Source organism: Bartonella sp. HY406 (genome assembly GCF_025449315.1).
In the GTDB taxonomy this organism is placed as follows: Bacteria; Pseudomonadota; Alphaproteobacteria; order Rhizobiales; family Rhizobiaceae; genus HY038.
Map to the genome: position 1 here is coordinate 2,977,501 of NZ_CP104893.1, position 57,671 is coordinate 3,035,171.

The following is a 57,671-nucleotide window of genomic DNA, read 5'->3' on the forward strand; positions in this document are numbered from 1 at the left end:
CTAAAAATGCTTACCGATATGCATTGATTGCTACACTATTTTCGGTGTTGGGCGGTGTAGCAGGATGGCTACTTGGCCATTATGCTTATGAGGCGGTAGCTAAGCCCGTTTTAGAGTTTTATGGCAAGCTTGAAGCATTTGAAGCCTTACGCGGCAGTTCGAGTGTTGATTTTATCCTTTTTCTTCTGGTAACTTCGGGACTTTCTCATCTTCCCCCCATTAAAGTTGTTACAATCCTTTCGGGGGCTGCTGGTATTAATATCTGGCTATTTATTATTTCTGCAATTTTGGCTCGCGGCGCGCGCTTCTATCTGCTTGCTTGGGTTTTACGCAAATATGGCCCAAGCATTCTTGATTTCGTGGTTAAGCGTTTAACCTTGGTAGTTGCGGTAATATGTGTCATTGTTATTATAGGTTTTACCGCTTATAAATTATTGCATTAATTTAGTTATAAATTTTAGGATCTGATAAAAGATGTTCACCTTGACCTCTCCATTTCATAAAACTGATGCGACGCAAATTGGATTATCCGCTATCTTATTTGTTTTAATGGCAGCGACTATTTTGACCGCATTGGGCTTTCAATATATTGGCGGTTTTTTGCCTTGCAAGCTTTGCCTTGAAGAACGCATCCCTTATTATATTGGCACACCTTTGCTAGCACTATGTTTTATATTAAGCTATATGCGCGGACCTGGTGCACTTATCCGTCTTATCTTTATTATTATATTTGTTTTAACATTTTATAATTTTGCTCTATCGGTTTATCATGCTGGCGCGGAATATAAATTTTGGCAAGGGCCAAGCGATTGCTCAAGCTCACAACTTTCTATTGGCAGCGATGCATCAACATTATTAAGTCGCTTAAATGCAACACGCCCTGTTTCCTGCTCTGACGCAGCCTTTCAAATTTTTGGTATCTCTATGGCAGGCATGAATGCAATCGCGTCACTCTTTTTTGCTTTTCTTGCATTTTTAGGTGCTTTTGCGCGGAAAAAATAAGTTTTAAAAACATGCATTAAAATAAAAAAGGCTATTTCTATAATTGAAATAGCCTTTTATGGGTTGTTATAAAGATTAGTGCGCTTTTAAAATTCGCGTTTCAATTTTATTGGATCAGCAAGCTGCGGTGGAAAATCAATCTCGAAATCTGAAAAGCTTGGATCTTGACCAAATGTATGTTCACCATTGCGACCAGCATACTTATTCAAAAGAGTTGAATAAGTATAAAAATGGATCTTTTGCCTTTTAGTATCAAATTCAATAAAGCGCATCCAACCGGCACCGCCATTAGCGGTTTCAGGCTTACCATCAAGGCCTACGGTATTGCCTTGATAGTCCTGTACTAATTGATAAACAGGAAAACCAGCTTCATTTTTATCAACGCGCATATTCTGACCATTGGAAACACCTGCTACCGGCGGCGTATAATGGTGACCGGATAACACCATAAAAATGCGGGAATTTTTACGAATGAACTGATCCCAAATTTCATCCGGCGGTAAGTGGTCTGTTCCTTCAAAATAATTTTTATAATTATTAGAACGATCTGTTTTACCTTTGAAATTTGGTTCTATCCATTCATGAGTAGTGACAATAATCGGCATATCGGGATTAGTATCAACCACCCTTTGTGCCCAATCCAAAACGCGGGCGCTTGGCTCTTGCTCCAAGCCTATATGCAGCATTTTCTTGCCAGCAGCTTCAAAAATCTGAAAGCTATTAAGACCGCCGCCATAAGCACCACCATACCAGTCCTTACCAACAAAGTGGCGTGATTGCGGGCCAAAATAAAGATTAAAGACGGAACCCAATTTTAGTGGACGGTTTTTACCTGGACTATTAAAGCCTTCATACCAAGAGTAATTATCATAATCATGATTACCTGGGACAATTGAAAAGGGGATGCCGCTTTCTGAAAGCACCGATATGCCAATATTCGCATAATCCCATTCGCTTCTGGTATCCCAATAGGTATATTGACCAACAATGCCGGTGCGGAATTGCCCATCACCATGTTGAACGACATCACCAATATGGCTAACAAAAACAATATTTTTTTCCTGCTTTTGGTCAGCAATATATTGCATTTGTTGAATAAATGTATTGACACCGCGTGGCTGTGCCATGGTTATATCATTATAATTTTGCGTATCAGAAATAACTCCAATAGTAAATTTTTCAGCCGATGAAGAATTAATCCCTGCTAATGCCGCAAGCCCTAAAGCTAAAATACCAATTGTTTTGAATTGCTTTAATATTTTCATCAAACACCCCGTTTGTACAATTAAATGGAATAGTCTTCACAATAAAACATTAAATTAGTAAAAATACATTGGATTTGAATATATGAGCTATATTATGAAAACTATATTTGGGGCAAGTTTAATTGACTAGGATTACAAATCTATGACACAAGGTATTTGAAATTTTCAGATGATAATTTAGCGCAAAGGATCAACTTACTTTTTAAAAATGATTTAATCCTTCGGCGAAGCGGTAATTTTTGGCATCCCTCGCGGAGTAATCTGCTTTTTCTGGGCAGAAATTCTAAAAATTGCATTAGCTGCGCCATAGCCATCATAAGGCTTTTTACTGTTTTCACCTTTAGCTTGGCGTTGCACAACTTCAAAAAAGAAACCCTCGCCATAAGTTTCACTATAAAGCTGAAAATAATCGCCATTTTCATCGCTATCAAACAATATATGATTTTCACGCAATTTTTGGCAAAAAGCCTCATCAAGACCAAATCGCGCTTCAACATCATCAAAATAATTAGGCGATATTTTCAATGTCTTGAAACCATTGTGGCGTAAAGCTTTTGCCGTTTTAAAAATATCATCGGTTAAAAAAGCAATATGCTGAATACCTGCACCAAATTTATCGGCGATAAAATGCCCCGCTAAAGTATGGCGGTTTTCTGCACCATTAAGGGTAATACGCAAACTCCCTGCCTCATTGGCTATGACTTGGCTGCGAATAATACCTGATGGATCAATAATATCGACGGCGGGCGTTTTTTGCACATCAAAGATGGATGTATAGAACAATACCCAACTCAGCATCTCATCAAAATCAACCGTTTGCGCAATATGGTCGATATGCAAGAGCCCAGCATCAATTAAATTTGCATCAATTATCTCTGCATCTTTTGAACTTGTTCTGGCCGTAGCGACCTTATTATCACTCACCACAGGTTCAAAATCATTGATTGCGAAGTCTTTCAGTCCGGATTTATCATCAATGAAATAGATAATGCCACCGCCAACACCGCGAATAGCTGGAATTTTGGTCTGCCCGTCAGGTACGGCTTGTTCAAATGGCACACTATCCAATGCAATAGCACGTTTGAACGCCGCCTCTGCGTCATCAACATTTAAGGCAACAGCATAGGCCATAGTGCCATGCATCACAAAAGATAAATTAGAAAATCCATTTTCATCGCGATTAACGATGAGACGGATATCGCCTTGGGTGAATAAATCAACATTTTTGGTTTTGTGCTGGCCGCTCTTTTTAAAGCCCAATTGGGCAAGCAATGAAAAAAGCGCACTAGCTTGTTTGTTGTCGGTTGAAAACTCAATAAAATCAATACCATTTACCTTAATAGGCGCCGGCATTTTTTTTAAATGTAACGTTTTAGAATGGGTTTGCCGCCGTACGCTATCGGCAAGATTAAGCAATGAACGATGACCATCATGAGCAATTAAAAATGGTGAACCGCCACGAAAGCGATCATTAAATATTTCTAGTGAAAAATAACCATCATAGCCAATGTCAGTTATAGCAGCGGTAAAATCTTTAACCGCTAGATCACCTTCACCCGGCATATTTCTATAATGCCGGCTCCAATAAAGCAAATCCATATCCAAAAGTGGCGCATCCGCCAATTGCACAAGAAATAGCTTATCTTTATCGATTGACTTTATCGTTTGACTATCAATACCGCGTGACAAACTATGAAAACTATCAAGAATAAGTCCAATATTGGGGTGATCTGCTTGTTGCACTACTTTCCACGCATCGCGGTGGTCATAAATATGCTTGCCCCAAGCCAAGGCTTCAAAACCAACCTTTATGCCTCTTTGTTTGGCTCGCTCACCAAGCTCACGAAAATCATCGGCGGCGCGTTCAATCCCACCAAGACAAACCGCAGAAAGATTGGAGCACACCAATAGCATATCAGCACCCAATTTCTGCATAATATCGAATTTTTTTTCGGCGCGATCAAAGGCACGTTGACGATAAGGATCAGGCATGCCTTCAAAGTCACGAAAAGGCTGGAAGAGCGTAATGGCCAAGCCATGATCGCGCACCATATTGCCTACATCTTCGGGCTTACCATCAAAGGTTAGAAAGTCATTTTCAAATATTTCAACCCCGTCAAAACCTGCTTTGGCAATAGCTGCCAATTTTTCCGGCAGGGTTCCAGAAATGGATACAGTGGCTATGGAAGTTTTCATCACATCACTCCTAAAAACCTGCAAAAGGTAATATTGATAAGCTGTTCCAGTTTTGGCAAACAACTTAGCCTAAAATATTATTTTTAAACATTATTTATTGCAAACAAATTTACACTTTTTCAAGCGCGATAGCGATGCCTTGGCCAACCCCGATACACATGGTGGCAAGAGCAAGCTTTTTATTGTTAAGCGCACATTCTAGTGCAGCCGTGCCAGTAATGCGCGCGCCCGACATGCCAAGCGGATGACCAAGGGCGATAGCACCACCATTGGGATTAATGTAATCGGCCTTTTCATCAAGACCCAGTTCACGCAAAACCGCAATGCCTTGACTAGCAAAAGCCTCATTAAGCTCAATAACATCAAAATCTTGCGGCGCGATATTTAAACGTGCACATAATTTTTGTGTCGCAGGAGCTGGGCCAATGCCCATAATGCGCGGTGGCACGCCGGCCATAGCACCGCCTAAAATGCGCACTAATGGTTTAAGATTATAATTTTTAATCGCAGCTTCTGATGCAATAATTAGTGCTGCCGCACCGTCATTAACGCCCGATGCATTGCCAGCAGTGACTGTAGCGCCTGCCATTTTATTAATGGTCTTTAATTTGGCCAATGCTTCCAATGATGTTGCACGCGGATGTTCATCTTTGCTTACCAAGATCGGTTCTTTTTTACCCTGCGGTACACTTACTGCGATGATTTCCTTGGCTAGACGACCATTATTTTGAGCAATTGCTGCTTTTTCTTGGCTGCACATGGCAAAATAATCCTGATCCTCGCGGGAGATATGATAGTCAATCGCCACATGATCGCCAGTTTCCGGCATTGAATCAACACCATATTGTGCTTTCATCGCTGGATTAACAAAACGCCAACCAATAGTTGTATCATGGATTTCCGCCTTACGGGAAAAAGCTGATTCAGCCTTTGGCAAAACAAAAGGCGCGCGTGACATGCTTTCAACGCCGCCCGCAATGATAAGATCAGCTTCACCCGACTTAATCGCGCGGGAAGCCGCAATAATCGCATCCATACCGGAACCACAAAGGCGGTTCATTGTTGTGCCACTGACATTAACTGGCATTCCAGCTAATAAAAGCGACTGACGGGCAATATTGCGGTTATCCTCGCCTGCTTGATTGGCGCCACCGAAAATAACATCATCAACTTCGTCAAAGGCGATTGAGGCTTGTCTTTCCATCAAAGCTTTTAGCACCAGCGCACCAAGATCATCGGGGCGCATAGGGGCAAGAGCACCACCAAAACGGCCAATAGGAGTACGAATATAATCACAAATAAAAGCGTCGCCCATTTTATTCCCCAACCTCAGGTACAATTAATTCTTTAACATCACCATCAAGATGCAACTTAGCACCGGTCATCGCTTGTAAATCATCAACCGACATATCAGCTAATTTTTCACGCAAAACAAAATGACCATCAACCACATCAACAACCGCGTGGCTGGTATAGATACGGGTAATACATTGCACGCCAGTAAGCGGAAAGGTGCAAGCCTCAACCAATTTGGGTTCACCCTTTTTAGTAACATGCTCGGTAATAACAAAAACCTGCTTTGCACCATGAACAAGATCCATAGCACCACCCACTGCCGGCACGCCCTTGCTGCCAACGCGCCAATTAGCAAGATCGCCATTTTGTGCCACCTGATAGGCACCAAGAATAGCAACATCAAGATGGCCGCCGCGCACCATGGCAAAACTATCGGCATGGTGGAAGAAAGAAGCACCCGGCTTTAGTGTAACGGCCTTTTTGCCAGCATTAATCAAATCCCAGTCTTCACTACCCTTTGGTGGCGCTTCACCAAAGTTTAAAACACCATTTTCGGTGTGGAAGATTGCTTGCCGACCGGCTGGCTGATAACGTGCCACCATTTCAGGAAAGCCAATACCAAGATTAACATAAGCACCATCCATAATATCTTGGGCGGCACGCCATGCAATTTGCGCATTGGATAATTTAATTTCATCAAAAACATTAAGGCTCATTGATATACCACTCCTGCTCTGATTAATTCTTCTTCCTGTTGAGGATTGGCCACTTCCACAACGGCATTGACAAATATTCCCGGTGTTATCACATCTTCAGGATCGATTTCGCCAGCAGTTACAATTTGGGATACTTGAACAATGGTATTTTGCGCCGCCATACACATAAGCGGATTAAAATTGCGGGCGGCTTTATTATAGGTAAGATTGCCCTGCTCATCACCAAGTTTTGCTTTAATCAGTGCAAAATCAGCTTTTAGCCAACGTTCTTGTACATAAAACCGACCATCAAATTCGGCGATTGGCTTGCCTTCGCTTAATTCCGTGCCATAGGCTGTCGGTGTATAAAAAGCAGGGATACCTGCGCCCCCTGCTCTGATACGTTCAGCTAATGTGCCTTGTGGTACAAGTTCAAGTTCAATATTGCCGGCAAGATAAGCATCGGTAAAGGCACGCGGATCAGACGAGCGCGGAAAGGAACAGATCATTTTTTTGACCATGCCAGCATCAATCATTGCGGCAATTCCAATGCGCCCATTGCCGGCATTATTATTGATAACGGTGAGGTCTTTTGCGCCCTTATCAATCAACGCATGAATAAGTTCAATTGGTGCACCTGAACCGCCAAATCCGCCAATCATTATGGTTGCGCCATCATGGATATTTTTGACAGCATCGGCTAGACTGCCAATTGTTTTATTCATGTCATTTCTCCCATATTTAAAAAAAGTAATTTTTTAATCATATGCTGATTCAAACTGAATATTGAGCTTTGTAAGCCAGCATTTCGCTTGGTTAATCGAAATGCTTGCTTTATTTTAAAGGCTATCAGGCTGGTTTTACGATACGTAAAACAGAGCTAGTGCGGGCTTTTTCATATTCTTCCCCATCAACTGGCTGCGCATCAGGATTACCAAGATCTTCACCACGAAGGCGATAGGTTTCACGTGAAACGAAAACCGCAAAGCCAGATAGGCATGTTATGCCAAAGCTAAATAGACCAATCGTTAAAGCAATATTTGAAGATCCGGGCGAAGCGACCCAAACAAAAACCGATGCCATGAAAGACGCAGCAGGCACACCAATATTATTGGCAATAGCCACCGCTGAAACACGTACTTCAGGTGGGAAAAGTTCAGGATAATAGCAAGGATAAACCGCATTAAAACCTTGATAGATAAAGCCCCAACCAACCATTGCATAAATGATTGCGGTAAAGAGGTCGCCTTGGCTGATCGCATTCAAGAAGAAATAAGACATAGCGCCAGAGCCAACAATACCAATAATTGCAACGGGGCGGCGGCCGAATTTATCCGATGCCATGCCCATAAAAGGCGTTGCAATAACAGCAACAATATTGGCTAAAAGTGTAACCCAAAGATATGCGTCCTTGGTTATATTAATACCATAAGCAGCTTGCGTTGCATAAGTTGCGCCAAAAACAGCAATGGTAACCGGCACAATATTATTTAACGACATAAAAGTGACTTTAAGCATATCGCGCCAATGATATTTTAATGCCTGCATGACTGGCGCTTTTGGCTTTTTGCCCTGCTTAACTTCATTGGTAAATGTTTTTGTTTCATTAACATGGCGGCGGATCATAATGCCGGCAATGATGACGATGATGGATAGCAAAAATGGCACACGCCATCCCCACGACATAAACGCTTCATCAGGTAAAAAGTAAGCAAAAGGAATAAAAATACCTGCAGCAAGGAGCTGGCCAAAGCTAATACCTTGCTGGGCAAAGCTACCGTAAAAACCGCGCCGTCCAAGTGGGGCTTGCTCAAGGATCAGCGAACCCGCACCCGACATTTCGCCTGCAACAGCAAACCCCTGCAAGAGACGCAACAACACCAAAAGAATAGGAGCAAGAATACCAACTTGTTCATAGGTTGGCAACAAACCAACGCCAATTGTCGATATGCCCATTAGAAACATACATAGAATGAGCACGCTTTTACGACCATGACGATCCCCCCAATGACCAAGCGCGATAGCACCAATTGGCCGAGCGACATAACCAACACCATAAGTCGCCAAAGAGGCAATGATACCTATTGTTTGATTGCCAGCGGGAAAGAACAAGGTTGGAAATACAAAAGACGCCGCCATAGCGTAAATAAAGAAGTCATAATATTCAAGGGTTGACCCAATCCAACCACTCGCCGCAGCCTTGCGCGATTCCTTTGTTTGAGGTGTGGAATTATTTACTGATGTGCCCATTTTGTCTCCTCCTGATGACTATAGAGAATTTTCAAAAAAGATGCCGCACTCTTTCACCAACAATAAGACCCAAGTGCTTACCAATTTTACGTTTTGAAAAAATCGATAATTTGCTCCTATTGCATTATCTAAAGAGCTCCCCGATGCAAGCTTTTTTAAAAATACATTTTGCGATTTCCAACCAATGGGCAGCACCAACTAAAGTATTGAACTTTAACCTATCTGCAAAGCTGTTTTGAAATCACCGCCATTTATTTTCTTAAAATGAAATGGAATACTCCTCGTCTCCCATTTTTCATTTCTATAACTAATTTAATATTAGAAGTCAAAAAAAATATTGTAATCATAACGACATGGTTATATTAATCAAATATATAGTTATATTTTTTCTAAACAATATGAGAAACTCTAGTGATAAATTCTCGCATAAAGTAATCTATGCCTTTATGCATTTTTAAAAAAAGCGTTTTATACAGCTTCTTAACTAACCAAAATCAGCACATAATGCCGAAATCAACAGATAATGATAAAATAATCTCGGTAAATCATATTATTGCTAATATAAAAAGCCAAAATAGTTTTTTTTTGGTCATAAAGCTGCTATGCGATTTCACACAGATCTAGACTTAGTACATGGGCCGCACATATTTATGTAAATGGGTTTTAACGCTGATATTGATGATCTGCACCTTAGAACACCCTCAGCCTATATTCAGGCAGTGGCGTGCGCTAGTTTGTTTATTTATCGCATTTTTACGTCAAAAGACGTATATTTTTGCAAAAATGCTCTAAATAAGGTGAAGCAAAGGGTTTGCTGCCAAGCAAACCAGAGCGCAGTTAAATAAAGGGTAATTGAATGGAGGCCATTATGGCAAAAAAAGTAACAGTTGCGGATATTCCGCAATCAATTGGCCAAGAAGTAGGCCTATCCGATTGGCGTGTTGTTAGCCAGGATATGATCAACCAATTTGCTGATGCAACTGATGACCATCAATTTATCCACACTGATCCTGAAAAAGCCAAAGAAACACCTTTTGGCGGTACAATTGCGCACGGATTTTTGACACTTTCGCTGTTATCTACCTTAGCCTATGAAGCATTGCCAGAACTCGAAGGCCAAACTTTTGGCATTAATTATGGATTTGACAAGGTACGCTTCATGGCACCAGTCAAAACAGGCAGCAAAGTTAGGGCACGTTTTGTCGTTTCCGATGCAGAAATTCGCCCCTCAGGACGAATTGTTTTCCATTATAATGTGACACTTGAAATTGAAAATAGTAAAAAGCCAGCATTGACAGCCGACTGGATTACGATTGCTATGGTGCCACCAAAAGAAGATTAATTATTGCGATTGTTACATTACAATCGGCACTATTTAACCGCATAAAGCATTTGGGGATAATTGCTTACCCCCAAACACTCACAAAATTTTTGAAATTATTTTGAAACAACTTCCAATGGACCATGATCATCACAATGATCGCCATGAGGATGGTGTAAACGGCCATCAACCAAATAATCAACATGATCGCCATGCGGTACAGCTTCATGGCCGCAATTTGGTCCATGCACATGGGCATGATCATGGCCAAGATGATTAGCAATTGGATGGCAACCATCTGGATTTTCTGAACTTACTTCAATCACATGTTCATCAACATGGCCATCATGGGGATGATGTAAATGACCATCATGCAAAAAATCAATGTGATCGCCGTGTTTTACCGCAGTATGACCGCAATTTTCGCCATGTTCATGATCGTGATTTGCATGCTGGGGATGATTACAAGTACTCATGATAAATTCCTCTTTATTTGCTGTCTTATCAGTTAAGTGACTATCAATCCGATGTTCACAAGCATGTTCCAACGCATTGCTAACCAAAGCTAGAATATGATGATCTGCAATGGAGTAAATAACCCTTTGTCCGTCTTTGCGTCTTTCCACCAAACGTGCATTTAAAAGCACTTTCAAACGAGCCGATACGGTGCCAATTTTATCACCTTCTATTTGTGATAATTCCCCGACACTACGCTCGTCTTGCGCAAGTAGCATAATGGTCTTGAGCCGCAACGGATCAGCAAGAGCCTTAAACATTTGGGATGCAAGTTCTATCTGATGTTTCGTTACCATATAAATTCCAATATTCTAATGATTGTTAGAATATTGGATAAAATATATTTTGTCAAGACCAATTTAAGGGATTGAAATCAGATCATGTATGGATGACATCTTTTAAACATATAGGCATACTATCAATGCTACCGGAGACTCTATAAGAGGGCAATATGTTAACATTACATTATCTGGAACGGTCTCGCTCTTTTCGCATCATTTGGGCGCTTGAAGAACTACAGAAAAGCTATGAAATCAAGTATTACAAAAGATCCCTTACATTTTCGGCTCCGGCTGAATTGAAAAAGATTCACCCTTTAGGCAAAGCGCCAATTCTACAAGATAATGATGATGTCATTGCTGAGTCTGCGGTTATTTTGGAATATCTTCAAAATAAATATGATCTGCAACATCAGTTCAAACCACAAAAAGATATAGATGTTTTTCAATATTTATATTGGATGCATTATGCTGAAGGTTCATTAATGCCTTTATTAATGTTTCAATTTGTTATGAATAAGGTGAGCGAAAAAGTTCCATTTATAATTCGCCCAATTGTTAATATCATCACAACAGGTATCAAAGCCAATTTTAGCCAACCACGATTAAATGACCACATCACATTTGTTGAGGATCATTTATCCAAACATGATTACTTTGCCGGCAATTTTGGTTTTGCAGATATCCAAATGAGTTTTGCGTTAGAAGCGCTATCTTCTATAATTCCAGACCAATGTCCACATATTCAAGCATTTTTAAAAAGAACCCAAGAACGCTCAGCCTATAAACAAGCAAAAAGCTATTTAGAAGCCTTAAATGCCAACGAGCGGCTTGACTTTTAGAGCGCACTTCGATCTGATTGAATCAGATCGGCGCTCTAATCCATTGTTTGCACCGCGTTTTTTACCCGAAAATCGCTTCACACATTTCGGAAAACGCTCTAATGGTTGAAAATAGGGTTTGATTCTTGGTCCAGACAGTGTGTGAATAAAACTAAAATCAATTCAAGATGAATCGATGGCCGCATAGGTTCTGCTGAAATCGCCTTTTATGGTGTCTTTACGATTTGCAGCAAAGATAAAGCAACCCAAATCCCAAAATTGAAAATCAACTTCACCGCCGCCTTGTAAAGCACAAAGAATAAACCAATCATCATCTTCAAGATCATTCCAACCCTGCTGTTCGGCGTAAGCGGCAGCTTTAACACAAATTGTGCGATCCATATCACTTACTGCATCAGCATAAGTTTCAAACATCTGGCGCTGCGGTCCTTCGCCAAAGGTCATTTCATCCCTTACGGCAATAGCAAAATCAAGAGAGTGCCTAAAATCAATATCTTGCCATACGTTCTTATCAAAATAATAAGGCAAATACAGGCAAGGCAAAATCAAACCCTACAATTTTGACAATGGCTTTATAACGATAAAAACTGGCAGCTTTAACACGCGGTCAAAATATCGATCACTTTTAAAATAAAAGACATCAAGCTCAGATAAATTATAACGACCATAAAACAATAAAACTGTTAAAAATAGATAATTAGAACAGCCTATCTAACTCAAGCCTAAGAAGCGGTGTTAATTGGAATTATTGTTCTATTTTGGCTTACTTGATTTTTTGGCGAATAACTGTTGTTCCCCATGGCACCTCCAACCATTCCTTCGCGGCTGGTGTGCAGCTATAAAATCGCGGCACATTATCTTTTATTTCTACAAGGCAACGATCTTCGCCCAAATCTTCGTCATACCTCCCCAACAAATAAATTTTGTTGCCATTTGTGTACCAATTTTCCCAGCCCATATCTCTACCCATTCCAACCCCCATATAAAACTCGTAAATGCCCATATGGATATCATCTTGGTGAAAGCAAATGTCCTTTTCGTATAAAGTTATCGCATTCGTAAAATATTTATACTTCCAGCACTGACCAACAAGTCTATTCTTAACCTCATTATCAGCATTTTTAGCAGAGTAACAAAATCCCGAGTAAATAAAAAACGGCAAAAAAACCAAAATCCGTAAAAAATGCATTTTACCCCCAACACCAAATACTAGGCCAAGTGATTTTAAGCAAAAAAATTTACTCCATATTTTAGCGGCATAGGTACTATATTAATTAACATAGCAGAATACATTTAGTTGAGCTCGCCTATATCCCTTATCTTTAGAATGCCCACAAAGGCAATAAAAAAAGCAGAGCGCTTATGGCACTCCGCTTTATAAACAAATTGGTGGCTAAAAATTATTTACCTGCAGCTTTTGCGCGTTCAATGGCTTGCACAACCAATTCACGAGCAAAATCTTCATCACGCCAACCTTCAATTTTAACCCATTTATTAGGTTCTAGATCTTTATAATGGGCAAAGAAATGTTCAATCTGCTTTAAAAAGATTTCAGGCAAATCGGAATAATCATGAACATCAACATAGCGTTGGGTCATTTTAGGAGTTGGAACAGCAATAATTTTTTCATCCTTGCCGCCATCATCTTCCATAATTAATGCGCCAATTGGGCGTACATTGATGACACAACCGGGAACTAAGGGCCGAGTATTACACACAAGCACATCAATTGGATCGCCATCTTCTGATAAGGTATGCGGTACAAAACCATAATTGCCAGGATAGGTCATTGGCGTATAAAGGAAACGGTCAACAAAAAGTGCTCCTGACTCTTTGTCCATTTCGTATTTTATTGGTTGGCCACCAACTGGCACCTCAATGATAACATTCACATCTTCAGGAGGATTTTTACCAATAGAGATAGCATCAATCTTCATCTCATTGCCCTTTCATTGTACCATGGATAACCGTAACGGCTCAATATTTGTTGGTATGACATTTTTAATAGCTGTGTTTTGAACCAAGAAAAGTCCTTTTGCAAGGATATATTTTTTTAAAACGGGTTAAAACAGTGATCTTTTATGCACAAATTCGTTATTTTGTACCTTTAAGGGAGCGCTAATATCAATTTTCATTTTATGTAAAAGCAAAATAAAAAGCGGAAAATAAATCCCGCTTTTAAATCTTATTAATCAGTTTATCCGCGGCTTTTGCCAAAACGCTTGCGTTCATTTGGATCAAGATAAAGCTTGCGCAAACGAATAGATTTTGGTGTTACCTCAACCAATTCATCATCTTGAATCCATGATAAAGCGCGTTCTAGCGTCATGCGGATTGGCGGTGTAAGCTTAACAGCTTCATCTTTACCAGCTGCACGAATATTGGTAAGTTTTTTGCCCTTAAGGACATTAACTTCCAAATCATTGTCGCGCGAGTGGATACCGATGATCATGCCTTGATAGACTTTTACGCCTGCATCAATAACCATAGGGCCGCGATCTTCAAGGTTGAACAGTGCATAGGCAACCGATTCACCATTATCATTGGAGATGAGAACGCCATTATTACGACCAGAAATATCACCCTTAAATGGTTGATAATCATGGAACAAACGGTTCATAATCGCCGTACCGCGTGTATCGGTTAAAAGCTCTGATTGATAGCCGATAAGCCCGCGTGTTGGTGCATAAAATACCATACGAACGCGATTACCACCCGATGGGCGCAATTCAACCATTTCGGCTTTGCGTTCAGACATTTTTTGCACAACAGTGCCTGAATATTCTTCATCAACGTCGATAACAACTTCTTCGATTGGCTCAAGAACATTGCCATTTTCGTCTTCTTGCATAACAACGCGTGGACGCGAAATGCTAAGCTCGAAACCTTCACGGCGCATGTTTTCAATCAAAACAGCAAGCTGCAATTCGCCGCGTCCTGAAACATAAAAAGAATCCTTATCGTTGGATTCTTCAATCTTCAAAGCAACGTTGCCTTCTGCTTCTTTAAGCAAACGATCACGGATAACGCGGCTCGTTACCTTGTCACCTTCAGTACCAGCAAGCGGACTATCATTAACGATAAAGCTCATAGTAACAGTTGGTGGATCGATTGGCTGTGCAGTTAATGGCTCAGTTACAGCAGCATCACAGAACGTATCTGCAACCGTACCTTTTTGAAGACCTGCAATTGCGACGATATCGCCGGCAACACCTTCTTCAATTGGTTGGCGCTCAAGACCACGGAAAGCAAGGATACGTGAAATACGGCCAGTTTCAACAAGTGCACCAGTTTGTGACAAAACTTTGATGTTTTGGTTTGGCTTAATGCTGCCTGAATGGATACGACCAGTGATAATACGACCAAGGAATGGATCTGCTTCCAAAAGCGTACCGATCATACGAAATGGGCCTTCACCAGTGTTGGGTTCAGGAACATGGCGTAAAACAAGGTCAAATAATGGGCCAAGACCTTCATCTTTTGGACCTTCTGGACTTTCAGCCATCCAGCCATCGCGGCCTGAACCGTAAAGAACAGGGAAATCAAGCTGTTCATCCGTTGCGTCAAGGGCTGCAAAAAGGTCAAATACTTCGTTGATCACTTCTTCTGCGCGCGCATCTGGACGGTCGATTTTATTGATAGCAACGATAGGACGTAAGCCAACTTTCAAGGCTTTACCAACCACAAATTTGGTTTGTGGCATTGGGCCTTCAGCAGCATCAACAAGAACGATAGCGCCGTCAACCATGTTCAAAATACGCTCAACTTCACCACCAAAATCGGCGTGGCCTGGCGTATCAACGATGTTAATACGGGTATCTTTCCAAACAACGGAAGTTGCCTTGGCAAGAATGGTAATGCCGCGCTCCCGTTCAATGTCGTTAGAGTCCATCATACGCTCTGTTGTGCGCTGATTGTCACGGAACACACCGGACTGTTTTAAAAGCTCGTCAACCAGTGTAGTTTTGCCATGGTCAACGTGAGCGATAATCGCGATATTGCGCAATTTCATATGATAATTCTTCTTTTTGTTCGTGGGATTGGAGAAAATAACCGTTAATTCGGTTAACGTTCGAACATAAGCGCAATACAGCTTTTTTTTCTTAAAAGAAAGAGGGCGAGCGCCGCTTAAGATTCATAAACGAATTCATCCCAGAAAAGAATTATATTGGCTTGGGTGCTTCCATACATCATTTTATGCTTGTAATAAAGCAATTTTTTTCAATACTTGTTGTTAATCTATAATTTTAAGTCATTTTTCATGCGTTTATCAATATTTACATCTTTTAATAAGGTGAAATTGAGCCTATGTTTTAAACAAAAATAGCAAATATCATGCATGGTAAAATATATTGCCTTTTGCATTTTTTCGTCAAAATTTTGTCAAATCTAGCTATAATTGGGAGCGGCGTGATGAGTAATCAAACAGTAAGCCTAACCAAACTTGCCCATGGTGGCGGTTGTGGTTGTAAATTGGCGCCGGCGGTTTTACAAAAAATGCTAACCAATCAACCCCAATTTGGGCCGTTTAATGGTCTTGTGGTTGGTAATGAAGCAAGTGATGATGCGGCTGTCTATGCGCTTGATGATGATAATCTTATCATTGCGACAACTGATTTTTTCATGCCAATGGTGGATGATCCCATTATGTTTGGACGCATTGCTGGTGCCAATGCCATATCAGATATTTATGCCATGGGCGGGCGACCACTCATGGCGCTTGCTATCCTTGGCATGCCGATTGATAAATTATCACCTGATATAATTGCCAAGATTTTGCAAGGTGGGCAAGAAATCGCCGCAGAAGCTGGTATTGCTGTTGCAGGTGGTCATTCTATCGATTGTCCAGAGCCAGTTTATGGGCTTGCCGTGATTGGTAGTGCAACGCGTAAAACCTTGCGTCGCAATGATACGGCTAAAGCTTGCGACACATTGCTTTTATTAAAGGGCTTAGGGGTTGGCATTTATTCGGCAGCCTTTAAAAAAGGCGCGTTAAGTGATGGCAATTATAATGAGATGGTCGCATCCATGACCAAGCTTAACATAATTGGTATGGAGCTTGCAAAAATGGATAGCGTGCATGCTATGACCGATGTAACCGGCTTTGGTATTCTTGGTCATGCTCTTGAGATGGCACGTGGCTCTAACCTTGAATTGCGTTTGCACTTTGATAAGCTACCCTTTTTAAGCGATGCGTTAAATCTTGCAGGTGAAGGCTATATTACCGGCGCATCAAAGCGCAATTTTGATAGTTATGGCGATGCTATCCGTTTTGAAAAAGCCTTGAGCGATCATCAAAAAGCGCTGCTCACAGACCCGCAAACCTCTGGCGGTCTGTTGGTTGCTGTAGCTCCTGAAAATGCCAAGGATGTTATGGCATTGGCTTTGTCTAACGGTTATGAGCGCGCTAGTATCATTGGTGAAGTCGTAGAAGGCAAGCAACAGATCGTTGTTTTATAAATATGTTCCACTCTTCATCACATCATTGGTGATGAAGAGTAGAATTAATGGGTCTTGATCCTAGAATTTACCAAAAATCGGGCAAGGTTTCTTGCAAACGTGGGCCAATGCGCACGGCAGCGATTTTTTCTGCTAAACCAGTGCGGTCAGATATTTCAACGGCTAAACCGCAAATCGTTGCAGGACCAGAGGCAGGCTCATAACGCCCACGCGGCAATTTGGTTAAAAAGCGGTTTAACGGTTCTTCCTTATCCATACCAAGCGACGAGTCATAATCGCCGCACATACCAGCATCCGACATATAGGCAGTGCCGCCATTTAAAATTTGCATATCAGCGGTTGGCACATGAGTATGAGTACCAACAACAACGCTGGCACGCCCATCAAGAAAATGACCAAAACATTGTTTTTCGCTGGTTACTTCGGCATGGAAGTCAAAAATAATAGCATCAGCCTGTTCGCCAAGCGGGCAAGCGGAAACAATTTCTTCAGCTGATTTAAAAGGATCGTCAAGTTCTGGATGCATGAAAACGCGGCCCATAACATTGGAAACCAATACGCGTGCGCCATTTTTGGCAATGAATAGGCCTGAACCTTTGCCAGCTGTACCGCGTGGATAATTAGCTGGGCGCAAAAATCGCTCCGAGCGATTGGCGTAAACAAGGGTTTCCTTTTGGTCAAAAGCATGATTGCCGGTTGTGACCACATCGGCACCCGCTTCAAGTGTTTCGAGGTAAATTTTTTCGGTAATACCAAAACCAGAGGCGGCATTTTCGCCATTTACGACAACAAAATCGAGCTTATAATCTGAAATTAAACCAGGAAGGCGCTCATAAACGGCAGTGCGACCACACCGCCCCACCATGTCGCCCAAAAATAAAAATCGCATAGATACGCTTTCAAAGATAATTAAAACATTTCCAGCAAAGGTTGTTTCAACTTTTGCGTTTGGACAATGCGCCAAAATAAAGAATTTAGAGCACGACATTGCTTTAACAATAAAAGACGTGTTCTAAAATGCTTGAACATCTCTATAACTTATATTTTAGCTTTTTAAAAGTGTATCCATAAAGATGCACGACCAAAATCATTATGTAATAATGTAGATTTATTCGTGTATTTCCATCAAATATCCATATTTGAAATGACAGTCTATTATAGAATTTTATATAAATATTTCTAATATTTATTGGATGGGGACTATTTGATGATTAAAGGTTGGGCGCTAGATATTAATTTTGCTAAAAAGGCGATTTTTACAACAGGCCTATTGCTTTCTTTATATAATATTGCAGTGGCACAAACGCCCCGCAATAATTGCCAAGAGCAATGTCATCAGTCCAATCAAAGGCATGAGATTATAAAAAAACTTCGCGTTAAAGCAGAGAGAGGCGATGCGAAGGCACAATTTGACCTTGCAAGCATTTATGATAATCGCACTGATCTCATTCAAAAATGCGATGAAGTGTTAAAATGGTATGGTAAGGCTGCCGAACAAAATTTAGTTATTGCTCAATATGCACTTGGCAATGTTTATAGTGATGGATGGTGCACAGATCGAAATTTTGTTGAAGCAAAAAAATGGTATCAAAAAGCTGCCAACCAAGGCCATATTGATGCACAATATCTTTTGGGAATGCAATATAAAAGCGGTAAAGGCACCAAACAAAACTATAGTGAGGCTTTAAAATGGCTGAGAAAATCAGCAGAAAGCGGCCATGCCAAGGCACAAAATGCTCTTGGGCGCATGTATGATGATGGTCGCGGCACCAAGCAAAATTATGAAGAAGCAATAAAATGGTATTTAAAAGCAGCCAAGCAAAACAACATAAATGCCCAAATTAATTTGGGATATTTATATTTAAACGGTCAAGGTGTGAGACAGGATTATAAAGCGGCAAAAAGCTGGTTTGAATTAGCAGCCAAGCAAGGCGATAAAATAGCACAGTATAATTTGGCGACCATGTACCAAGATGGCTTGGGTGTACCAAAAAACGATGTTGAAGCTTTTAAATTATATAGCCAATCAGCAGAACAGGACTACAAAGATGCCCAGATGAATTTGGGCTTATTATATGAGATGGGTAAGGGTACCAAGCAAGATTATCAAAAAGCCATGCGTTGGTACTCAAGCGCCGCCGAGCAAAAACAAGTAGATGCGCAACTTAACTTAGCCTCATTATATAAGCGCGGTCTTGGCGATAAACAAAATTATGATCTGGCACTATATTGGTATGAGCAAGCCGCTAGACAAAGCAATATCGTGGCATATTTGAATTTGGGCATTGCATATGAAAGAGGCGAAGGTGTTAAGCAAAACTATAGGGAGGCAGCAAGATGGTATCGCAAAGCTGCAATCCAAGATAATGCCGACGCGCAAAATAACCTTGGCCTTTTGTATCAAGCTGGTTTGGGTGTCAAACAAGACGCTAAACAAGCAATGAATTGGTTTCGCATAGCTGCCGGTCAAGGCCATGGTTTTGCGCAAGTAAACATAGGTGATCTTTATAAAGATGGCATTGGTGTCAAAAAAGATTATGCGGAAGCAGTCCACTGGTATTACAAAGCTGCGGTGCAAAAAAATGCTTTGGGGCAGAATAAGCTTGCTAATATGTATCTAGATGGGGAGGGCGTAAAAAAAGATTATGAAATAGCCTATATGTGGGCAAGTTTAGCTGCTTCAAATGATAATACATTTTTAGATGCAAAAAATAAATTTGCCAAAAAATTATCAGCTGAGCAAATTGACAAGGTAAAAATTGCCGTCAAACGATGTAAAGACACCAATTATAAAATTTGTGCAATCAATTAATTTTAAGCAAAATATATTCGGGGATTTTGATGAAAAATTTAGCAATTAAAAGCTTTAATTATATTATCTATATGCTCGTTATAGGCGGTTTTGCGGTCTCTTTACAAAGTCCTGTTGCGGCTCAAGGATTTTCATGTAAAAATTTTCAAAAAAATCAAAATATTGACGCATTAAAGCAAGATGCAATTAACCAATATCGCTTAAGTGCCGAGCAAGGCGATGCAAAGGCACAATTTAATCTTGCAAGGCAATATGATTTTGGCAACCGATGGCAAGCTAACCTTACTGAAGCATTTAAATGGTATCAAAAATCTGCCGAGCAAGGTCATGTTAACGCGCAATTGCACCTTGCTGAATTTTATGAAAAAGGCGAGAGAATAGGATTGGAAATAGAAAAAGATGATGCGCTTGCCTTTAGCTGGTATAAAAAAGCAGCAGATCAAAATAATGCGCAAGCTCAATTAAAACTTGGGGACATGTATCGATTTGGACGCGGCACCAAATTAAACAAGCAGCAAGCTTTATATTGGTACCAAAAAGCTGCCGAACATGAAGACTCAGCGGTTGACTATGAACTCTCTAGAATTTATTAAAATGACATTAGCTATAACAATTTTATAGATTTAGATAAAGCATTATTTTTATTGAAAAAATCTGCAAACAATGGATATGCAACGGCTCAAGCTCAGCTTGGGTATGAATATCAAACGGGTAAACGTGTTGAACAAAATTATCAGCAAGCACTAGATTGGTATTTTAAAGCACTAGATTGGTATTTTAAAGCTGCCGGACAAAATAATTCATTTGCACAATATCATATCGGCGAAATGTATGACCTCGGCTTAGGTGTTCATAAGGATTTGGCGAAGGCCGCAATATGGTACCAAAAATCGGCTAAAAGCGGTGACGTTAGCGCATTTTATGCGCAGTCGATGTTAATTGGCATGTATGAAAAAGGACTTGGCGTAAAAAAAGATTATACCAAAGCCTATATTTGGAGCCATATTATATCCTTGGTTGAGGGTAAATATCCATCAGCAAAGGATGTTCTAGCATCCAAGCTTTCTAAAAAGCAGGTGCGACAAGCGGAATTAGCAGCCCAAAGATGTATTTGTACAGGCTATAAGGATTGCCCATTATAGAGGCGTTACCATCGCCGCCATTCACTGGTAATATCTTCATTTTCTTCAATGAGAAAGCCCGTTTGCGCAACAACCTTATCAATAAAGATGCTTAGTTCATCACGCTCCAAAGTTTCGACCAAACCATTGCGGCCGTTAATGTCATTGACGTTTACAACAAGAATTTCGACCGCCTTATAGATTGCTTCTGCATCAGCTTTTTGAGTAGCAGCCTTGACGCTATCAATAAAAATATTAAGCTGTTCTTCTACCGCACGAATATCTTGCTCATTATACCCCTTATCCAAGCCAATCAGTTTACGCCAACGCTTGGTTGGAAATCTCTGACGATATATTTCTAATCCTGCGCTTGCTTTAGGGTCAATGATATAATTCTTCACATTTTGTTGTCGTTCGCGCGCACGTATATCGGCGCGATCTAGCAACGTAATAGTGAGACGTATCAATTTTTCTTCGCCCGTATAAGTTGCAATAACATTTAGATTTCCAACCCTATACGATATGTTATATTTTTCATCGCTAACACCTGGCAGCCAGCTGCTTTTTGTTTGCATACCCGGTTTCGTGTTAAGTTTTTGGGCGACAATTTGCGGTGTATCACCAAATTTTAAACCAAAGGGTAGTGGATGCTTATAAGGTCTTTGCTCGGTTCGAAGACTATCACTGTCGCCAAATTCAATGTACAAGACAATTTTCTCATCGTCATTCGTGCTAAATCTGGACTTTGGCTCACCGTATAAATAATAGAATAAACGATATTCTTCCGTCGAAACATTAAAGCCGGTATCAAAATCTTGTGTTTCCCAAGCGGGAGCATCTTTTGGCACAGGCCTTAATGGATAAAGTTTGCGTTGCTGTTCCATGTAAGTTTTAAAAACGGGATCTTCTGCGCTGCGTCCTAACATATCTTGGTGATTGACAAAGTCATCTGCTTTTACGGACAGGTTGAAGAAAGCCAACAAAAACAAGGCAAGGCAGATTATCCGCAAAACATTCATTTTTAAACCTTCATAATAAACAGCTAATGATGATTAAAGCATTTTTGCAAAATGCAACCAATGTTTGCAAAAATGCCCATTCATTTATCTTATGCAGTCTTTATTCTCGGCTATTCCTCAATTGAGGCATCATCGTCGTTCTTCATCGGGCGGTAGCCAAATATTGCCGAGCCAACGCGCACACTTGTTGCACCAAACTTAATCGCTAATTCAAAATCACCTGACATGCCCATGGATAATTTGTGCAAGCCTGCTTGTTTGCCGAGTTTTTCAAGCAATGCAAAATGGGGACCCGGATTTTCATCAGCTGGCGGTATGCACATTAAACCAATAATATTAAGACCATGGATATTTTGGCAGCGTTTGACAAAATCAAGCGTATCTTGTGGGGCAATGCCTGCCTTTTGCGGCTCTAAACCTGTATTAACTTGAACATAGCACGGTAAATTGCGTGCCTGCTTGTTCATTTCCGCGCTTAAGGTCGCGGCAATTTTTTCACGGTCAACACTTTCAATTACGTCAAAAAGTGCAACGGCTTCCGCCGCCTTGTTGGATTGTAGTGGCCCAATGAGATGTAATTCTATACCCGAAAATTCATTGCACAATTGCGGCCATTTGCTTTGTGCTTCTTGAACACGGTTTTCACCAAATTGCCGCTGCCCTTGTTGAAGCACGGGACGAATGTCATTGGCATCAAATGTTTTTGAAACAGCAATAAGATCAATATCGCTAGCTGATCGTTTGGCTTCACTGGCGCTTGCCAAAATTTCTGCCCGCACATATTTAAGTGCCGCACAAACATCATGGGCTTCCTGCACTGAAGTCTGATTATCTAGCTTGTCATTCATCGAGATATCCTTTATTGCCTATATATTCAAAATACTATCGCCAGTTGACGCCTTACACAATGTGTGTTGAAGCTCCATTGACAGATTTTTAAACTAGTTAATCTTCGCAAGAGAATAAAAGCAATGGCAACCGAACGTTATAATCCACGCGCTACTGAAAAAAAATGGCAATCGGCTTGGGATATTCAAGATGTTTTCAAGACTGATAATGATGATAGCCGTGAAAAATATTATGTTTTAGAAATGTTTCCCTATCCATCAGGCCGTATCCATATGGGCCATGTGCGCAATTATGCCATGGGTGATGTGGTAGCGCGCTATAAGCGGGCAAAGGGGTTTAATGTCCTGCACCCAATGGGATGGGATGCTTTTGGTATGCCGGCTGAAAATGCGGCAATGAAAAATAAGGTTCATCCTAAAGAATGGACTTATGAAAATATTGCCACCATGCGTTCGCAGTTAAAATCCATGGGCCTATCACTGGATTGGTCGCGTGAATTTGCCACTTGTGATGTTGAATATTATCATCGCCAACAAATGATTTTCCAAGATATGGTGGAAAAAGGGCTTGTTACCCGTAAAAGCGCCAAGGTTAATTGGGATCCAGTTGATATGACTGTACTTGCCAATGAGCAAGTGGTTGATGGTAGGGGCTGGCGTTCGGGTGCCTTGGTTGAGCAGCGCGAATTAACCCAATGGTTCTTCAAAATTACCGATTATAGCGAAGACCTATTGCAAGGTTTAGATCAGCTTGAAGAATGGCCTGATAAAGTTCGCCTTATGCAAAAGAACTGGATTGGTAAATCACAAGGCTTAGCATTGCGTTGGCAAATAGCCCAAAATGCGCCAGCAGGCTTTGATACAATTGAAGTTTATACAACCCGCCCCGATACGATTTTTGGTGCATCCTTCATTGCCATTGCTGCTGACCACCCATTAGCCAAGCAAATTGCCGAAAACAATTCACAATTGCAGGGCTTCATTGAAGAATGTAAGCGTATTGGCACATCAGTTGCCGCTATTGAAACAGCTGAAAAGCAAGGCTTTGATACAGGCGTTACCGTTGCCCATCCTTTTGATGAAAATTGGCAATTGCCAGTTTATGTCGCCAATTTCGTATTGATGGAATATGGTACTGGTGCGGTTTTTGGCTGTCCTGCCCATGATCAGCGCGATCTTGATTTTGCTAATAAATATGAATTGCCAGTGCGCCCTGTGGTGCTGCCAGAGGGACAAGATCCATCTAGCTTTATTGTGACCGAGACAGCACACACCGAAGATGGCGTGATGATTAATTCAAGCTTTCTTGACGGTTTAACGCCAACACAAGCTTTTGATGAGGTGGCAAACCGTTTAGAAAGCACAATGCTTATTGGTAAACCACAGGCCGAACGCCGCGTACAATATAGGTTGCGTGATTGGGGTATTTCCCGACAACGCTATTGGGGCTGCCCAATTCCAATGATTCATTGTGTGGAATGTGGGGTGGTGCCAGTACCGCGCAAGGATTTGCCCGTGCGTTTGCCTGACGATGTTACCTTTGAAAAGCCAGGTAATCCGCTTGATCATCACCCAACTTGGAAAAATGTTGATTGTCCAAATTGTGGTAAACCCGCACGACGCGAAACCGATACCATGGATACATTTGTTGATTCATCATGGTATTATATCCGCTTTACTGATCCAAATGCTGATGAACCAACAGAGCGAGCTATGGCTGATAGTTGGTTGCCAGTTGATCAGTATATTGGCGGTATTGAACATGCTATTTTGCATCTTTTATATTCGCGCTTCTTTACCCGTGCGATGAAAAAAGTTGGCTATGTTGGGGTTGAAGAGCCATTTAAGGGCCTATTCACCCAAGGCATGGTGACGCATGAATCTTACCGTGATGAAACGGGCTATGTCTTCCCATCTGATATTAAGATTGAAGAAAAAGATGGTAAGCGTGCAGCTTTCCGTTTATCCGATGGTGCGCCGGTTGAAATTGGGCCAATCGAAAAAATGTCGAAGTCAAAATTCAACATTGTCGATCCTGATGATATTTTAGCATCCTATGGCGCTGATACGGCACGCTGGTTTATGCTTTCTGATTCGCCGCCAGAGCGCGATGTTATCTGGTCTGAATCTGGTGTTGAAGGTGCATTCCGTTTTGTGCAGCGGGTTTGGCGCATGGTGGCACTTGCTGAAGAACATTTGCAAGGTGTTGAAGGCAAAGCTGCGCAGGACGGCGTTGCCCTTGATATTTCCAAGGCTGCACACCGCACCTTGAAAGCAGTTGCTGATGATATTGAAAAGCTTGCCTTTAATCGTGCAGTTGCCCGTCTTTATGAGTTGCTAAATATTTTGTCGCCGGTTGCGCAAAATATTGAAACGGCTGATAATGATACCAAGGCTGCACTAAAGCAGGCATTTGATTTCTTTATTGCCATGATTGCACCGATGATGCCGCATCTTGCTGAAGAGTGCCACGCCGCTTTGGGTGGTAATAAAATGGTGGCAACTTTGCTTTGGCCGCAATATGATGAAGCTTTGACCGTTGATAATGATGTCACAATGCCTGTGCAAATTAATGGTAAAAAGCGTGGTGATTTGACAATTAGCCGTGATGCGGACAAGAATGCCGTTGAAGCTGCTGTGTTGCAATTGCCTTTTGTTCAAAAAGCTCTTGATGGCAAGGCACCAAAAAAGTTGGTTGTTGTACCGCAAAGGATTATTAATGTTGTTATCTAAACCAATTATAGCATTAAAAAGCATTACTCTGGCGGCGCTTATGGTGTCTGCTATCACAATAAGTGCTTGCACAGTGCAACCGCTTTATCAGGGCAGCAATAGCGATGGCAGCCCTATGCTTAATGCAAGTTCACCAATGCGGGCAAAACTTAAGTCTATTGAGATTAGCGAAGCCGGTGACCGCACAACTCAAATTGTGCGCAACCGTTTGATTTATCTGTTTAATGGTGGTGCTGGTGAAAGCGGGGCGCCGCAATATAAGCTAGCATTAAATGTCAGCACGACTGTGTTGGCTGCAGTGCGGGTTAATGTTGGTGACCGTACCGATCGTACCGGTCGTGCGTCAGCTGGTACTGCACGCGCAACAGGTACTTATACAATTAGTGATATGGATGGTAAGATTGTTGCCAAGCGTAGCCGTTCGGTTGATGCTTCTTTTGATCGTCCACGCCAAGAATATGCTAATCTTGCTGCCGAAAAAGATGCGATTGAACGTGCAGCCAACGAACTTGCCGAACAATTATATTTATCCGTTGCACAAGATATGTCTAAAAAATAATTTAGCCGTATCGGTTAATTAAAAAAACGCCTTTGAACTTATTCAAAGGCGTTTTTTTTAAAAGCTAATTTATATTCTTGTAAAATAGTTTTACTAAAAGCCAACTCTGCCAATACCGGGGATTTTTACGCCAAGATTTTTGATATCTAAGCCTAAAACAAAGCCACCAATATCCAATTCAAGCCCACTTTTTCCGCCAATCGCCAAGCCACCAAAGCCATGATAATTTATGATAAGGTCGCTATTATCCTTATCGTAAAAATACCATTTATTGTTGGGTAAAAAATTACGCCCCACAGCAAGCGGTGGCAATGCCACATTGATTTCCGGCACGTCACGTAAAATATTACCGACAAAACTATTCGAATTTGGCCCGGGCCAGATAATATATTGACCACTCCCACCATAGGGATAGCGCTTTATAGCCGCTTCAACCTTTTCAATCAACGCATCATTATTATGGGATTCATAAATAATAAATGGCGCATTAGAATACCATTTGGCATCGGCCGCATAGGCATTTTGGCGCAATGCTTTGCCCCAACCCACAACATCATAGCGATTATACTGGCTTTCACCGGCCTTTTTAAAGACGATCCAGGTGTGAAGTGAAATTGCCCCCTTCATGCCGCCGGTTCTTGCGCCCATAATATAAAGGCTAGAGCCTTGCGCTTGCGGTTTTGGCAAGAAATTTGCGCTTGTCCAATCAGCAACGCGGTAGCTTTGTGGGCGATCTAATTGCCACCACCAAAGGGCACTTGCACCAATGGGTAATAAATAGCAAATTAACAAAAATAAGATCAGCCTTTTTAGCCACTTCATTATGATTATCTCCCCTTTAAGCTTAGAGCGCATTTCGATCTGATTGGATCAGATCCGCGCCCTAATACATTGTTTACAGCGCGTTTTTTGTCCGAAAACCGCTTCACACTTTTCGGAAAACGCTCTAAAATTTCGCGTGCTTCACATTTTAGTGAACCTAAAAAGCATTTATGGCTAAATTATAGTTTTGGCGGGGTTACTTTTAATAGCAATATGCCATTTTACTGCCTTTTAATTGATCTTAAACTAAGCCATATTAAAATAAAATTTTAATCAATGGTTAGAGTGTGGAAAAGAAGTTGAAATATCGAGATCTTATATTTGCTTGCTGTGCTGTTTTATTGACTGCGCCGACTTTATCAGCGGTGATGATTTCACTTAGCCATGCGCAAGAAGCACCGCAATTTCCACCAGCGCATGAACCACTTGAATCCCCGCTCGAGCCCGATGATGTTGTGCCTTTACGCCCTAATATTAAACCCGATCAAGCTATTGAAAACCCAAATAAATCTAAAAATCTATTGCCATTGGTTAAAAAGACTGATGAATTAAACACACTTTTTACCAGTTTGAAGCGCAGCGCTGATGTAAAAGAAGCTCAAAAAATTAGTCAACAAATACAGGGGCTTTGGTCTCAATCGGGTAGCGCAACAATAGATTTGTTGATGGGCTGGGCAGAAGATGCGGCGCGCAACCAAGATTATGCACAAGCGATGGATTTTTTGGATAATGTTGTAGCGCTTGACCCTAATTATGCTGAAGGTTGGATGCGGCGCGCATCAATTCATATCCAGATGAATGATATTTCCCTTGCCGTTCTTGAATTAAATAGGGTGCTACAAATTGAACCACGCCATTTTAATGCGCTGATGCAGCTTGGTGCTATTTTTGAAATGACCAACCGTGAACCCATGGCAATTGATATTTATAATAAAGCGCTTGATATTTATCCGCAAATGGTCAAGGTGCAAAAGCGCGTGGCTGATTTATTAGAAAAATCAACCGATAGAGCTATCTAGATATTTTCTTAGATATGGTTCAACCATTAAAGCTGCCCTTAAAATAATATAAATCCTATTGGCATTTTGTAAAACATTGGTTTATAGTGGTTAGCGGCGTTCTGCGCTTCGCGACAGGATAACAGCATCCCTAGGGCCTTAATGATCTTAAAGGGAGCCGTCCCTGATGAGGCCCGTGGGCTTCGTCATATGGCGCCCACCTACTATGTAGGTTCCTAGGATCAAAAATTCCATCGGTTGTCGTGGACGCCACTTCTTTACTGCCCTTCGTGGCACTTATCCAACAAACAGCTTTGTTAAAATTGGTTTTTTCCCATCATAAAAGTGTTTATGCTGATAGTGAACGTTTCTTGACGGATAATAGAATGACAAAACAGCAACAACGCCATGAAGCATTAGCCAAGCGTGATCGTTTGGCGCTAGATTTTCGCCGACAAGTTGCTGAACAATTAGCAAATGAAGCAAATGCGCTTTTGTCACTTGATGAAGCAAGCATAGTCGCCGGCTTTTGGCCAATTGGCAGTGAAATCGACCCAAGACCCTTATTGTTGGTGCTTAAAGAGAAGGGTAAAACCATTTGCCTGCCGGCTATAATCGATAGCAAAGCCCGTCAAATGCAATTTCGCCAATTTTGTTGTGAAGATGAATTAATTCCGATGGGCTTTGGCACTATGGGCCCACCTGCAAGCGCCGCTATTCTTGATCCCGATTTAATTTTGCTACCGCTTGCGGCATTTGATGCTATCGGCAACCGCATTGGTTATGGTGGTGGTTTTTATGACCGGATCATTGCTGACATGAGATCACGGCAGAAACAACCATTTTTGGTAGGGCTTGCTTTTGATTGCCAAGAGGTGAACTCCATAGCAGCGGAAGACCATGACATTCCTTTCCAAGCACTTTTAACAGAAAAAGGCTTGCGATTATTTAAACAATGATAATAAACTATATTATATTTATACTTTATGAAAACCTTGATATCATTTGTTTCAATTGGAAATTATATGGCAACGCTCATTATTAAACGCAACTCAAGTATTAATCTAGCGGCGAGCCGTTTTAACATCTATCTTGATGATAAAGCTGTTGGAAAAATTGGCAATGGTAAAACGGTGGAGCTAGAAGTTGCCGATGGTGATTATGCGTTAAAAATTGGCTTAAATCCTAAATCGAACTGTAGCAATAGCATGGCAATAACCTTAAAAAGTGATGAGACACGATCCTTTGAAGTGGGCTATCCTAAGGGCATTTTTGCAAAACAGATGCTTAGTTTGCTCTTCCTAATGTTGATTATCTTGCCTGGGGCCATAAGTTTTACCATGCCGCATAAGCCAGCCGGCGCAGGAATTGTGTCAGCGCTAATCGCTATTGTTGGGGTGATTGGCTATTTCTGGATGCAAAAGAAGCAAAAGGGCATTAAACAAAAATCAGGACTACACCTTAATGAAATGGTTCCTTAATGATCTAAGGTTTAGGTAAGAATTTATCTGCTACATAATTTTTCATCGCTCGATATATAGCAGGTAGCACAAAATCAGCCGTGAGCTTCAATGGCGTATTATTTAAAAGCAGAAAATATTTTATTGATTTCTATTACTATATTTGAGCAACATTATAATTGAACATAAAAACATCAAATATTATATTAATAACTATTTTTCATAATAATAGGTGAATATTTTTTTAGAAAGAAAAAATCAATGTATTATGCTTTAAATATTTTGTTTTTTCCTTTTATCTTTTTGATAAATATTCCTACTCTATTATTATTTCCTGATGAATTCCTGACCATAAATAAATATCAATTTTTCTATTTTTTCATTGGTAATATTGTTAGTTTTTATTTTTATTATAAAAGATATAAAATAATACAAAATCGCATAGGTGATTTTGGTGAATTTACTGGATTAATAGATGGTTTATCATTCATTTTAAGTATCTTTTTAGTCGCAATTTTAAGTTATATTCTTCTAAATCTATTTATCAACGGTAAAACACTTGATGGCTATTATGCGTTCCTTTTTGTTTGGTCAATAATAGGCGGACTATTAGGGTTAATATTATTGTTTATTTTCTATATATGGGCTTTCATACCTGTGTTTAGAAAAAATCCGCTTTTAAGAATTATAATATCAATTATCATAGTCGTTTCATTCGGGATATATCTCTTCATAAATTAAGTTGCTTCAAGCATCTTAATTTGCAGTCAATATAATCGGTTTTGGTTGACTTAATTATTGGAATTATCAAGGAGATAAGGATGAGGTTTGGCATTTTTGTCATTATGTCGGTATTGGTTAACTTGGTTTTGTTGCAAAATTCGCAGTCAAAAGAAAGTATCGACTATGTTATTCATTCCCATACTATCCATACGTGCCAAACCACCAAAGACGGCAGCATTCAAATAAAAAATAGCACTATAGCTATTAGGTTTTTATTGGAAAGCATAAGAAGCGAAACAGCGGTTGATTGCGCTTGTACTTCGGCACTGCTTAAAGTGTCGATAAAAAACGCAGTCAATGACGAACTCATTGCGATGCGGATTATTACAAATGAAACAAAATATAATACGATAGAAATTAAAGATCGAGGATATAAGCGCCTCCAGCTAAATATATCCTGTCATATTAATTAAATATATATTGGATAGGGCAATTTGCTGTTTGTTTGTGTTTAGCTATTGTGGGGTAAAATGCAATTTTTACGAATTTCAGTTTTTTACTATATTTTATAAATGAGAGATTTTGCTTCTCAGCTATGGGCAGAACCTTGGCAAGACTTTAAAATCTTATTTAAAGTAAGCGGCGAGTTGATGGATTTAAATGAAATAAAACGTTAAAACACTTATAAAATATTTAACAATTACCGGTTGAACTATGTTTATAATCTCATTGGCAGTATAAAAATTGATCCTATCAATTTATTATTAAATATTTTGAAATATAAAATTAAGCTATATATCTAAGATGGCACAAAATTTATTTTGGCTTCATTTTTAAAAGGTACTTTTGTCCAACAACATCAAGGCTGAGATTATGAGCCAAGATTTAAGCATTGTTCTTATTTTACTGGCTCTTGCAGTTGTTATGTTTGCGCTTAATAAGCCACGCATGGATGCTGTTGCGCTTATTATGATTTGCGCCTTGCCATTAAGTGGCATTTTAACCGTCAACGAGGCACTATCAGGCTTTTCAGATTCCGCCGTTATTCTTATTGCCTTGCTTTTTGTGGTTGGTGAAGCATTAGCGCGCACGGGCATAGTGCAATATATTGGCGATTGGCTGCTGAAGAAATCAAACTCCAATGAAAATCAACTGCTAATATTTTTAATGGTGGCTGTGGCAGGTGTTGGCGCTTTTATGAGCTCAACCGGTGTTGTTGCCATTTTTATTCCGGTTGTTTTGCGTATTGCTAAACAAACCCATATAGCCGCTGGCCGCTTAATGATGCCGCTAAGCTATGCAGCTTTATTAAGCGGTATGCTTACCCTTGTTGCCACACCACCTAATCTTGTCGTTCAAAGCGAACTTGTTCGCCATAACCTTCCAACGTTCAGTTTCTTTTCTTTTACGCCTTTTGGCTTGCCGCTTTTAATCCTTGCCATTTTATATATGTTTGTTATCCGTAAATTTTTAGGAACAGAGCAAAAGCCAAAATCAACCTATCAACGCCCGCATATTGCTGATTGGGTTGAGGAGTATCAGCTTTATCAACGTGAAGCACGTATAAAAATTTTAAAAAACTCGCCACTTATTCGTAAAACATTGGAAGAGCTCGATTTACGCCAAGCCAATGGTGTTAATATTTTGGCAATTGAACGCACCTCCGGTCTTACCAAAAAACTTGTTACACCGCGCCCAGATACGCTTTTATTACAAGATGATATTTTGCTGCTTGATGTGGTCAATATGCCGGAAAGTGAAACGGTAGCCAGTCTTTGTGGTGCCTATAAGCTTGAACAAATGCGTCTTGCTAGTGGTTATTTTGCCGATAGTACCCAACAACTTGGCATGGCGCAAATTATGATACCAGCAAGCTCAGCTTTAATTAATGAAACTGCAGCCAGCGTTAAATTTAGAAAGCGTTTTGATCTTTCCATTGTTGGCATGAAACGCGCCAACAAAGCTGTAAGTGATAGTGTTGCCGATATGCCGTTTAAAATGGGCGATATTTTATTAGTTATCGGACCATGGCGCAATATTCGCCGCCTTGCGAATTACGGCAATGATATTGTTGTTTTGGATTTACCCGAAGAAATTGATGACGCAACCCCTGCCCCTACCCGCGCACCCTATGCGCTTATCGGTCTTGGTGTGATGATTGTTTTAATGGTTAGCGGTATTATTCCCAATGTATTGGCAGCTTTGCTGGTTTGTCTATTTTTAGGTTTAACACGATGTATTGATTTTGACGCCGCCTATCGCTCTATTCACTGGCAAAGTCTTGTTTTAATTGCAGGCATGTTGCCATTTTCTTTGGCTTTACAAAAAACTGGCGGTATTACTTTAGCGACCGATTTTGTGCTTTCGCTTGCCGGGCAAAGCGAGCCAAGGGTGTTACTAGCAAGCTTATTTATTGTTACAGCCGTATTGGGGCTGTTTATATCGAATACAGCAACCGCCGTTCTTATGGCACCTGTTGCGATTAGCCTTGCACAGCAAATGGGTGTGTCGCCCTTGCCCTTCGCCATGACAGTTGCTCTTGCTGCTTCCACCGCCTTTATGACGCCCGTATCATCACCGGTAAATGCATTGGTGCAAGGTCCGGGTAATTTCCGCTTTATTGACTTTGTAAAATTTGGCGTGCCTTTTTCATTATTAACAATGTTGCTAACCCTTATCCTTGTGCCAATATTATTGCCATTTTAGCCAAAATTTTAGCTCTATGCAAAAAGACAAGAGTAAACCATGCATTGGACGATAAGCCGCAAAGACCTATACGATATTGATGATAGCCTTGATTTGGGTGCCCTTTATTTTGGATTACAAAACGGCTTTATTGGGGTTAAAGACCTAAGGGCTTATATTATTGAAAGCCTTGATGAAAAAAGTGAAAATATACTTTACGATCTCATAGCGGAAGATCATGATTTTAATTTTGTTGCTAGTCTCAAAAAGCTAATACCCAATTATAATGAACTACTAGCAAAAAAATGTTGGATATATATTTTTCTAAAATACTTATTGAAATATGAGACGATGTTTGATGATCCTTATCAAGAAATAGAACGCTTTTCCGCCAATTTAGATTATCCGCAAATATTAAGTCCGCTCATCCGCTATACGCCATTGCCAGAAGGTGCGATTGGCGGCATTGAAGAAATATTGGCAAAACCTTATCTGCGAGCTTGAAGATCAAAGCTTTAACCTGACGCGCATATAGTGACAAAATGGGTTTAAACCAACAACACTCAAAATTGTAACAAATCCGGCATTTTCTGCGTTGTGTTTATGTCTTGCTCTGATATAACCAATTCATCGGTATAGCAGCCTATCAACAGAATATGATGGGGCTTTCGCTTTGTTTTCTTAAATTTTTTCTTGAAACAAAGCATTTTAAAAGGCAAATTATTGCAATATTTTTGCAGATGAAACTAAATATAGTTTTAAAAAACACTATATTTATCATAAAGCGGAAAAATAATTTTTCGCCCAAGGAGGCATTAAAGAGAATGAAAGAGGATAATCAATCGACCATGCACTTGCCTGACATTACTGTGTCTGCCCGTGATGTATTCGGCATTGATACAGATATGCAAGTGCCAGCATTTTCACAAGGCAATGATTATGTGCCACAGAGTGATCCTGATTATCTTTTCGATCGCCAAACAACTCTTGCCATTCTAGCCGGTTTTGCCTTTAATCGCCGTGTTATGGTTTCTGGCTATCACGGTACTGGTAAATCCACCCATATTGAGCAAGTTGCTGCCCGCCTTAACTGGCCCTGCGTGCGTATCAATCTAGATAGCCATGTCAGCCGTATTGACCTTGTTGGTAAGGATGCCATTGTTGTTAAAGATGGCAAACAAATAACCGAGTTTAAAGATGGCATCTTACCTTGGGCATACCAGCATAATGTTGCCTTGGTTTTTGATGAATATGATGCAGGTCGCCCTGATGTGATGTTTGTTATCCAACGTGTGCTTGAATCCTCTGGTCGCTTGACCTTGCTTGATCAAAGCCGCGTCATTGCCCCTCATCCAGCATTTCGACTTTTTGCAACGGCAAATACTGTTGGGCTTGGCGATACAACCGGTCTTTATCACGGTACACAGCAAATCAACCAGGCGCAAATGGATCGTTGGTCAATCGTCACCACCTTGAATTATTTGCCCCATGATAATGAAGTGGCAATTGTTCTTGCAAAGGCGAAATATTTCAAAACCCAAGCCGATGGCCGCGATATTATCAGCCGCATGGTGCGCGTTGCTGATCTTACCCGCCAAGCCTTTATTAATGGCGATTTATCAACAGTGATGAGCCCAAGAACGGTTATTACTTGGGCAGAAAACGCTGAAATTTTCAAAGATATTGGTTTTGCTTTCCGCCTTACCTTCTTAAATAAATGTGATGAACTTGAACGCTCAATTGTTGCAGAGTTCTATCAACGTGCCTTTGGCGAAGATCTTCCAGACTCGATCGTCAATACCGTTTTTGCATAAAACAGTGACAGGCAAAGGGGCTTGTTAAATCAAGCTCCTTAAGATTTTTAGCTTTATAAGCCTTTGTTTAAGAATAGAGAAAAGCGCAGAACCATGGCAGCACAACCGGGAGATAATAGCCGCGACAATAGGACAAAACCTGTTGATAGTGAGCCATTCAAGCGTGCGATTAACGCAACAATGCGTGCTGTTGCCGCCGACCGTGAACTTAATGTGACCTTCACCAATGATCGCCCTTCATTAAGTGGCGACACTGCGCGGCTGCCAGATTTATCCCGCCGACCAACACTGCGTGATATTGCCGTTACACGTGGCCTTGGTGACTCTATGTCCTTGCGCAAAGCTTGGCATAATGCTTCCATTCATGCAAAATTAGCCCCTGAAGGTAATGATGCTCGCGCGATTTATGACGCGGTTGAACAAGCCCGTATTGAATCCATCGGCGCGCGAATGATGGATGGTATGGCAGATAATCTTGATGCTATGCTTGGCGAGCGTTATGCGCGGGCTAATTACAAAGATATTGAATCCCAAGATGATGCGCCGCTAGCTGAAGCGCTTTCTTTGATGGTGCGTGAAAAATTAACTGGTCGCAAAGCCCCTGTTGAAGCTGGCTCATTGGTTGATCTATGGCGCGACTGGGTGGAAGCGCGTGCCGGTAAGAACCTTGAAAATTTAACCGATAAGCTCAACGATCAAAATGCTTTTGCGCGTGCTATCCGTGATATGCTAACCGCAATGGAGCTTGGTGAAGAATTACGCGATGATCCAAATCCTGACGAAAATGGCGATGAGGAAGATCAAAGCCAATCAGACGAAGATCAGGAGGGCGAAGCCGATAATCCTGAAAATGCGGAAAGTGGTGAAAGCGAAAATGCCGAACAAGGCTCGGAAGAGACCGAAGACGGCGAAATGGAAGCTGCTGATTATTCTGATGAACAAGCATCGGAAACTGAAGATCTTGATTCTGAAATGCAACCAGGTGAAACAAGGCGTCCACAAAATGCTTTGGCTGATCTTGAGCATTTGGGCGATTATAAGGTTTTCACGCGCGAATTTGATGAAACGGTGGAAGCCAATGAGCTTTGCGATGAGGAAGAGCTTGATAAGTTACGCGCCCATTTAGACAAGCAATTGGCCAATTTGCAAGGGGTCGTTGGCAGACTTGCCAACCGCTTGCAACGGCGCTTAATGGCCGCACAAAACCGTTCATGGGATTTTGATCTCGAAGAAGGTTATCTTGATACAGCACGCTTGACCCGCTTGGTTATTGATCCTGCCCAACCGCTTTCTTTCAAGCGTGAGCGTGATACAGAGTTTCGCGATACGGTTGTTACCCTGCTCTTGGATAATTCTGGTTCCATGCGCGGTCGTCCAATTACAGTTGCTGCAACCTGTACGGATATTCTTGCTCGCACCTTAGAGCGGTGCGGCGTGAAAGTTGAAATATTGGGCTTTACCACCAAAGCATGGCGTGGCGGCCAGTCACGCGAAGCATGGTTACAACGCGGCAAGCCAGCAAATCCGGGTCGCTTAAATGATTTGCGCCACATCATCTATAAAAGCGCTGATACACCTTGGCGCCGTGCAAGGCGCAATCTCGGCTTGATGATGCGTGAAGGTTTGCTCAAAGAAAATATTGATGGTGAAGCACTTGTTTGGGCGCATCAACGTTTATTGGCACGCAGTGAACATAGACGCATTTTAATGATGATTTCTGATGGTGCACCTGTTGACGATTCAACCCTTTCGGTTAATCCGGGTAATTTTTTAGAAAAACATTTGCGCGGTGTGATTGAAGAGATTGAAACACGCTCGCCTATCGAGCTTATCGCCATTGGTATCGGTCATGATGTGACGCGTTACTATCGCCGCGCTGTTACTATTGTTGATGCAGAAGAGCTTGCTGGTGCAATTACCGAGCAATTAGCAGCATTATTTGATGAAAATAGTGGTTTGAAAAAAGGTAAGCGATAAATGGCAATGGATCCTTACGAATTTGTACCAAAGCAAAGCGTAGGTCTTTTCAGGCTTGGGTCATCGCGCAAAGAAAATGAAGGTTTGAGCAATATCTATGGCGATATTACCTTTGAAAATGACGTGAGTGATAATGTAGATGCATTTAATATGGCGAATAACCTGTTAGCCACTACAGGTCTTGAGATTGAAGGGTTAGATGAAATTCAATCTCATTATTTAGCACAATCACAGAAAAAACAAATGCCTATGCATCAAATTGAATATGAAAGCGGCATTGATCTTTTATATATTGATGAAAAATTATTTGAGATATCTGCCTATTCTCATTTTGACCAACTCCATTTCAATAATCATCTTGTTTTTATAAAAGAACCTAAAGCCATAGTCAAACAGCTTTGCGCTTTTGTTGATGAATTACCTTTGGTTCATGAAGTAGATATATATTTTCCCAATAATCATATCACCCTATGGCAATTTACAAATGGACAATTTGCCAATGGAAAGCTAAGCTGGACCAATAAAGGCTCCCAAAGCATTGATGAGAAGAGCTTTACACTCTACGCTGGTCCGCGCAATAATGATCAGGATTATCAACAATACGGAATTTACAACCCAATTTAGCACCAAGTTGAAGCTTAAGCCTTTTGAAGAATTATATTTTGTATATTTAGTCAATATAATAACTTCCACATTCGAAAATATTGACTAAATCGCCGCTTCTGCATTATTTTAAAATTGCTGTCTTTATAAAAGCATTAAATTTCGTTAGCTTTATAGCGAAAATATGGCTCAAATTCCTCATCACCGATATCTATCGGAAACTTACCAACCATAGAGCTCTTCCAAAAACAACAGTATATTCACAACCACTACTAAACTTTAATGAGCCTAAGCCAATATGAGGTTCAATTATAAAATTTCTATTGAAATGCTCAACTCCTCCAAGCCCACCTTGACCTCAAATTATTGGGAATATGATAATGAATATTGAGATAAGATAAAACATGATTTTTTTTAAATTAAAGTTAAAAAAAAGATAATATGCGTATAGTATTTATTTAATATCAATTATTTCTCATTAATATATAAAATTTAAGGTATATTATGCCAAAAAATACATCAGGTTTAAAAGTATTTTTAACATCATTGATTATTATTCTTCTAATAGTATTATTAGAAGCTATTCCGCTAATATTTGTATTTTCTTATTTCGGTTCGTCCAATGTCTTTCAACAATTGGTGCAAATAATAGCGCCTCCCGTGATAGCGGCAACGATTATTTCTGGTTTAGCTGCTTTTTCCTTTCGAAATTTTCAGAAGATTAAGATATCTTATGTGATCGCTGGTTATATTATCCAATGGGCTATTATTTTAGCCTTTTCCCTCGCTGCTCCTTTGCACTTTACCGCTTCGCTACCACCGATGAATTTGGACATTGTTGTAACCCCTATGAGATTCTTTATGAAGCATCAAAATGCTATGTTGGAAGCCACGATTGCGGTGATTATCGTTTTAAAATGGCTGTTTGATAAAAATTTCAAAACAAATTTCATCATAGATAAACAGAAGGCGAATCCGATCTATTACGTGCAATTTTTCTTTCTTTTTATTTTTATCATTGCCATGTTTTCGGTTGGTCAGCAAATGCTATCAAAAATGGAGTTTACTAATACACCATATCAGCCTAGTCAGGGTACAATTATTCTTGAAATTATTAAATCATCAACCAGAGTGCCAATCATATTTCTCGGCTTAGTAGTTGTCTTCATCTTACATTATAGGCATCAATTGTCTTTTAAAAATTTTGCATATTTAACTGCACTGGTTAATTGCTGCAGCATAATTCCACTTTATATTTTTATCTTTTATACCAATCGGAATTTAGCCATTGATTCACATTTAATCATATATGCTATCATATATATTAGTATTCTATTAGTAAGTTCAATTGCTGTTACCATATCGACTCAGTTACTTTACTTTTGGATCGCATGCAATATTTCAAGTAGATTCAAGCCGCAGGCTAGTTACTTAAGCTAAACTACAGGATTAGTGAAATTGGCAGCCAACTTTAAAACATTAAAAATCACATTGGTCGTAGCCTCAAGTCTTTTAACCATTATCGGTCTAGTGATAAAATGTGATTTTGGACAAGAAAGACCTCATCAAATTGCTTTTGACTATGATAAGCAGTCAACACCGCGATCAGATCGCCTCTTTCGTGATTATGGTGAGCCTGTCTATCATTTGGCGCAAAAAATAGAACGTGAACAAGCAATTAACCAAAGTGATCTGGCAGCGCTTCCACCCAACGGATTAAATCAACGTTATGGAGATGAAACCACATTGCTTTTTCATGCCATGACACAACATAACGTTCAAGCCATTGACTTACTTATCGGTAATGGCGCTGATTATACCATGGCGAAAAGACCGCTATTAAATAGTGAACCGGAATTTATTAGCGCTTTGGACTCATTTGGCGGCAATGACGAAGCTGCAGATCGTATATACCGAACCAAACTTATTGAAATTTACTTAAAACATGGTGGCGATCCTAACTTTAGATTTAGACAGGCTAATGATAGACCATTGGTGATGATGGTTGCCCTTGCGCAGAATTATGATGGTGTTCACATTTTAGTGGAAGCTGGTGCGAATATCTGGGCTCGTAATGATAGAGGCATAAATCTCGTTGGGCAGTTAGGTCTATCAATAACTGGTTACGAAGAATTATCTAAACTCATTGACGAAGGATATTTAGACAATATTCAAATGAATGATATTGTCGACGCAATGGCTTATATTTCAGCATATAAACAGCGCGGTGATGAACAAAGTAAAAATAGGCAAATACTGGCGATGAAGATATTAAAGCGCTATCCACAATATGAGGCAGACGAAAATACACAAGACATATTTGGTGGACCAATCCCTTGGGAGCAGATCAATAACCTATCAAAACCAAAAAATCAGCAAACGAATAAGTGAACGCACATAGCAATTATGCTATTAAGTGGAAAGTTAAAGCCCGGCAGATAACTTATCTGCCGGGCCTAAAATTATTAAATCATTGAAAATTAAGCAATTTGTGCGCCTAATCGCTGGCAAAGATCATCGAGCTGCTCAAGCGTTTTATAAGAAATACGGATATCTCCACCTTTCTTATTATATTTAATATCAACCTTAAGTCCAAGGCAATCACCAATACGCCGCTCTAATGCCTTGGTGTCAGCATCTTTTTCAACCGGTATTTTAGCTGGCTTTTCTTCTTCTGGGCCATTTGCTGCCAATGCCTCCGCTTGACGCACTGATAAGCCTTCAGCAATAATTTTTTGTGCAAGGCTCAATGGATCAGATGCAGTAATAAGGCAACGTGCATGCCCAGCTGAAAGTAACCCATCATTAACCATTTGTTGCACTTCAGGTGGCAATTTTAAAAGCCGCAAAGTATTGGCAACATGGCTGCGGCTTTTACCAATCACTTGGGCAAGATCGGCTTGAGTATAATCATGTTCGTCAATCAGTTGCTGATAACCCAGAGCTTCTTCCACTGGATTAAGGTCACTACGCTGAACATTTTCAATAATAGCAAGCTCTAAAGCAGTGCGGTCATCAACATCACGGACAATAACCGGCACACGTACAAGGCCAGCACGCTGCGCTGCACGCCAGCGTCGTTCACCGGCAATCAATTCAAAATAATCGCCGCCTAATGGACGCACAACAAGCGGCTGCACAATACCATGCTCCCGAATAGATTGCGCGAGATCATCTAACTCGGCTTCAACAAATGTTCGGCGGGGATTACGGGGATTGCGCGATACCAATTCAATTGGCACCTGCTTTTCTGATGCAATCTGTGTAACCACTACGTCGGGCGAAGCCTGCGGGGCTTCAATATCGCCAATTAGCGCAGCAAGCCCACGCCCTAATCTTTTTTTTGATTTATCTTCACTCATATTAATTCCGTTTTCCGCAAGCTTTTCTAAACTTAGAAAATAGATCGCCCAATAATGATAATAACACTAAATGGCAAAACCAATGTTCCATAAATTATAAATCACGCGATTTATGCATTTTCGTAACGCAAACGCCGTTCTCGTTGAATAACTTCTGACGCCAATTGCAAATAGGCTTGGCTACCCGCACATTTCAAATCATATAGTAGCGCCGGCTTACCAAAGCTTGGTGCTTCAGATACGCGCACATTACGAGGAATGACAGTACGATATACCTTTTCACCCATAAAAGAACGTACATCATCCACCACTTGATTAGCAAGATTATTACGCCCATCATACATGGTAAGGACAATACCTTGTATGGTAAGATGCGGATTAAGGCTTGAACGCACTTGCTTAATTGTTTCTAACAACTGGCTTAAACCTTCCAATGCCAAAAACTCACATTGCAGTGGTACAAGAACAGAATCCGAAGCACCCATGGCATTTAGAGTTAAAAGATTGAAAGATGGTGGGCAATCAATAAGAATGTAAGAAAACTTATGTTTAACTCTTGGGTCATCACGTAAAGCCAAACGCAAACGATGAGAACGGTCCGCGCGCGCCGCTATTTCCATTTCAACACCTAGCAAATCAAGGGTCGATGGCACGATGGAAAGGTTTGGAACATCGGTAGCAAGCGCAGCATCAACGACTGAAACACCCTCAATCACCACATCATAGGATGATAGACGGCGGTTATTACGGTCAATACCAAGTCCGGTACTCGCATTTCCTTGTGGATCGATATCCAATACTAAGACTTTTTCGCCTATAGCAGCCAAAGCAGTAGCAAGGTTAATCGCTGTGGTTGTTTTACCAACGCCACCCTTTTGGTTAGCTATTGCAATAATACGTACCTGATCACTCATGTTACGCTTCCTTTGTTAACGGAAAAAGATTGGAGATTTTCAAAATAACCGAATCTTTATCGATCACACTTTGGAAAACCTCAACATCGAAAGACCATAAAAGCTGTGCTTCCAAGATCTCATCCTTATAATTTTTACCCTTTTGAAAAAGAGCATAAGTACTCGGTTTAGCAAGCCAGTTTTGACATAGACCAAATAATTCGGTCAGCGAAGCTAAAGCGCGCGCCGAAATAATATCTGGTGCTTGTTGAACTAAGCTACTATTTTCAATGCGATCATTATATACTTTGGCAGGCAGATCGAGATGCGCAATTGCGGTATTTAAAAATGCGCATTTTTTACTATTACTCTCGATAAGGCAGATTTCGCCTTGCCCTTGCTGTTTCATCAATATTGCAAGAATGATGCCGGGAAAGCCGCCGCCAGATCCTATATCAAACCATTGATTGGCGCCAAGCCCATATTGATAAAGCTGAACACTATCAAGGATATGGCGCTGCCAAAGTTCACTAATTGCGTTATTTGCCACCAAATTTATTTTGGCTTGCCATTTCAAAACCAGCTCTTCAAAAGCGATTAAATTATCAAATGTTTCACGTGAAACATCTGGCAATATCGCTTTCAATTGATCAAATTTATCTACCATTATGCTACATCCTTTTGGCTGCGGCGTTGCCTTTGGATATGGGTAATAATTAAAGATAAAGCAGCAGGGGTTATACCATCAATACGCTGCGCTTCGGCAATTGTACGTGGTGCCCGAGCCGCGATCTTAATCTTCAGCTCATTTGATAGGCCAGATATCGAATTGAGATCAAGATCCTCAGGAATATAAAGCTTTTCATCGCGACGCAGTGCAGCCATGTCTTGCTCTTGACGTTCCATATAAACAGCATATTGAGCTTCTATCTCCATCAACTCAATTGTTTTAGCATCTACGCCATTAAGTTCTGGCCAAATACTAGTAAGGCTAGCAATGGAAATATCATTATAAGACAAAAGATCATAGGCGGTGCGCCGTTGCCCATCACGATTAATCTGTAAGCCATGTTGGGCGGCTTCATTGGGCGTAAGGTTGACGGATTTTAGTAGAGCGCGCAAGGCATCCAATTTGCCTTCGCGTTCCTGATAGGCGGCAATGCGCTCTGAACCGCAAAGACCCAAATCAATTGCTAATGGTGTCAAACGCGCATCGGCATTATCAGCACGCAAAGACAAGCGGAATTCAGCCCGCGATGTAAACATTCGATAAGGCTCACTGACGCCGCGCGACACAAGATCATCGATCATCACACCAATATATGAATCGCTGCGCTGCATAATGATTGGCTCTTGCCCTGCTGCAAAACGCGCTGCATTTAACCCGGCAATCAAGCCTTGTGCGCCGGCCTCTTCATATCCAGTAGTCCCATTGATTTGGCCTGCAAGATATAGGCCAGTCACTGCTTTTAATTGTAAGGAACGATGGAGTTGACGAGGATCAACAAAATCATATTCAATTGCATAACCCGGCTGCAAAATGCGAACATTTTGCAAACCATCAATCGAATGAATGAGCTCATCTTGCGCGTCTTCAGGTAGCGAGGTTGAAATACCATTAGGATAGACTGTATTATCATCTAAACCCTCAGGCTCTAAGAAGATTTGATGACCATCGCGATCGCCGAATTTTACAATTTTATCCTCAATAGATGGGCAGTAGCGCGGGCCAATCCCCTCAATAGCACCGGAATACATTGCAGAGCGATGAATATTTTCACGGATAATAGCATGGGTGCGTTCATTAGTGCGCGTAATAGCACAATCAATTTGCGGGGTCGTAATGCTATCGGTAAGGCTAGAAAATGGTACTAGAACATCATCTGGCGACTGCTTATCCAATCGATCCCATTCAATTGTTTCACGATCCAAACGCGCCGGCGTTCCGGTTTTTAAGCGACTAAGGACAATGCCATGCTCGTTCAAGCGCTCTGCCAACTTAACAGCTGGTGCTTCACCCATACGCCCAGCAGGCCAATTTTTATCGCCAATATGGATTAGTCCACGTAAAAAGGTTCCCGTTGTTAATACCACTGATGGTGCATTGAGTTGCAGCCCATCTGCAAGCACCACACCTTTAACAACTCCGTTGACAATTGAGATGTCAACTGCTTCGCCTGCTACCACCGTAAGATTTTGTTGGTTTGCAATAAGATCTTGCACGGCCAACCGATATAGTTTTCTGTCGGCTTGGGTACGGGGACCGCGAACTGCCGGCCCCTTACGCCGATTTAATAGACGGAACTGAATACCACCACGATCCGCAGCACGCGCCATAATGCCATCTAACGCATCGATCTCACGAACCAAATGGCCTTTACCCAAACCACCAATGGCTGGATTACATGACATAACACCGATTGTTTCAAATGAAAATGTTACTAAAGCGGTTTTAGCACCAAGCCGTGCCGAGGCTGCTGCTGCTTCAGTACCGGCATGCCCTCCACCAATAACAATAACATCATAATTCATTGACATAATATTTCACCTTGACCAATTCATCGCGTGGCCTCGCGTCGGTCGAATTTTACATTCTGCATTGCATAAAAAGATAGGACAGCAGTTGAAGATAAACCAAATGACACATCATAGTGTTTCAGAAATGCCATTGTTTTATCAGATATCTGATTTAGTCTTTACCGCATAATATAGTGAATGCAAAGATACTTCTCAAGATTTGCGTTGAAATGCTGTCATTTACTGCAAAATAGCGGTGGAAATCTTTTTCCATCAAGCGAATTTAGTAATTTAATTTGCATAAAAAATTTTGTTTCACGTGAAACAAATAGCGCAATGGCTTCCAACATATTTAAATGTTTCACGTGAAACATCACAAAATAAGTTTGGTTAATAGGTTATTAATATAGCGATAAACCTAACCGCAGGCGGTGGAAGCTTAGCTATAATGTTGCTGCGACTAAGATCACGTCAGGAGAATAGCCATATTAGCTGATATCTAGGAGCAGTACAACGCTCGCGATGATCGCCTTAGCGAAGCAACCATTCCATCACTTATCCATTATGACACGAACATTGACCTTTATTTGCCAATGCAAAATTCTGAAAAAATGACATCTAAGAGATCTTCAACATCAACATCGCCAGTAATTCGCCCAATTGCATTAGCCGCTAAACGCAAATGCTCAGCGCGTAACTCTAGGTCAATATCGTGTTTTTCTAGCGAACATTCTAGTTCTTGCATACCGCTAGCCAAAAGGCTAACTTGCCTTTTTCGTGCCGGCACTAGCTTACTTACATCGCCGGCCCGCGCACTGCAAAACGCTTCGAGTCGATCAATAAATTCTTGCCAATTCTCACCGGTTGCGGCTGAAATTTGTAGGGGCCAACGCTCATCCTCCCCTTGCCCATAATCCAGCTTATTGCCAATATGCCAAATATTGGCCTCTGTCTTTGGCAAATCAATCGGCGTTGGATTTTGCATATCTTCGAGCATAAGAACAAGATCCGCAGTTAGGATGTGTTCTTCAGCAATTTCAATGCCAGCCTTTTCAATGTGATTATCGGTCTTACGCAGGCCAGCCGTGTCGGTAATTAAAACAGGCACTCCTGAAATCACAAGGCGTACTTCCAACGCATCTCTTGTGGTGCCAGCCTCATTAGTAACAATAGCAACTTTACGCCCAGCTAAACGATTAATCAAACTTGATTTGCCGGCATTAGGAGCACCTGCAATAACAATGCGTAAACCATCGCGCATAATATTTGCGCGTTTGCCATCCTCAATATGTTGTTCTATAGACTGCTTTAATGCACTCACTCTTTGCCAAACTTCATCAGATACTGAACCTGGAACATCACTCTCATCGGCAAAATCAAGTTCTGCCTCGATCATGGCGCGGCAAAATATCAATTCCTTTCGCCAATTGCGATAAAGCTCTGCCAACGCACCGCTTGCACCCATAAGTGCCAATTTGCGTTGGCTTTCAGTTTCCGCTTCAATAAGATCGGCTAAGCCTTCTGCTTCAGTTAGATCTAACTTGCCTTCAGCAAAAGCACGGCGGGCAAACTCCCCTGCTTCTGCTTGACGACAATTGGGGAACGCACCAAGTACATCCAATAGTTTTTGTACCACTGCACGTCCACCATGGATATGGAGTTCTGCACAATCTTCACCTGTGAAGCTTTGCGGCCCTTTAAAGAACACCACCAATCCATTATCAATAATATCACCACACCCATCTTTTAGTGTACGATAATGCATAACACGCGGTTTTAATATGCCTTCACAAAGCGCTGATAAAATTGCGCTCGTTTCAGTACCCGAAATCCTAATCACCGCTACACCAGAAGGTAAGGCACCACTTGATAGCGCGAAAATCGTTTCCATATTAAACCTCAATAATGACTTCTTGCACAAAACATATGTGTCAATGTTTATTCAAACTAATTATTATAGTTAAATTTATGCTCACATATTACAAGCATCTAATTTCAAAAACTAACCCTGTTTTATAAATCAAATTTCTAAATAGATTATACAAGGTGAACCATATATTCAACAAAAATGCCGACCCAAAGGTCGGCATTATAAAGTTTAGAAATGATAGTAATTTAAAAATTACGTATTCATTGAATCAAAAAATTCGTCGTTATTCTTGGTTTGCTTCAACTTATCAATCAAGAATTCGATAGCATCGGTAGTGCCCATTGATGAAAGAATACGGCGCAGAACGAAGATTTTTTGAAGGTCTTGACGGGTTACAAGCAAGTCTTCTTTACGAGTACCAGATTTGAGAATATCCATAGCGGGGAAGATACGCTTATCAGCAACCTTACGATCAAGCACGATTTCTGAGTTGCCGGTACCTTTAAATTCTTCAAAGATAACTTCATCCATACGGCTACCAGTATCAATAAGCGCCGTTGCAATAATGGTGAGCGAGCCACCTTCTTCAATATTACGCGCTGCACCAAAGAAGCGCTTTGGCCGTTGCAATGCGTTTGCATCCACACCACCGGTCAAAACCTTACCTGATGAAGGAATAACCGTATTATAAGCGCGGCCAAGACGCGTAATCGAGTCAAGAAGAATAACCACATCGCGACCATGTTCAACCAAGCGCTTGGCCTTTTCAATGACCATTTCAGCAACTTGAACGTGACGTGTTGCTGGTTCGTCAAAAGTTGAAGATACAACTTCACCCTTAACCGAGCGCTGCATATCCGTCACTTCTTCTGGACGCTCATCAATCAATAAAACGATGAGATAGCATTCAGGATGGTTTTCGGTAATAGCATGGGCAATATTTTGTAGAAGAACGGTTTTACCAGTACGCGGAGGCGCAACGATAAGACCGCGCTGCCCCTTACCCAAAGGTGCAACAAGATCGATTACCCGTGGCGACATATCCTTTTGAGTTGGATTATCGGTTTCCATCCGTAAACGCTCATTTGGATAAAGCGGCGTTAAATTATCAAAATGGGTCTTGTGACGGATTTTGTCAGGATCTTCAAAATTAATTAGATTAATTTTAAGAAGGGCAAAATAACGCTCACCTTCTTTAGGGCCACGAATTGGTCCTTCAACCGTATCGCCTGTTTTTAAAGAAAAACGACGAATTTGCGATGGTGAAAGATAAATATCGTCCGGGCCTGGTAAATAATTGGCATCAGCTGAACGCAAGAAACCAAAACCATCTTGCAATACTTCAACAACACCTTCACCAATAATTTCAACATCTTGTAGAGCCAATTTTTTCAAAATTGCAAACATCAATTCTTGTTTGCGCATTGCATTGGCGTTTTCAACCTCAAGCGTTTCGGCGAGTGCAAGCAACTCCACCGGTGTTTTGCTCTTCAGTTCTTGAAGCTTCATTTCTTGCATAAAAATCTCATATAATAATAATGGAAAAACTTGTCGCCAACATGTCGCTAGAGATAGCAGATTAAATGATGATGGAAGACAAAAAGGAGGGATGGATGTTATATAGGGGAAAAAGCCTAAAAAAGCAAGGAGAATTATTAACGCCTCCAAATATTAGCCGTCACAAAAAGTAACGCTATAAAATGTAAAATTTACACTGAAGGCTTAAGACCTATGACAATCTCAAGCCTATAGCATTTTTAAAAGTCCCAAATATTAACGCCACCAATGCCCTGAAATTGGTCGTGCAAAATTAGCAAGTACGGCAATCATACAAATTTCAATAGAAACCGCCCGATAAATATGGCCTAAAATTTCACTCCAAAGCTCATACTAGTTTAAATTCCATAACCAACCAACACAACCACCGGCGTATACAGAATTTCTAAAGCCAAGCAACGCAATAAAGAAACCATGCATGACAAAAGTAATAATACCGTATAATGTGCCGTACCATAAGCGTATTGTAGGCCATTAAATTGACCAAACAACAAAGGCAAAACTAAATAACCAATGATAAAGGGTTACTACGCCAAGCACGCTATTACCTTGATAGATGTAATCTAGAGAGTGCTAATCTACCTCTAGCCAAGTAAGTCAATCATCATTATGAACACATGGAGGTGAGACTTCACCAAGCAAGTGCGGTGGCATGTTAACCTCAGATCCCCATTTGACGAGTGAACTCATAAAACCGCCAATAAGGGTGGTCGATATAATAAATTTTGTATATAACCGTTTTTCTGACAAGATAATTACCTTACTTCAACATTTAACTATGCAAAGAGGAACCGTTTTGCATGATTAATGCATTTCACTGAATTAATCAGAACATTTGTGGGTTATAGGGACGAGAAATGCCCAGATTGGTAAAGATATCTCAATATTGAAAATTAATTCTAGCCTGCGCCTAATACCAAATATCGTCAATTCTTGGTGCTGTGAAAAGTTAGCGCAGCACCAATAGTCTCAATGTTAAGGACTTAATCAAGACTTTAAAATGAAACGCAAATATATTGACGAGCTTAAAATTGCGTTTAATCTATTAATAATTTTACCAATAAAAGCTATAAGCAACAGCGCTACAAAAACTTAACAATGAGATTAATGCGCTTCATCCCAGTTTTTAGCGGTACGAGCATCAACTTGCAATGGAACAGAAAGATTAACCGCAGGCATAGCGGCATTTTCCATTATATCTTTAACGACTTTAATCGTCTTATCGCTTTCATCAATAGGCAATTCGAAAATCAATTCGTCATGAACTTGCAATAACATTTTTGCACTTAAGTCATTATTGAACAATGCATCATCCATGCGGATCATCGCACGGCGGATAATATCAGCAGCAGCCCCTTGAATAGGCGCATTAATTGCAGCCCGCTCGTTAAATGCCCTAATTTGTGCCTTGGACGATTTAATCTCTGGAAAATGAGCACGGCGGCCAAAAATATCTTCGACATAACCATGATTGCGAACAAATTCCTTAGTATCTTCCATATAATTACGAATACCTGGAAAGCGCTCAAAATAAGTTTTAATATATTGCGAGGCTTCTTCTCGAGAAATGCCAAGCTGGTTTGCCAAGCCAAAAGCGGATATGCCGTAAATAATGCCAAAATTAATTGCTTTGGCGCGTCTTCTTGTTTCTGAAGGCATACCATCAATAGGCACCCCAAACATTTCACTTGCTGTCATGGCATGGATATCCAAACCATCGGCAAAAGCTTTTTTCAATTGGGGAATATCAGCAACATGGGCAAGAACACGCAGTTCAATCTGGCTATAATCAGCAGAAAGCAAAACATTGCCCTCCCCTGCAATAAACGCGGTTCTAATTTGCCGACCTTCTTTGGTACGGACCGGAATATTTTGCAAATTGGGTTCTGATGATGATAACCGCCCTGTTGAGGTTGCTGCCATTGCGTAATTTGTATGGACACGCCCCGTTTTTTTATTAATGAAATTGGGCAATGCGTCAGTATAGGTAGATTGCAATTTGCTTAATTGCCGCCATTCAACAATTTTGCTCGGTAATTCATGGCCCGATAAAGCCAATTCATCTAAAACTTGCACAGAAGTAGACCATTGACCGGTTTTTGTTTTCGCGCCGCCTGGTAAGCCCATTTTATCAAAAAGAATATCACCCAGTTGTTTAGGCGAACCAATATTGAATTTTTCACCAGCAAGCTTATAGATTTCGTCTTCAATTCCTGCAGCCTTTTGAGCAAATTCGCCAGAAAGCCGCGATAGAATTTGCCTATCAACCAATATGCCACGTTCTTCCATCTTGGCAAGAACGGTCACAAGCGGTTGTTCTAAACGCTGATAAACACGGGCAAGAGCATTTGCATCAACTTGCGGTTTTAAAACCTGCCAAAGGCGCAATGTAATATCGCTATCTTCGGCCGCATATTGGCTTGCTTTTTCAATATCAACTTCCGCAAAGGAAATAGCAGTTTTGCCACTACCAGTAACCTCTTTGTAGCTGATTGGTTTATGCCCTAGCCAACGCTCGGACAAAGCATCCATACCGTGAGAAAAAGTACCAGAATCAAGTACATAGGATAATAGCATTGTGTCATCAAAAGCGGTAATATTAATGCCATGTTGATGCATAACCAACCAGTCATATTTCATATTTTGCGCAATTTTTAAAACAGAGCTATCTTCAAGCACAGGTTTTAACAAAGCCAAAGCAATATTTTGGTCAAGCTGATTTTCAACCACACCACTATTTAAAAGATCTTTTTTGCCGCTAATATGGTTTAGCGGCACATAAGCAGATTTATTAGGCGCGAGCGCAATAGAAAACCCAACAAGCTCTGCCACCATTGGATCAAGAGCTGTTGTCTCGGTATCAAACGCCATAAAACCTTGATCTATTGCCTGATCTAACCATTGTTTCAAAATAGCTTCATCGCGAATTGTCGTATAATCTTCATAGATAATTTTTGATGAGGCTGCTTCAAGGCGTGTTTCTTCAGCCAACTGCGCGAAACTGAAAATGGGATCGCCATTCGCATTTATTGTTGTTTCAACTGGCATTTTAGCGATTGAGTCACCAAAAAGATCGCCCTGCCCTGCACTTTTACCGTCTGTTTCATCAACATCCAAATCAGGCCCATGCGCTTTACTGCCCCATTCAATATCAAGCGTTGCAGGACTTATGGCGCTTGCATCACAATTGGTGGCTTCGGCAACACGGCGGGTTAGCGTGTTAATCTCCAAGGCTTTTAAAAAAGCAATGAGTTTAGGACCATTTTCTGCCTCTAAAAACAAACCATCAAGATCAATATCAAGCGGAACAGTATCGCATAATTTTACCAATTCGCGCGATAAACGCGCTTGATTAGCAAATTCAATGATATTTTCACGGCGTTTTTTTTGCGGAATTTCATCAGCTTTTGCCAATAAATTATCAAGATCACCAAATTGTTCGATCAGTTGCGCCGCAGTCTTTGGCCCAATACCAGGAATACCGGGAACATTGTCGGTTGAATCGCCCATCATGGCCTGCAAATCAACCATTTTTTCAGGGCCAACACCCCATTTTTCAATAACCGCAGCCACGTCAATATGGCGATCTTTCATGCCATCATAAAGACCGACATGGTCATTAACCAGCTGCATCAAATCCTTATCTGAAGATACGATTGTAACTCGCGCACCTACGTCGCTGGCTTGTTTTGCATAAGTTGCGATAATATCATCGGCTTCAAAGCCTTCTTTTTCAATGCAAGGCAAATTAAATGCCTGGGTTGCTTGCCTAATTAACCCAAATTGTGGAATTAGCTCTTCAGGTGGCGCTGAACGATTAGCCTTATATTCTGGATAAATTTCCTTGCGAAAAGTTGCTGATGAATAATCAAAAATCACAGCAAAATGTGTTGGTGCATCGCCAACCGATGTTTCACGTGAGTCACGCACTAATTTCCATAGCATATTGCAAAAACCAGCAACTGCACCCACTGGCAAACCATCACTTTTACGCGTCAAAGGCGGCAGCGCATGAAATGCGCGAAATATATATCCCGACCCATCAACGAGAAAAAGATGGCTATTTTTATCCATTATGATATCCAAAAATAGTAATTACAACGCGCATTTTTAAAGCTTTAACGTCTTTCATAGCTTAAAAACTGCCATAAAAAAACCGATTCGCTTAAGCTAATTCAAAAATATTTTTTAACCAATTGATTATAAATATTTTTTTATTTTTTTAAGAAATTTCTTAAAACTATTCTACTCAACAATCCCAGCGAACCTACTCACTAAAATGTTACGAATTATTAATTTAAATGCCTTTGAAATGCCACTTTTGAATTATTAATTAAAACCTATCAACCAATTAAGTTGGTATCTGGATTTTTAAGATTATTTCTTTATTTCCAGATATAGTAGAAACCGATCCCCTCTCCGGAAATCTACTATTAAAGTGCACAGATAGACCGTTGTGGTTCCCCTCACCACGACGGTCTTATTTTTTTTAAAACTATACCTTTATAATATTAATATATAAATTTCAAAACGAAATTATAAAGTATAACGTAGTACAACTACTGAAATAACGATAATAATCATTAAAATTGTTGGAACTTCATTTAAAATTCGCCATGTTTTTTCAGACTTAATATTCTTATCCTGGCCAAAAAGCCGGACACCACGTGATAAAACACCATGAAATGCCGAAAGCAAAATAACCGCCGTAAATTTCAAATGGAACCAACCATCATGAAATGCGCCAATGGTTAGGGCAAGCCAAAGCCCTGTAATCCAAGTAACAATCATCGCTGGATTGATGATGTAGCGCAAAAGGCGCTTTTCCATGCCTTTAAAAACTTCAGATGTTTCAGAACCAATTTTTACGCGGCAATGATTGACAAATAGACGCGGCAAATAAAGCATTCCCGCCATCCAACTAATAACAGCGATAATGTGGACAGCCTTAAACCAGAGCTGAGCCATTGGGCTTTCAATTTTTAGCAAAAGAAATAAACCTATAACAACAATCAGTAATGAAACAATTGCCCTTATCCAAATAGTTGTTTTGCTCATTGAGCCTGATTTTTCATTTTGCATTTTTTTGCCTAATTTTGAAATACACATAGTTTTACTGATTTATAAATTCTAAAAAATTGCTGAAAAAGCAAAGGAATCTAGAATAATTCTTGAGATTATAGCGAAGAAATTAGAAAATATGCAAAAATAATTCGTGACAATTCGACACAACAAAAAAAAGCCAAGGAAAAATCCTCGGCTTTTTTAAAAATAATATTTTAAATCAGTATCTTAATATATTTACAAATTTATGATTTAAAATTGCGAACGCGAGAAATCATCTGTTCAACATGGGTAATTGGCGTATTAGGTGTAATGCCATGACCAAGATTGAAAACCAATGGACCGTTACCAAGGGTTTTTAAAATTGCATCAACACCATCATCAAGAGCTTTGCCACCACAAACAAGGCGAAGTGGATCAAGATTACCCTGCACAGCGGTTGTTTTTTGCAGTTTTTTTGCAAAAGACAACGGTACACTCCAATCAAGCCCCAAGGCAGAAACCCCAGTTTTTTCAGCAAAATTTTCATAAAGTGCGCCGGCGCCACGCGGAAAACCAATAATTGGCACTTCTGGATAAACGGCTCTAATTTTTTCAACCATCGATAAAATTGGTTTTACGCACCATGCTTCAAAAGATTGTTCGTCTAAAATTCCCGCCCAAGAGTCAAAAATTTGCACCACATCAGCACCAGCAGCAATTTGATTAATTAAATATTGGGCAGAAACATCGGCAAGAATTGTCAATAGTTCTTGCATTTCTTGCGGGTTTTGATAGCCAAATTGCCGTGCAGGCGCCTGATCTGGCGTACCATGTCCGGCAATCATATAGGTTGCAACGGTAAAAGGTGCTCCACAAAAACCAATAAGTGCAGTTTGATCGTTAAGTTTTTGTTTAACAAGCTTAATCGTTTCAAAAGAAGGCGCTAAGCGTGCCTGCGCTTCATCTTTTTCAAGAGCCTTTATGCCATTAAGATCAATTGGTTCAAGAATAGGACCACGTCCTTCTTCAAATCTTAAATTTCTACCAAGGGCATGGGGAACAACTAGAATATCTGAAAAAAGAATAGCTGCATCAAATTGAAAGCGTTCAATTGGTTGTAATGTTACTTCTGCAGCAAGTTCTGGTTGGTAGCATAAATCTAGAAATGAACCCGCTTTTTTTCGTAATTCCCTATATTCAGGAAGATAACGTCCTGCCTGACGCATCATCCATAAAGGCGGTACGCTAAATGTTTCACCTTGGAGCACGCTTACCAATTTTTTTGTCATCAGGTTTTTTCCGTTTTTTTATTTTCTTAAATAAAGAATCTTTCTTAAAAGAGGATTCTTATTATTATAGTCTGTGAGTAATGTGGATTATCAAAAACCAGTCATTTTTCCACAGTTCGAACTTTCAATAGGGCTATATGTACAAATTAATCCATGCCTGTGTATATAGCTAAAAAAAAATGAAAAAAAGCTTATGAATCCAAAATATTGAGTATAGGCGCGTTTATGTGGAAATCTTGTGTCATTTTTTTGAAAAATGCACTATAATCCACGTAAAATTAGCTAGGTGGAAAAGCTTTCAAACAGGTGATGCTATTGTGGATGAAACTGTTGGTTATCCCCAACACGATAAGGAGTCCTCTACGGTCATCCTCGACTCTAACATTTATCAACAGCAGGGGCATTTTTCTGTGGCTAAATCAATTTCTTACTTTCACCTTCATATGATTTCAGACGCAACAGGGGAAACTTTATTGTCTGCTGGCCGCGCAGTTTCGGCCCAATATCCCAGCCACAGGGCGATAGAGCATATTTATCCTCTCATTCGTAGCGAGTCGCAGCTGCGTGACGTGATGGGTGAAATTGATGCAGAACCTGGAATTGTGCTTTATACGGTTGTTGATGAAACGATTGCCGATGAGATTAATAAGGCCTGCCAAAAAATGGGTGTTCCTTGTGCATCTGTTTTAGATCCGGTCATTTCAACCTTTCAATCCTATTTGGGGCAGGTAAAAATGCGCCGCGCTAGCGCGCAACATGTGTTGAATGCCGATTATTTTCACCGAATTGATGCATTAAATTTCACAATGGAGCATGATGATGGTCAAATGCTTGAAAATATTGATGAAGCAGACATTATTCTTGTTGGAATTTCGCGCACGTCAAAAACACCAACTAGCATTTATCTTGCCAATCGCGGTATTAAAACTGCTAATGTTCCCTTGGTTCCGCAATTTGAAGTGCCGATACAATTATTAAAAGCCAAAAATCCGTTAATTGTAGGTTTAGTGGCATCAGTTGATCGGGTGGCAACAGTGCGCAGTGCAAGGGATCTTGATGGCGGTATCAACACGCAAGCCTATATTGATCGAATTGAAATTGCTGAAGAATTAAATTATGCGCGGCGTATTTGTAACCGGCAAAATTGGCCGCTTATTGATGTCACCCGTCGTTCAATTGAAGAAACAGCTGCTGCAATTTTGGCTTTAAGACCACGCTATAAATAACTATTTGACATTTAGGTATTGTCGCAAACTTTTTTGCGCAAGGACATATCTATTTATTGTTGACGTAATATCGTTTTTAATTCTTTATTTTGTCGCATTATTAAAAGAGTAGTATTGCCCAAAGCTAAAATATTATTTTAAACTTTCGTATTCTCGAAAAGTTTATGACAAGCTCTTTAAAAAAATATACCTGCTTTAGTATGAGGAATATTATTTGATTATAATCCGGAATTATCTTGGAATGCTAAGTTAATTTAAGGGAAATTATATGACTGGGAATAGAAAATTTACATACATATTAAATACAGTTTTGATATATTTACTGTCTTTCATAGCGCAAATCATTGTTACATATATATTATTTTCTTTAATCAATAGATATTTAATAAAGCTTGGTGAATTTAATTTTTTTTATATTTTTATAATAATATTTATACCTATATTTTTTATAATAATTATTAATATTAAAATAATTTCAATTATTTCTTTTTTATTTTATTTTAGTGTATTTATATATTTTTTATTTTTTAAAAAAAGTATTTACGCTTCAGAAATGGGTTATGAATTATATTTTACTATCATAGATATTTCAAATGGTTTTGTTTCTGGAATTATTGCATTATATTTTTTTTGTTATTTGTTTTTAAATAAACGCGAATGATTTTTAAAACCCGTGTCGCAAATATCATTGGTAATCTATGTTGATATAAAAAATTGAGACTATGCATGCGAGTTTTAAGGAGCATAAAAGTGAGCATCGTTAAATTGGCTCATAAGGCTTTGAATAAATTCAGCAATGATCACCAATGTGTTTTAAATATTATATTGCAATATTTAACAGACATCTAAGTTTTAATACGCCAGTGCAAAATTTAACAGATTGTATTGCCTTGATCCTTTGGCGCAAAGCTTTATGCCAGCACCAGGCAGAACTTTCCGCTTAGGGGTAAATGCCAAGTTTTAAATGCTTTTGCATAAAAGTGCTCAATATATTTAAAAAAGCCCTAGTCATCAATTGTGACTAGGGCTTTTTTTATCAATGATAAAAAAGTATCTGTTAAGTTTTTAGAACTTATAACCTGGGATACTCAACGGGTTATCACTTAATGCTTGCCTATCTGCTGTATCAATTGCGGGTCGGTTTAAAAATGCATCAAAAAGCCCGCGCACATAGGTTTCATCCAAACCATCACCAATAATCACAAGACGTGTTTCTGCCTTATCATCTGGCCAACTATCAAGGCGTTTTGGCGGATGGAACATGCCTTGCACACCATGAATAATTAAGGGTTGGTCTGGGCGCTTAATGGTTTGGACAATGCCCTTCATACGTAAAATACGATCGCCTTGTGATGCACGCATTAAATCAACAAAGGCTTCAATTGCTGCATAATCGACCGGTTGATTATGGGTAAGACTAAAAGAGCGGATTTTGTCGCTATGCCGGTTTACATCATGATGATGACTGTGGTCATGGTGATTATGCGCGTGGTTATGTTCGTGATTATGGGCATTATGATGGTCGTGTTGGTCTTCATCGGCAAGCCAGCGTTTGACATCAGCAGTTTTATTATCAATATCATAAATACCACTGCGGAATAAGTCAGCAATATGCTGTTCAATATCGCTGCTTAAATAAATCTCGGCGCGTGGATTGATGCTGGCTATTTTGCTTCGTAAAGCCGCTAATTGGTTTTTTCCTTCAACCATATCAGCCTTGGTTATAATAACCCTATCGGCAACGGCCAATTGCTTGACAGCTTCTTGATAATTTTCCAAGGTTTTAACCCCATTTACCGCGTCAAGGGTGGTAATAACACCATCAAGCTGTAATGCTTCAATAATGATCGGATGGGCAAGCAATATTTGTAATATCGGCGCAGGATCAGCAAGACCGGTTGTTTCAATAATGATGCGGGTTAAATGATTAATTTCACCCATTTGTAATTTATCAATTAATTCTGCTAGCGTATCAACAAGATCACCCCGAATAGTGCAGCATAGACAACCATCAGAAAGGGAAATTATCCCTTCATCTGCCTTTTCAACCAAAAGATGATCAATGCCCACTTCACCAAATTCATTGATAATGACTGCGCTGTCTTTAAGCATATTATCGCGCAATAAGGTGTTTAAAAGGGTGGTTTTACCAGATCCTAGAAAACCAGTAAGGATGGTTACAGGAATATTGCGCTTTAATTGCATGGGTCTATCCTTTTAAACGGCAACTATTTTGGGTGTTTGAACTTAGCAGATTTTTAAAAATCCGCAAATCTAACCCTCTTTCTATTTTTTCGATTATTGATCTAAAAAATCATGGCTCGTGATGATAAATGGGCAGGCAATAAAGGCGATTTAAATCAGGATCATCATTTTTTGATATAAAATATCGAAATGAATTGATGATATTTAACTGCGCAAATATTGGATAAAAATAATTTTGAGACGAAAGTGAGATTTCATTATCGCTTAAAGATTTAAATAATTGCTTTTTTCTAGAAACAAGGAAATGCGGAATATAAGAATATTCTTTCTCTCTATGGTAAAAAAATGTTAGGCAGCAAAAAAAGTTGTCATAGTCTTCAGGGTTAAGATTTTCTTTGGCATGGCAATTTA

General features: G+C 40.2%; 48 protein-coding genes and 1 other RNA gene (2 of these 49 only partly in view). 23 read left to right on the forward strand and 26 right to left on the reverse strand.

The annotated features are described in order from the left end of the window. Positions 1–443: the 3' portion of a YqaA family protein gene (locus tag N6B01_RS12530; RefSeq protein ID WP_262079046.1), read on the forward strand. The gene continues 145 nt to the left of window position 1, outside the view; the window shows 443 of its 588 coding nt (coding positions 146–588); its start codon lies off the left edge, out of view; its stop codon occupies positions 441–443. Positions 444–474: 31 nt separating this feature from the next. Further along, a complete protein-coding gene (locus N6B01_RS12535) occupies positions 475–1,002 on the forward strand; it encodes a disulfide bond formation protein B (protein ID WP_182418079.1) in 528 nt (175 codons plus the stop codon). A gap of 86 nt (positions 1,003–1,088) precedes the next feature. On the opposite strand, the gene N6B01_RS12540 is transcribed toward N6B01_RS12535, so the two are convergent. The 6 genes from N6B01_RS12540 to N6B01_RS12565 form a co-directional block, all read right to left on the reverse strand. Next, positions 1,089–2,267, reverse strand: coding sequence for a metallophosphoesterase (locus tag N6B01_RS12540; protein WP_262079047.1), 1,179 nt, complete (start codon positions 2,265–2,267; stop codon positions 1,089–1,091). Positions 2,268–2,480: 213 nt separating this feature from the next. Further along, positions 2,481–4,463, reverse strand: coding sequence for a bifunctional sugar phosphate isomerase/epimerase/4-hydroxyphenylpyruvate dioxygenase family protein (locus N6B01_RS12545; RefSeq protein ID WP_262079048.1), 1,983 nt, complete (start codon positions 4,461–4,463; stop codon positions 2,481–2,483). Between the two features lie 109 nt (positions 4,464–4,572). Then, on the reverse strand, positions 4,573–5,778 hold the full coding sequence (gene pcaF, locus N6B01_RS12550; RefSeq protein ID WP_262079049.1) for a 3-oxoadipyl-CoA thiolase: 1,206 nt from the start codon (positions 5,776–5,778) through the stop codon (positions 4,573–4,575). 1 nt (position 5,779) lies between these two features. Further along, positions 5,780–6,475, reverse strand: coding sequence for a CoA transferase subunit B (locus tag N6B01_RS12555; protein WP_262079050.1), 696 nt, complete (start codon positions 6,473–6,475; stop codon positions 5,780–5,782). Further along, positions 6,472–7,179, reverse strand: coding sequence for a 3-oxoacid CoA-transferase subunit A (locus N6B01_RS12560; protein WP_262079051.1), 708 nt, complete (start codon positions 7,177–7,179; stop codon positions 6,472–6,474). Before N6B01_RS12560 ends, N6B01_RS12555 begins: the two co-directional genes overlap by 4 nt. A 124-nt stretch (positions 7,180–7,303) precedes the next feature. Then, on the reverse strand, positions 7,304–8,704 hold the full coding sequence (locus tag N6B01_RS12565; protein ID WP_262079052.1) for an MFS transporter: 1,401 nt from the start codon (positions 8,702–8,704) through the stop codon (positions 7,304–7,306). A gap of 868 nt (positions 8,705–9,572) precedes the next feature. On the opposite strand from N6B01_RS12565, the gene N6B01_RS12570 reads away from it, so the two are divergent. After that, entirely contained in the window at positions 9,573–10,046 is a 474-nt protein-coding gene (locus N6B01_RS12570; RefSeq protein WP_182418086.1) for a MaoC family dehydratase, read from the forward strand. A 95-nt stretch (positions 10,047–10,141) separates the two neighbouring features. Here the strand turns inward: N6B01_RS12570 and N6B01_RS12575 are convergent, their stop codons facing one another. Beyond that, entirely contained in the window at positions 10,142–10,837 is a 696-nt protein-coding gene (locus N6B01_RS12575; protein ID WP_262079054.1) for an ArsR/SmtB family transcription factor, read from the reverse strand. Positions 10,838–10,992: 155 nt separating this feature from the next. Here N6B01_RS12575 and N6B01_RS12580 point away from each other — a divergent pair, with 155 nt between their 5' ends. Then, positions 10,993–11,661: a glutathione S-transferase gene (locus N6B01_RS12580; protein WP_262079055.1), complete on the forward strand. Its 669-nt coding sequence runs from the start codon at positions 10,993–10,995 to the stop codon at positions 11,659–11,661. A 162-nt stretch (positions 11,662–11,823) separates the two neighbouring features. On the opposite strand, the gene N6B01_RS12585 is transcribed toward N6B01_RS12580, so the two are convergent. From N6B01_RS12585 to typA, 4 genes are all read right to left on the reverse strand, one after another. Next, positions 11,824–12,204, reverse strand: coding sequence for a DUF1963 domain-containing protein (locus N6B01_RS12585; protein WP_262079056.1), 381 nt, complete (start codon positions 12,202–12,204; stop codon positions 11,824–11,826). Between the two features lie 220 nt (positions 12,205–12,424). After that, positions 12,425–12,631: a hypothetical protein gene (locus tag N6B01_RS12590; RefSeq protein ID WP_262079058.1), complete on the reverse strand. Its 207-nt coding sequence runs from the start codon at positions 12,629–12,631 to the stop codon at positions 12,425–12,427. 430 nt (positions 12,632–13,061) lie between these two features. Then, entirely contained in the window at positions 13,062–13,598 is a 537-nt protein-coding gene (ppa, locus tag N6B01_RS12595; RefSeq protein WP_182418090.1) for an inorganic diphosphatase, read from the reverse strand. A gap of 260 nt (positions 13,599–13,858) precedes the next feature. Continuing rightward, positions 13,859–15,673 carry a translational GTPase TypA gene (typA, locus tag N6B01_RS12600; protein WP_182418091.1) on the reverse strand — a complete coding sequence of 605 codons (1,815 nt, stop codon included), beginning with the start codon at positions 15,671–15,673 and terminating at the stop codon, positions 13,859–13,861. A 401-nt stretch (positions 15,674–16,074) separates the two neighbouring features. On the opposite strand from typA, the gene selD reads away from it, so the two are divergent. After that, the gene (selD, locus tag N6B01_RS12605) at positions 16,075–17,121 is read left to right on the forward strand and encodes a selenide, water dikinase SelD (protein ID WP_262079059.1); all 1,047 of its coding nucleotides are present in this window, start codon (positions 16,075–16,077) and stop codon (positions 17,119–17,121) included. Between the two features lie 67 nt (positions 17,122–17,188). Here selD and N6B01_RS12610 read toward each other — a convergent pair whose 3' ends face one another. Next, positions 17,189–18,010: a TIGR00282 family metallophosphoesterase gene (locus N6B01_RS12610; RefSeq protein ID WP_262079061.1), complete on the reverse strand. Its 822-nt coding sequence runs from the start codon at positions 18,008–18,010 to the stop codon at positions 17,189–17,191. A 318-nt stretch (positions 18,011–18,328) separates the two neighbouring features. On the opposite strand from N6B01_RS12610, the gene N6B01_RS12615 reads away from it, so the two are divergent. From N6B01_RS12615 to N6B01_RS12625, 3 genes are read left to right on the forward strand one after another with little or no spacing between them, the layout of a single operon-like run. Beyond that, a complete protein-coding gene (locus tag N6B01_RS12615; RefSeq protein WP_262079062.1) occupies positions 18,329–19,933 on the forward strand; it encodes a tetratricopeptide repeat protein in 1,605 nt (534 codons plus the stop codon). Between the two features lie 29 nt (positions 19,934–19,962). Beyond that, entirely contained in the window at positions 19,963–20,526 is a 564-nt protein-coding gene (locus N6B01_RS12620) for a tetratricopeptide repeat protein (protein WP_262079063.1), read from the forward strand. A gap of 51 nt (positions 20,527–20,577) precedes the next feature. Beyond that, on the forward strand, positions 20,578–21,075 hold the full coding sequence (locus N6B01_RS12625; protein ID WP_262079065.1) for a tetratricopeptide repeat protein: 498 nt from the start codon (positions 20,578–20,580) through the stop codon (positions 21,073–21,075). Between the two features lie 5 nt (positions 21,076–21,080). Here the strand turns inward: N6B01_RS12625 and N6B01_RS12630 are convergent, their stop codons facing one another. Both N6B01_RS12630 and N6B01_RS12635 read right to left on the reverse strand, forming a co-directional pair. Then, positions 21,081–22,073 (reverse strand): hypothetical protein, encoded by a 993-nt coding sequence (locus tag N6B01_RS12630; protein WP_262079066.1) that lies wholly within the window; start codon positions 22,071–22,073, stop codon positions 21,081–21,083. Between the two features lie 110 nt (positions 22,074–22,183). Next, a complete protein-coding gene (locus N6B01_RS12635; RefSeq protein WP_262079068.1) occupies positions 22,184–22,921 on the reverse strand; it encodes a YggS family pyridoxal phosphate-dependent enzyme in 738 nt (245 codons plus the stop codon). Positions 22,922–23,044: 123 nt separating this feature from the next. Here N6B01_RS12635 and leuS point away from each other — a divergent pair, with 123 nt between their 5' ends. Both leuS and lptE read left to right on the forward strand, forming a co-directional pair. Next, entirely contained in the window at positions 23,045–25,654 is a 2,610-nt protein-coding gene (gene leuS, locus N6B01_RS12640; protein ID WP_262079069.1) for a leucine--tRNA ligase, read from the forward strand. Beyond that, positions 25,641–26,213 carry an LPS assembly lipoprotein LptE gene (gene lptE / locus N6B01_RS12645; RefSeq protein ID WP_262079070.1) on the forward strand — a complete coding sequence of 191 codons (573 nt, stop codon included), beginning with the start codon at positions 25,641–25,643 and terminating at the stop codon, positions 26,211–26,213. The genes leuS and lptE overlap by 14 nt, the downstream gene beginning before the upstream one ends. 93 nt (positions 26,214–26,306) lie before the next feature. On the opposite strand, the gene N6B01_RS12650 is transcribed toward lptE, so the two are convergent. After that, positions 26,307–27,035, reverse strand: a complete 729-nt coding sequence (locus N6B01_RS12650) for a DUF3750 domain-containing protein (RefSeq protein ID WP_262079071.1) — start codon at positions 27,033–27,035, stop codon at positions 26,307–26,309. Between the two features lie 299 nt (positions 27,036–27,334). Between N6B01_RS12650 and N6B01_RS12655 the strand changes: the two genes are divergently transcribed. The 12 genes from N6B01_RS12655 (at position 27,335) to N6B01_RS12710 (ending at position 39,686) form a co-directional block, all read left to right on the forward strand. Beyond that, the gene (locus N6B01_RS12655) at positions 27,335–28,054 is read left to right on the forward strand and encodes a tetratricopeptide repeat protein (RefSeq protein WP_262079073.1); all 720 of its coding nucleotides are present in this window, start codon (positions 27,335–27,337) and stop codon (positions 28,052–28,054) included. A gap of 95 nt (positions 28,055–28,149) precedes the next feature. Then, a non-coding RNA gene (gene ssrS, locus N6B01_RS12660) (6S RNA) lies at positions 28,150–28,306 on the forward strand. Positions 28,307–28,419: 113 nt separating this feature from the next. Further along, positions 28,420–28,992 carry a 5-formyltetrahydrofolate cyclo-ligase gene (locus N6B01_RS12665; RefSeq protein ID WP_262079074.1) on the forward strand — a complete coding sequence of 191 codons (573 nt, stop codon included), beginning with the start codon at positions 28,420–28,422 and terminating at the stop codon, positions 28,990–28,992. A gap of 66 nt (positions 28,993–29,058) precedes the next feature. Beyond that, a complete protein-coding gene (locus N6B01_RS12670; RefSeq protein ID WP_262079076.1) occupies positions 29,059–29,514 on the forward strand; it encodes a hypothetical protein in 456 nt (151 codons plus the stop codon). Between the two features lie 800 nt (positions 29,515–30,314). Continuing rightward, a complete protein-coding gene (locus N6B01_RS12675) occupies positions 30,315–30,689 on the forward strand; it encodes a hypothetical protein (protein ID WP_262079077.1) in 375 nt (124 codons plus the stop codon). 400 nt (positions 30,690–31,089) lie between these two features. After that, the gene (locus tag N6B01_RS12680; RefSeq protein ID WP_262079078.1) at positions 31,090–32,922 is read left to right on the forward strand and encodes an SLC13 family permease; all 1,833 of its coding nucleotides are present in this window, start codon (positions 31,090–31,092) and stop codon (positions 32,920–32,922) included. Between the two features lie 39 nt (positions 32,923–32,961). Beyond that, positions 32,962–33,405: a DUF2247 family protein gene (locus N6B01_RS12685; RefSeq protein ID WP_262079079.1), complete on the forward strand. Its 444-nt coding sequence runs from the start codon at positions 32,962–32,964 to the stop codon at positions 33,403–33,405. Positions 33,406–33,725: 320 nt separating this feature from the next. Then, a complete protein-coding gene (gene cobS, locus N6B01_RS12690; RefSeq protein WP_262079080.1) occupies positions 33,726–34,715 on the forward strand; it encodes a cobaltochelatase subunit CobS in 990 nt (329 codons plus the stop codon). 93 nt (positions 34,716–34,808) lie between these two features. Next, a complete protein-coding gene (gene cobT, locus N6B01_RS12695) occupies positions 34,809–36,692 on the forward strand; it encodes a cobaltochelatase subunit CobT (protein WP_262079081.1) in 1,884 nt (627 codons plus the stop codon). Continuing rightward, a complete protein-coding gene (locus N6B01_RS12700) occupies positions 36,693–37,316 on the forward strand; it encodes a hypothetical protein (RefSeq protein ID WP_262079082.1) in 624 nt (207 codons plus the stop codon). A gap of 483 nt (positions 37,317–37,799) precedes the next feature. Beyond that, positions 37,800–38,735 carry a hypothetical protein gene (locus N6B01_RS12705; protein WP_262079083.1) on the forward strand — a complete coding sequence of 312 codons (936 nt, stop codon included), beginning with the start codon at positions 37,800–37,802 and terminating at the stop codon, positions 38,733–38,735. Positions 38,736–38,753: 18 nt separating this feature from the next. Next, a complete protein-coding gene (locus N6B01_RS12710) occupies positions 38,754–39,686 on the forward strand; it encodes an ankyrin repeat domain-containing protein (protein WP_262079084.1) in 933 nt (310 codons plus the stop codon). An 89-nt stretch (positions 39,687–39,775) separates the two neighbouring features. Here N6B01_RS12710 and N6B01_RS12715 read toward each other — a convergent pair whose 3' ends face one another. The 9 genes from N6B01_RS12715 to hemE form a co-directional block, all read right to left on the reverse strand. Then, positions 39,776–40,657, reverse strand: coding sequence for a ParB/RepB/Spo0J family partition protein (locus N6B01_RS12715; RefSeq protein WP_262079085.1), 882 nt, complete (start codon positions 40,655–40,657; stop codon positions 39,776–39,778). Positions 40,658–40,767: 110 nt separating this feature from the next. After that, positions 40,768–41,571, reverse strand: coding sequence for a ParA family protein (locus tag N6B01_RS12720; RefSeq protein WP_182418113.1), 804 nt, complete (start codon positions 41,569–41,571; stop codon positions 40,768–40,770). Between the two features lies 1 nt (position 41,572). Continuing rightward, the gene (rsmG, locus tag N6B01_RS12725) at positions 41,573–42,217 is read right to left on the reverse strand and encodes a 16S rRNA (guanine(527)-N(7))-methyltransferase RsmG (RefSeq protein WP_410007215.1); all 645 of its coding nucleotides are present in this window, start codon (positions 42,215–42,217) and stop codon (positions 41,573–41,575) included. Next, positions 42,217–44,088, reverse strand: a complete 1,872-nt coding sequence (mnmG, locus tag N6B01_RS12730; RefSeq protein WP_262079086.1) for a tRNA uridine-5-carboxymethylaminomethyl(34) synthesis enzyme MnmG — start codon at positions 44,086–44,088, stop codon at positions 42,217–42,219. The genes rsmG and mnmG overlap by 1 nt, the downstream gene beginning before the upstream one ends. Positions 44,089–44,650: 562 nt before the next feature. Continuing rightward, on the reverse strand, positions 44,651–45,958 hold the full coding sequence (gene mnmE, locus N6B01_RS12735) for a tRNA uridine-5-carboxymethylaminomethyl(34) synthesis GTPase MnmE (RefSeq protein WP_262079087.1): 1,308 nt from the start codon (positions 45,956–45,958) through the stop codon (positions 44,651–44,653). A 231-nt stretch (positions 45,959–46,189) separates the two neighbouring features. Further along, positions 46,190–47,455, reverse strand: a complete 1,266-nt coding sequence (gene rho, locus N6B01_RS12740; protein ID WP_182418116.1) for a transcription termination factor Rho — start codon at positions 47,453–47,455, stop codon at positions 46,190–46,192. Positions 47,456–48,598: 1,143 nt separating this feature from the next. Next, positions 48,599–51,568: a DNA polymerase I gene (gene polA / locus N6B01_RS12745; protein ID WP_262079088.1), complete on the reverse strand. Its 2,970-nt coding sequence runs from the start codon at positions 51,566–51,568 to the stop codon at positions 48,599–48,601. Positions 51,569–52,030: 462 nt separating this feature from the next. Then, positions 52,031–52,576: a protoporphyrinogen oxidase HemJ gene (gene hemJ, locus N6B01_RS12750; protein ID WP_262079090.1), complete on the reverse strand. Its 546-nt coding sequence runs from the start codon at positions 52,574–52,576 to the stop codon at positions 52,031–52,033. A 227-nt stretch (positions 52,577–52,803) separates the two neighbouring features. Continuing rightward, positions 52,804–53,829 (reverse strand): uroporphyrinogen decarboxylase, encoded by a 1,026-nt coding sequence (gene hemE, locus N6B01_RS12755; protein ID WP_262079091.1) that lies wholly within the window; start codon positions 53,827–53,829, stop codon positions 52,804–52,806. A 410-nt stretch (positions 53,830–54,239) separates the two neighbouring features. On the opposite strand from hemE, the gene N6B01_RS12760 reads away from it, so the two are divergent. Continuing rightward, on the forward strand, positions 54,240–55,055 hold the full coding sequence (locus tag N6B01_RS12760; protein ID WP_262079092.1) for a pyruvate, water dikinase regulatory protein: 816 nt from the start codon (positions 54,240–54,242) through the stop codon (positions 55,053–55,055). Between the two features lie 1,065 nt (positions 55,056–56,120). Here the strand turns inward: N6B01_RS12760 and N6B01_RS12765 are convergent. Then, positions 56,121–57,260 (reverse strand): CobW family GTP-binding protein, encoded by a 1,140-nt coding sequence (locus N6B01_RS12765; protein ID WP_262079093.1) that lies wholly within the window; start codon positions 57,258–57,260, stop codon positions 56,121–56,123. A 109-nt stretch (positions 57,261–57,369) separates the two neighbouring features. Further along, on the reverse strand, positions 57,370–57,671 hold the 3' portion of the coding sequence (locus N6B01_RS12770; protein WP_262079094.1) for an Imm15 family immunity protein. It continues 223 nt past the right edge of the window; the window shows 302 of its 525 coding nt (coding positions 224–525); its start codon lies off the right edge, out of view; it ends in the stop codon at positions 57,370–57,372.

Bases quoted from the DNA above. Each gene is read 5' to 3' on its own strand.
- N6B01_RS12535 (WP_182418079.1), top strand. From the start codon at position 475: ATGTTCACCTTGACCTCTCCATTTCATAAAACTGATGCGACGCAAATT.
- N6B01_RS12540 (WP_262079047.1), bottom strand. From the start codon at position 2,267: ATGAAAATATTAAAGCAATTCAAAACAATTGGTATTTTAGCTTTAGGG.
- N6B01_RS12545 (WP_262079048.1), bottom strand. From the start codon at position 4,463: ATGAAAACTTCCATAGCCACTGTATCCATTTCTGGAACCCTGCCGGAA.
- pcaF (WP_262079049.1), bottom strand. From the start codon at position 5,778: ATGGGCGACGCTTTTATTTGTGATTATATTCGTACTCCTATTGGCCGT.
- N6B01_RS12555 (WP_262079050.1), bottom strand. From the start codon at position 6,475: ATGAGCCTTAATGTTTTTGATGAAATTAAATTATCCAATGCGCAAATT.
- N6B01_RS12560 (WP_262079051.1), bottom strand. From the start codon at position 7,179: ATGAATAAAACAATTGGCAGTCTAGCCGATGCTGTCAAAAATATCCAT.
- N6B01_RS12565 (WP_262079052.1), bottom strand. From the start codon at position 8,704: ATGGGCACATCAGTAAATAATTCCACACCTCAAACAAAGGAATCGCGC.
- N6B01_RS12570 (WP_182418086.1), top strand. From the start codon at position 9,573: ATGGCAAAAAAAGTAACAGTTGCGGATATTCCGCAATCAATTGGCCAA.
- N6B01_RS12575 (WP_262079054.1), bottom strand. From the start codon at position 10,837: ATGGTAACGAAACATCAGATAGAACTTGCATCCCAAATGTTTAAGGCT.
- N6B01_RS12580 (WP_262079055.1), top strand. From the start codon at position 10,993: ATGTTAACATTACATTATCTGGAACGGTCTCGCTCTTTTCGCATCATT.
- N6B01_RS12590 (WP_262079058.1), bottom strand. From the start codon at position 12,631: ATGGGTAGAGATATGGGCTGGGAAAATTGGTACACAAATGGCAACAAA.
- ppa (WP_182418090.1), bottom strand. From the start codon at position 13,598: ATGAAGATTGATGCTATCTCTATTGGTAAAAATCCTCCTGAAGATGTG.
- typA (WP_182418091.1), bottom strand. From the start codon at position 15,673: ATGAAATTGCGCAATATCGCGATTATCGCTCACGTTGACCATGGCAAA.
- selD (WP_262079059.1), top strand. From the start codon at position 16,075: ATGAGTAATCAAACAGTAAGCCTAACCAAACTTGCCCATGGTGGCGGT.
- N6B01_RS12610 (WP_262079061.1), bottom strand. From the start codon at position 18,010: ATGCGATTTTTATTTTTGGGCGACATGGTGGGGCGGTGTGGTCGCACT.
- N6B01_RS12615 (WP_262079062.1), top strand. From the start codon at position 18,329: ATGATTAAAGGTTGGGCGCTAGATATTAATTTTGCTAAAAAGGCGATT.
- N6B01_RS12620 (WP_262079063.1), top strand. From the start codon at position 19,963: ATGAAAAATTTAGCAATTAAAAGCTTTAATTATATTATCTATATGCTC.
- N6B01_RS12630 (WP_262079066.1), bottom strand. From the start codon at position 22,073: ATGAATGTTTTGCGGATAATCTGCCTTGCCTTGTTTTTGTTGGCTTTC.
- N6B01_RS12635 (WP_262079068.1), bottom strand. From the start codon at position 22,921: ATGAATGACAAGCTAGATAATCAGACTTCAGTGCAGGAAGCCCATGAT.
- leuS (WP_262079069.1), top strand. From the start codon at position 23,045: ATGGCAACCGAACGTTATAATCCACGCGCTACTGAAAAAAAATGGCAA.
- lptE (WP_262079070.1), top strand. From the start codon at position 25,641: ATGTTGTTATCTAAACCAATTATAGCATTAAAAAGCATTACTCTGGCG.
- N6B01_RS12650 (WP_262079071.1), bottom strand. From the start codon at position 27,035: ATGAAGTGGCTAAAAAGGCTGATCTTATTTTTGTTAATTTGCTATTTA.
- N6B01_RS12665 (WP_262079074.1), top strand. From the start codon at position 28,420: ATGACAAAACAGCAACAACGCCATGAAGCATTAGCCAAGCGTGATCGT.
- N6B01_RS12670 (WP_262079076.1), top strand. From the start codon at position 29,059: ATGGCAACGCTCATTATTAAACGCAACTCAAGTATTAATCTAGCGGCG.
- N6B01_RS12675 (WP_262079077.1), top strand. From the start codon at position 30,315: ATGAGGTTTGGCATTTTTGTCATTATGTCGGTATTGGTTAACTTGGTT.
- N6B01_RS12680 (WP_262079078.1), top strand. From the start codon at position 31,090: ATGAGCCAAGATTTAAGCATTGTTCTTATTTTACTGGCTCTTGCAGTT.
- N6B01_RS12685 (WP_262079079.1), top strand. From the start codon at position 32,962: ATGCATTGGACGATAAGCCGCAAAGACCTATACGATATTGATGATAGC.
- cobS (WP_262079080.1), top strand. From the start codon at position 33,726: ATGAAAGAGGATAATCAATCGACCATGCACTTGCCTGACATTACTGTG.
- cobT (WP_262079081.1), top strand. From the start codon at position 34,809: ATGGCAGCACAACCGGGAGATAATAGCCGCGACAATAGGACAAAACCT.
- N6B01_RS12700 (WP_262079082.1), top strand. From the start codon at position 36,693: ATGGCAATGGATCCTTACGAATTTGTACCAAAGCAAAGCGTAGGTCTT.
- N6B01_RS12705 (WP_262079083.1), top strand. From the start codon at position 37,800: ATGCCAAAAAATACATCAGGTTTAAAAGTATTTTTAACATCATTGATT.
- N6B01_RS12715 (WP_262079085.1), bottom strand. From the start codon at position 40,657: ATGAGTGAAGATAAATCAAAAAAAAGATTAGGGCGTGGGCTTGCTGCG.
- N6B01_RS12720 (WP_182418113.1), bottom strand. From the start codon at position 41,571: ATGAGTGATCAGGTACGTATTATTGCAATAGCTAACCAAAAGGGTGGC.
- rsmG (WP_410007215.1), bottom strand. From the start codon at position 42,217: ATGGTAGATAAATTTGATCAATTGAAAGCGATATTGCCAGATGTTTCA.
- mnmG (WP_262079086.1), bottom strand. From the start codon at position 44,088: ATGTCAATGAATTATGATGTTATTGTTATTGGTGGAGGGCATGCCGGT.
- mnmE (WP_262079087.1), bottom strand. From the start codon at position 45,958: ATGGAAACGATTTTCGCGCTATCAAGTGGTGCCTTACCTTCTGGTGTA.
- rho (WP_182418116.1), bottom strand. From the start codon at position 47,455: ATGCAAGAAATGAAGCTTCAAGAACTGAAGAGCAAAACACCGGTGGAG.
- polA (WP_262079088.1), bottom strand. From the start codon at position 51,568: ATGGATAAAAATAGCCATCTTTTTCTCGTTGATGGGTCGGGATATATA.
- hemJ (WP_262079090.1), bottom strand. From the start codon at position 52,576: ATGCAAAATGAAAAATCAGGCTCAATGAGCAAAACAACTATTTGGATA.
- hemE (WP_262079091.1), bottom strand. From the start codon at position 53,829: ATGACAAAAAAATTGGTAAGCGTGCTCCAAGGTGAAACATTTAGCGTA.
- N6B01_RS12765 (WP_262079093.1), bottom strand. From the start codon at position 57,260: ATGCAATTAAAGCGCAATATTCCTGTAACCATCCTTACTGGTTTTCTA.